Origin of the sequence: Nostoc sp. NMS8, from assembly GCF_017115045.1 — a bacterium.
Classification (GTDB): Bacteria; Cyanobacteriota; Cyanobacteriia; order Cyanobacteriales; family Nostocaceae; genus Nostoc.
In genome coordinates this window covers 1-57,671 of sequence record NZ_JABXKK010000066.1, presented here as the reverse complement: position 1 = coordinate 57,671, position 57,671 = coordinate 1, and the positions used below count along the sequence as shown (strand labels likewise).

Genomic DNA, 57,671 nt, shown 5'->3' with positions numbered 1-57,671 from the left:
GAAAACCCCAATCTAGATTTACCCGCGAAATTGAAAAGTCTTGTAGCCCTTGATTTACAAAGCTGAGGACTTCGTTACGCCGACTTTCTGGTTGAATAAAATCCGGTTTAGATTGATAAAATTCTGTCAGCTTATTTTGATATTTAGATAAGCGGAAAAAATAGTTTTGTTCGTCTCGCCACTCCACTTCTTTGTTAGTATGAATCGGGCAACGGTGTCCTTCTAGCAGATCCCGTTCTTCTTTGAATTCTTCGCAGGATACGCAGTACCAGCCTTGTTGTTGTCCCTGGTAAATATCACCAGATTTCCAGACTCGCTCAAAGAATTCTTTGACGATCGCTTCATGACGAGGGGCAGTAGTCCGACTAAAGCGATCGTATTGAATATCTAGTAACTGCCATAAACTCACGAAGCTAGGGACAATTTCATCACAAAACTCTTGTGGTGCTTTGCCTAAACTTTCTGCCGATCGCTGAATTTTTTGCCCATGCTCATCTGTACCTGTTATTAGTAATACCTGATGTCCCAGTAATCTCTGAAATCGTGCCACGACATCGGCTGCGATCGTCGTGTAAGCACTACCTATATGGGGTACATCATTTACATAATATAAAGGTGTGGTCAGCGCAAATGTGTTTGTTGTTTTATTCACTAGATTCATACAAAATAAAAATTAACTTATTAAAACGTTTTACATTTTAGCTTTTGGTGGCAAAACCACGCAATTATACAATATTATTCCTGTTTTTTTCAATAACATGTTTATACTAGCAAATTTATCAGGTCAAGAATTGTTTTGTAATAGACATCAATTAAATTCATTTTTACCTAAAAAATGGAAATTAACTAATCATAATTTTTATAAATAGTTTCTATTAGATATTCTTGTGATCGAGAATACAAAATTGAGAACGCAAAAAATCTCATTGCTTTTGTCGATTAGATATTTCTATCTTAAGACGGTCATGGCAATAGTAAAGAAATGTAAAAATTAAATTAAGATAAATCGCCATATTTACCGGAAGATATATTGATTAGGTATGAATCGAAATAGCCCCCTAGAGATTTCTCGCGCTTTGGTGGCGGCATTCTCAACGCAAATGTTTCGCTATTATGAGGATCGCATTCCCCAGGATGCTAGCGTGTTGGTAGTCAGCAATCATCGCAGCTTTATGGATGCACTGATTTTAATGGCAGCGTTATCGAGTCCGATTCGCTTTGCTTGCCATCACTACATGGGACAAGTCCCAATCATGCGGGAGATTGTCACCGGTCAATTGGGGTGTTTTCCCTTGGAGGATACTCAAAACCGCCAGCAAAGCTTTTTTTCGCAGTCGGAGTTGCTATTGCAATCTAAGCAGATGGTGGGAGTATTTCCAGAAGGGACAGAACCAATGGTGAAATTTACTCAACCAAATTATCTGGGTAAGTTTCAACGGGGATTTGCTCATTTGGCATTACGAGCTGATGTACAGGATTTAGCTATTTTACCGATCGCGATCGCCTCTTTAGAAGAAGTCAACACTTCCGGCTTCCCCTTAAAGCTTTTGAGTGTATTTGACCCTTCAGAACCCTTATTTAACCAAGGTGGTTGGCATCCTTTGGTAATTTATCGCCGGGTTGCGGTGTTAATCGGTCGTCCTTATTGGATTACGCCCCAATATCATCAAAAATATTATGGCAAACAAGCTAGAACTGTTGTGGCTGAACTGACAGAACACTGTCATAGTGAAATTAGCAATTTGCTGCATCAAGGTTGCTATTAGAGCCATTCGATTTTGGATTTTGCCCACGACTTTTAGTCTCTTGCTCTCAAAGGATTATTTGTTTTTGGTCAAAAACACCAAACTTCACTCAAAAGCAACAATCAACAGTCCAAAAGTTTTATACCATTGACCAATGACTAATGACTAATGACCAATGACTATTTCTGAAGTTGAGCTAAAGCCTTGTTTTCTGACTCCTGAACGAGTACAGCCAGAGTATCCGCTGTTGGTATATTTACCTGGAATGGATGGAACAGGTCAACTATTGCGATCGCAGACTGCTGGATTAGAAACTGGCTTTGATGTGCGCTCTTTGGCGCTCCCCCGGAAAGACCTTAACACTTGGGATATGCTAACGAAGAGTGTATTGGACTTGATCGACGCCGAATTAGAAAAAAGCTCTCAGAGACCAGTTTACCTGTGTGGTGAGTCCTTTGGTGGTTGCTTGGCAATGAAAGTAGCAATCCAAGCACCCCATTTATTTAAGCGAATCATTTTAATTAACCCAGCTTCATCCTTTCATCTCCGCCCTTGGTTAAGTTGGGCATCCCAACTAACTTACTTAGTGCCATTAGGATTGTATGATGTTGGCGCACTGGGATTATTACCATTTTTAGCATCTTTGTCACGCATTTCTCGCAGCGATCGCCATGAACTGCTGAAAACTATGCGTTCTGTCCCAGTTGAAACGGTTCTTTGGCGGTTGTCTTTACTGCGAGAGTTTCATATTGATGAGGAACAGTTAGGTAATTTGACTCAACCAGTTTTGTTAATTGCCGGTGGTAGCGATCGCCTTTTGCCTTCTGTAACGGAAGTGAAGCGGATAGCAAATATTTTACCAAATAACAAGGTTGTGGTATTGCCCAATTGTGGACATGCTTGCTTGTTAGAAAAAGATACTAATCTCTACGAAATTCTTAATGATAACGAATTTTTAGAAACTAAAGCTGATATGGGTACAGGGCTAGAGGTGAGAGGATAGGCTGAGGTGTGATGCTTACGGCGGGCTGCGCCTACGCGTTTCATCAGTTAATATACTGAAAATGTGGTTTCATAGTATTTTTTTTGCTTTTTCTGGGAACCCTAAAAATGGCGATCGCTGATAAAGGGGATCAAAATTTTATGAAAACTCTTCAACAATCACCTCACTTAGAGCAGTATTCCAACAGAAAATAGACACCAAAAAATCTACTAAACACCAAGAAATTCATGAAACATTAGGTGATGCCTTTTTGGGTGGGTTGGGTTCATTCATATTTGAATTTAAACAAACCACAAATAAATTCAAAGGCAATATGGGAGAATGGGGAGTATCACTACTTTTACAATTTTTTCCAGATACATGGGTGATATTTAATAATGCTTTAGTCCCTACTAACTCCGGCTCTTTAACGGAAATAGACCATCTAATCATCGGTGAGGGTGGTGTGTTTTTAGTAGAGGTCAAAACCTGGAAAGGGTCATTTAGCGCTTATAAAGATAAATGGAAAAGGCGTGTAGGTAACAACTGGGTAGCAGTTTATGATAGTCCAACCTCTCAAAGTCTTTACCATCAAAAAATGTTTAGTCAGTGGATTATTTCATTAATTTCTAACCTTCCTGATGGATTTGTTGTTGCTCCAGTAGTCTTCCCAATTGCTAAATGGATAGGAGCAAATGATTGCTCAGTTCCAGTTTTACAAGGTATCCCTGCACTTCTACAGATGATAAATAATTCTCGTGATTGTTTAACACCAATGCAAGTACAGGGAATTGCCCAAGCCATTGAAAATTTTACACTTCCTACAAATACTACCCCAACTCCTAAACCAATTCCAAAGCCTAAACCTGTTAAGCGCCAGAATCATACAAGTTAAGTAAGTGCGATCGTATTTTGGCAGGACTTACACCTGACAATTCAGGTCATCTAGAAAACCTCTCTCTAAATCTCTCTCCTAAAAGGAGAGAGACTTTGAATTTTCCCCCTTATCGCGTCGGTAAGGGGGTTAGGTTTTTGGCGGACTTTTCCACATAACGTGAAAAGTCAGGACTTACACAAACAATAGCCGAAAGAAAGATTTTCTTCTTACGGACAATTTATGAATTGAATTGACTTTCTGTAAAAGCGTGACAGGAATTATTGATCTATAACTTGTACTTCTTGGCAGATGTCAAGCCACTCAAATTTCGCTACAAAAAAGAGAGAGGCTTTAGCAAGATGGTGTCAAGGAATGGCAGACAAACCCCAAGAAGTAAAAGTGAACAAATCAGTTAATTCACCCAGAGAAACTTCAGAAGTAGGAATCCAGACTCAATCATCAATAGAAAATGAACCGTCTGTATTAGAGTCTTTGATTAAAACTGTTGCTCAGACTGGCCTAACAGTTTTAGACACAGCAGTAGGAGTGGGAGAAGCAACGGCAAAAGAAACACATAAGTTTATTGAGCAAACAACTCAAACCAGTGGTCAGGTTGTGAATCGCCTCAGCGAAAATTGGCTGATTAGAAAACTATCTGGAGTATTAAATCTCAATTGGCTCATTAACGATACTAACCTTGTTGATTTAGAACAAGCAGAAGCGGCGGTAAATAAGCTTAAGAAACAGTATCCAAATGAATCACCCAGCCAGCTTGCTCACCGAATCATGGTGGAAAAAGCAACTCAAGCAGCCACAGTTGGACTAGCCACTAGTTTTTTGCCAGGAATAGCAGTGGCATTGTTGGCAATTGATTTAACAGCCACAACAAAATTGCAGTCAGAAATGCTTTATCAAATTGCATCTGTCTACGGGCTAAATTTAAACGATCCTGCCCGTAAAGGTGAGATTTTGGCAATTTTTGGATTGGCTTTGGGTGGAGGGCGTTTGTTGAAAGCCGCAGGATTAGGCTTGTTGCGAAATGTGCCCTTAGCGGGTGCGGTAATTGGAGCTAGTTCAAATGCAACGATGATCTATTCATTGGGTTATGCTGCTTGTCGATTTTACGAAACCAAGCTGGATGAATCAACATCTCTGGCATCGCCTCAGACATTGGCAACATTAAAAGCCGAGAGTGAAAAGTATCTAGAAAGTGCGATCGCTCAACAAGTCATCATGGATCAAATCTTAGTTCACATGATCCTTGCTAGTCATCCAGAAAAGACTTGGAAAGAAATTTTACCAGAATTAAAAGCTCTAAACCTGACTCCTACCTCGTTGGATGCCATTGGCCAAAATATCAAATCACCTCAACCTTTAGATATATTGCTCAATCAACTGAATCGTGATTTTGCCATACCCTTATTGGCTCAGTGTTACAAAATTGCCCAGCTTGACAATCAGATTACACCAGTTGAGCAAAAAATAATCGAAGCGATCGCCAGCAAATTTGACATTGACACAAATAAAATTGAAGGATAGGGCATTGGGCATTGAAAAGAGGCAGAGGGGCAGGGTGCGGGGGCGGAGGGGAATAATTCTTCTCCCTGCTCCCTGCCTCCCCCAGTCCCCAATCCCTCCCCATGAAAACAGAATTTTGAGCAATACTGGTACAGGAAGGAATATTTACACAAAATCCCAAAATGACAATTCAACCTAGTGATAAGCCTTTGCTAGAATGGGCAGGCGATAGTTTGGCAATTGGATTATTTGAAGATGCAGTAGAGTTAACCGGAGAACTAGCTACTTTAGATCAAAAGTTTGCTGGGGTTTTAAAAGAACTAATTGCTGAAGAAGAATTTAAAGGTAAAGCCAACAGTACTATTTTCACCCGTGTAAATGCTGGTAGCCCAGTGCGGAAATTGATTTTGGTCGGTTTGGGTAAAACAGATGGGCTAAAGCTAGATACTCTGCGCCGCGCTGCTGCTACTGTCGCCAGGGTAGGGAAAAAGCAAAAAAGCAAAATTCTAGGATTTAGTTTTCCATTATGGAACAACGATCCAGCAGCCAGTGCCCAAGCGATCGCCGAAGGTGTAGAATTGGCACTTTACCAAGATACTCGCTTTAAATCCGAACCAGAAGATAAAGGTTCACAAATAGAAAGTATAGATTTATTAGGTTTTGGTGGACAAGAAACCGCGATTACCCGCGCTAATCAAATCGTTTCTGGGGTAAATTTGGCACGGCAGTTAGTAGCAGCGCCAGCCAACGCGGTAACACCAATTACTTTAGCGGAAACTGCTCAAGCGATCGCAAAAGAGTACGGTTTACAACTGCAAATTCTAGAACGGGAAGACTGCGAAAAGTTGGGCATGGGTGCTTTTTTAGGAGTTGCCCAAGCTTCCGATTTGCCACCGAAATTTATTCACCTAACTTACAAGCCAGAAGGTACACCCAAAAAGAAATTAGCAATTATTGGTAAAGGTTTAACCTTCGACTCCGGCGGACTCAACATTAAAGGTGCTGGTAGTGGCATCGAAACCATGAAAATTGACATGGGCGGTGCAGCTGCCACCTTGGGTGCTGCAAAAGCAATTGCTCAAATTAAGCCAGATTCGGAAGTTCACTTTATCTCAGCGGTGACTGAGAACATGATTAGCGGTCATGCCATGCGCCCAGGAGACATTCTCACAGCATCAAACGGCAAAACAATCGAAGTGAACAACACCGACGCAGAAGGACGTTTGACCCTAGCAGATGCTTTGGTGTATACCGACAAATTGGGCTTAGATGCGATCGTTGATTTAGCCACTCTGACTGGTGCCAACGTCATTGCCTTGGGTGAGGATATTGCTGGTTTGTACACTCCCGATGATGGTGTAGCTTCCCAAATCGAAAAAGCTGCGGAAATTTCAGGAGAAAAGATTTGGCGGATGCCAATGGAAGAAAAATACTTTGAAGGACTAAAATCTGGTATAGCGGACATGAAAAATACAGGCCCACGTCCAGGTGGTGCAATTACCGCTGCCCTTTTCCTCAAACAATTCGTCAAACAAACTCCTTGGGCACACATAGATATTGCTGGCCCAGTGTGGACAGATAAAGAAAATGGCTACAACGGCGCAGGGGCAACTGGCTACGGCGTTCGGACACTAGTTGATTGGGTTTTGGGTGCTGGGGATTAGGGACTGGAGACTAGGGAGCAGGGGAGGCAGGGAGCAGGGAGCAGGGAGCAGGGAGAAGAATTAATTATTCCCTCCGCCCCCCGCACCCTGCCCCTCTGCCTCTTTTGAATGCCCCATGCCCCATGCCCAATACCAAACAATTCGTGCTATCTTGAGCTAGCCAGCAAAAATTGTTGCAATCGTAACAGAAGTAATTTGGCGGTCAGAAAGTTAAGCTTTTTCGGCAAAGCCATCTGGTAAAATTTGTAAGGTTTCTAGAAGCTGTGAGCAATGGGATCGACTCGCATACGGATCGCAATTGACGCAATGGGAGGGGATCACGCACCCGCTGAAATCGTTGCTGGCGCATTGCGAGCAAGGGAAGAATTGGGTGTAGATATATTGTTGGTTGGTGATCCCCAACAAATAGAAGCTGCCTTGCCATCAAAAACAAGTTTAGGGCAGGTGGAGATCGTGACTGCTGAAGAAGCGATCGCTATGGATGAGGAGCCTTTAAATGCAGTTAGACGCAAACGCAAGGCTTCGATCAATGTGGCGATGGATTTAGTTAAGCAGCAAAAGGCAGATGCCGTATTTTCTGCGGGTCACTCTGGGGCAGCGATGGCATCAGCTTTACTCCGCTTAGGACGATTGCCGGGAATCGATCGCCCAGCGATCGGGACTGTTTTTCCCACAATTATTGCTGGTAAGCCAGTGTTAGTACTTGATGTCGGCGCAAATGTAGATTGCCGTCCCAAGTTTTTAGAGCAGTTTGGGGTTATGGGGTCAGCTTACAGTCAGTATGTCTTGGGTACAACTGAACCGAAGGTGGGTTTGCTAAATATCGGTGAAGAAGACTCTAAAGGCAATGATGCAGCCGTCCGCGCCCACCAACTGCTACGCGAAAATTCTCAAATTAATTTTATTGGCAATGCCGAAGGGCGTGATGTGCTTTCCGGCCGCTTTGATGTGATTGTCTGCGATGGCTTTGTCGGCAATGTATTATTAAAATTTGCCGAAGCCGTCGGAGAAGTGATTCTGCAAATTCTGCGGGAAGAATTACCCCAAGGATTGCACGGTCAAATCGGTTCAGCACTCTTAAAACCAAACCTGAAGCGGATTAAGCAGCGAATGGATCACGCAGAACATGGTGGTGCATTGCTGTTAGGCGTGGCAGGAGTCTGTTTTATCGGTCACGGTAGCTCACAAGCTCCTTCAATTTTTAATGCAATTCGCATGGCTAAAGAAGCTGTTGATAACCAGGTGATACAACGAATTCAGTCCCAATATATCCTAGAGCGCGAGAGCGGTTAGTCATTGGTCATTAGTCATTAGTCATTGGTCATTTGTAAAGGACAAAGGACAACTGACAAAGGACAACTGACAAAGGACAAAGGACAAAAAGGCTGATACTTGGGGGATTAGGAGTGCAAAACTTAGGCGTAGCAATTACCGGAAGCGGCTCGGCAGTACCAGCAACTTCCTTACACAACCAGACATTGAGTGAAGTAGTTGAAACCTCAGACGAGTGGATTACCACAAGAACGGGAATTCGTCAACGGCGATTAGCATTGCCATCTGAGTCCTTAAGTGTACTCGCCACTGCCGCCAGTAGTCAGGCGATCGCATCTGCGGGAATTAAACCAGAAGACCTAGACCTGATTCTGCTGGCGACTTCCACCCCGGATGATTTGTTTGGTAGTGCTTGTCAAGTCCAGGCTCTATTAGGAGCCAGCAACGCAGTAGCCTTTGACTTGACAGCTGCCTGCTCCGGCTTTGTATTTGGTCTGGTGACAGCAGCCCAATACATTAGAACTGGTACGTACAAAAATGTACTTTTGATCGGGGCAGATATCCTCTCTCGCTGGGTAGATTGGCAAGATCGGCGCACTTGTGTATTGTTTGGAGATGGTGCAGGGGCAGTAGTATTACAGGCTGCCAAAAGCGATCGCTTATTAGGATTTGCACTTAAAAGTGATGGCACTCAAAACCATCACCTCAACCTTGCTTATGCAGGCGCTTCCCAAGAACTGCTCCCTAATGTAAATATCACCAAAGGCACTTACCAACCGATTACGATGAACGGCAAAGAAGTTTACCGCTTTGCTGTCCAAAAAGTGCCAGAAATCATAGATAAAGCCTTGTTTCAAGCCAACCTCAGGGTCGATCAAATAGATTGGCTGTTGTTGCATCAAGCCAATCAGCGGATTATCGATGCCGTTGCCCAACGCCTGAATGTCCCTGAACATAAGGTTATCAGTAATCTCGCCCAGTACGGCAATACCTCAGCTGCTTCCATCCCCTTAGCTTTGGATGAAGCGGTACGACAAGGTAAAATTAAACCCAATGACATCGTTGCTGCATCCGGCTTTGGCGCTGGTCTTACCTGGGGTGCAGCGATTTTTCAATGGGGAAGATAATATTTTGTCCTTTGTCATTAGTCATTTGTCCTTTGTTAATGACCAATGACCAGTGACAAATGACCAATGACAAATGACAAATGACTAATGACCAATGACTAAAACTGCATGGGTGTTTCCCGGACAAGGTTCTCAAACCCTGGGAATGGGAATGGACTTATTAGATATACCTGCCGCTAAAGACAAATTTGCCCAAGCCGAAGAGATTTTGGGTTGGTCTGTAATCGAAATCTGTCAAAACGAAGAAGAAAAGTTATCACAGACACTATACACCCAGCCAATTCTTTATGTGGTAGAAAGTATTCTTGCCGATCTTCTCCGCGAACAAGGACACCAGCCAGATTTAGTTGCTGGTCATAGTTTGGGAGAGTATACTGCCCTTTACATTGCGGGTGTATTTGAGTGGTCAGCTGGTTTATATCTAGTAAAGCGTCGTGCAGAACTCATGGATAGCGCCTCAGGTGGGATGATGGCAGCTTTGATCAACTTTGACCCCGAACAGTTAGAAAAAGTAATTTTCCAAACACCTGATGTGGTACTGGCAAATGATAATAGTTCAGTTCAAGTAGTAATTTCAGGTACGACTGCGGCTGTACAAGCAGTGATGACTCAAGTTAAAGCAAAGCGTGCGATTCCGCTAAAAGTTTCTGGAGCATTTCATTCACATTTAATCGCACCAGCAGCGGCAGAATTCCAAGATATTCTAGAATCTGTGGAATTTCAGCCAGCGATTGTGCCAGTGTTGTCTAATGTAGAACCAATTCCGTCTATTGATGCCGAGATTTTAAAGGAACGCCTCAACCAACAAATGACTGGTTCTGTAAGATGGCGAGAAATTTCTCTACAACTCCCAGCTAACGGCATCCAGCGAGTGGTGGAAATTGGCCCTGGTAAAGTCCTAACTGGCTTGATTAAACGTAATAGCCCCGATTTAATATTAGAAAACATTCAGAGTGCTGCTCATTTACCAGACTCAGTGCTGAGTCCTGAGTAATGGGTATGAGCAAGATAATTTACACTTAAGTCGATAGCGATCGCCACTCAACAAACTGTATAATTAGGCTCAAGAATCTGCCTGAGGTAAAGGTGAGATGAGCCAGCGAATTGGACGCAACAAATCAGCCGCATCAACTTTTACGAATCCATCGCTTGCCTCCCCAGGTATTACCACACTAGCGAACCCAATCCGCGCCTTTGGTTCAGAAGTCAATACTAGCCCTTCCCAAATAGCAACTAAGCTAACGTCAGACCTTCAAGAGGCTCAGTCTGCTGATGAGCAACTCTCGGAACCAGAAGCAATCAAAGAAAAGCCCCTTAGTCACGACATTAGCCGCATATCCTTGCGTCGTCCTCAAGCAAAACTAGACAAGTACGAACCTGTAAAAAATACATTGACTCCTTTGGTACAGCAAACAGGAGATGCTCTAGCCAGCCACAAAGTCGTTCAACGCTATCAGGCTGGTGAATCAGGACATGCCTCGATTGAGAAGAAAGGCTTGATATTAGCTGGTTTCACCGCCGATGAAGCCGCAGACGCTTATTTGGGGAACTGGATGCGCGATTTATCACAACTCGGCCCAGATATGTTTCCCCTGGTCGAACTCCTGGGAATGGGTGAATTTGGTAAGCCAATCGACCAGAGTAAACTGGGGACTTATGTTCCTTCAGAACACATGGATAATCCCGACGGAGGTAATACCGTCGAAGACCCGACTTCAGCAATCAGCACAAAGGATGTTGATGCTCGTAATGAAAATAAAAAGCAGTTGTCCGACTCCCAAAAGAAAGACCAAGAAGCCGCCGATGCAGCCTATGCCGACATCAAAGCCGCTGCTGCCAAGAATCATCTGCCAGCTTATATCGAGCGCGGCAAGTTTATGGCTAAGAGAAAGTTGGTAGAAGCAATCAAAAAAGGTGACACTCCAGAAGGGCGGGAAGAGATGAGCAGCGCTTTACACGCTGTAGAAGATTATTTTTCCCATACCAACTTTACTGAGGCAGCCATCTGGGTACTGGCAAAAGAAAACCCAGCTAAATATAAACCCCTGATGGCTAAGATGTCCGAAACAACCTTAGGTACAGGTACAGCAACGGTAGGTGGATTGGACAAAAAAGGACTACCCCAAATTGTCAGCGGCACTTATGTCTCAGGTGCTAATAATATGGTCAGTAAAATTGAATTACTCAAAATCGAATTAGAGAGTGGGGCTTTGACTGTAGCCCTGGTGAAAGGCTTGATGATGAAGGCAGGAATTACAGCCGATGTTCTGGCCAACAAGCTAGGTGACAAGATGGGAATCAAGCCGATTCTCCGTACTGTCGAAGGTGGGATTGGTGCAGTGGTGGGTGGTGTAGAAGGAGCGGTTAAGGGTGCTACTAGCGGCGCGAGAACAGGCGGGGCAGCAGGCCGCAAAATCGGTGGGCTTTTTGGTAGCCTTGGCGAGGTTGTGGGAGAAGAAATTGGCGAACAAGTTGGTGGTGTAGTTGGCGGTGTCTCCGGTGGTGTATCTGGTGCGAGAACAGGCGAGGCTGCGGGTGAAGAAATGGGCGAACAGGATGCCGAAGCCATTATTAAGGCAGCTGGCTTTACGATTAAAGGCGGTATGGCCGTAATTACGACCGGGACTGTAGCCACCTTACTTGTACTCTTCCCAAAAATTGCAGCGGGTCTGACCACAGTTGTCGCTATGGCGCAGAGTAAATTAGGACAAAAATTATTAGATGCATCTGCCGAGAAGAAAATAGCGGAGTCTGCAAAGGAGGCGAAAGCTAAAGGGTTAACTGGCCCGACTCACTCAGAGCTTGCCAAAGATGCGCCCGACCACCCGCTTTTTGATGCTTCTGCTTCGCTGGCTGTAGAGGCAGTGAAAGGAATTGGTGTTGCCATGAAGACAGCCTGGGCACAGAATAAAGCGAATCTTCCCTCAGCCGAGCCTGTTGGTACAGAGGGAGTTACGAGCCAGGTTGATAAATATGTCTGCGCTTTAGATGGCGATGGGTGGTGGCGACCCATTATCGAGAAACAAGCAATGGCGGCTGGTATTACTACTGCTGATGGTGTCCAGAAGTAATAATTTCCACTTAAGTCGATAGCGATCGCAATTAGACAAATTCTATAATATCCGTTAATCAGAATATTGATGGAGGAAAGGTGAGATGAGCGATGTCGGACGACAAGCCACTGGAGTTCTACGCACGCTTGGGCATCAGAAATCAGCCACATCAACTTTTAGCAATCCTGCCCTTGCCTCCTCAACTATTCCTACACTAGCTTCTCCAACACGTGGCTTTGGTTTACAAACAAATAGTGATTCAATCCAAAGACTAGCTGAGGCATCAATTGACCTTCAAGAGGTGCAGCCTATTGATGAGCTATTGGAACCACAAGCTATCAAACAACAGCCCCTTAATCACGACATTAGTCGCATATCCTTGCATCGTCCCCAGGCAAAACTTACAGTTGGTGCGCCAGACGATTATTATGAGCAGGAAGCCGATAAAGTCGCCGAGCAGATCATGCGAATGGCTCAACCTGAACCCATAGGTTTACAAAATACACAGACTCAAGACCAAGTACAAACTAAACCTCTAGCAGCCGCCATAACTCCCTTGGTGCAACGGGAAGCAATGCCAGAAGAAGAAGAGGAATTGCAGACAAAGCGATCGCTACAACTCGCTACCAATGGCAGCTTCCAGACTGAGGATAATTTTGAGGCTCGACTAAACAGCAGTGAAAGTGGAGGCAGCCCGTTACCAGATACGGTACGCTCCTATATGGAACCCCGCTTTGGTGCTGATTTTAGCCAAGTGCGCGTACATACAGGCAATGAATCGGTACAAATGAATCGGGATTTGAATGCTCAGGCGTTTACGCACCAGCAAAACATTTTCTTTAGTGCAGGTAAGTCACCAGGTAATGATGCATTAACCGCCCATGAATTGACTCATGTAGTACAGCAGACAGGTGCAGCCCAGAGAAAATTAATTCAACGGGCAATTAACCCCACATACGACCTGACTCACGGTACTTTTGAAGTCAATGCCACACCAAACGGGGCGAGTCTACCGATTACTATTCGTTTCAAACCCAAAACCACCGCCCCCTACTCTAACCAAATTGGACTGATTCAAATTGTGCGTTTGACAAATGCTACAGGCACAAACGTCGAACCTCAGTCTTTACCTGCGGCTCGTGGTGCTAGCCTACGCACCACTGCTGATGCCACCACAGGAGTTGAGGGCGGATATTTCACTGATGCACTGCATAATGATGCACCTGCCCACGGTGGTACAGGAACCAATGCCCCAGCCGGAAGTGCCTTACCTGCTCAGTATCCCTTTGGCAACGACCCAGCCCAACCCAATCCAGCAACCCCTGGACTGTCGCGGCCTTCCTCCAGTGGTGCAAGCGGAGCCACTATCGGTTACAAACGCTCCGATGACCCCACCGACATCAAAGCCGCAGAGCTAACCGACGCTCCCGGAGGGGCTGGTGAGTTCAACTTCGACTTTCAGACGGTGGCTAAGGGAGAAGACACCATGACAACTTACGGCGCGCTTCATTGGGGCTTCCAGATTCGGGCTGGTAAAGTTGAGAACGATCAGGCATCAGCACAGGATGGGCAATCTGCCACTTTTGATGCGGCTCTGGAGAAGCATCGAGATTTTTACGTACATGAACCAGTTATTTTCTACTTTGATTTTGATAACGACCAACTCAGTTCCAGCGAAACAGGCAAAATCGATACATTCCTGGATTACCTGCGGCGCTTCCCTGACGTAAAAGTTACTCCCGAAGGTTTCGCTGACAGACGCGGCGGTGCTTCTCAACACAACCTGGATTTATCTTTACGCAGAGCGCAGGCAGTTGGAGCAGCTTTGCGTGCTAAGGGTGTAGCTGAAACTCAAATTAGTGCTGTAACCATCGGCTCTGGATCAACCGAAGACTTCACCCCAGATGCCACTACTAACCAAGATAAAGAAGCAAATCGTCGGGGCAATCGCCGGGTTGTTTTGAGCTTTCAGCATGTGCCAGTAGCAGCACCAGCCGGTGGAGGAGGAGCAACACCGTGATCTGGAGAACGGCAGGAATATTCATGACAGTTTTGATACTGGTCGTTGGAGGAAATTTGTATATGAATAATCAAGACGCGACTGCAACACCTATGGAGCAGATTAAAGCACGGCTCTATTCAGCAGATCAAGACACTAGCGCTTTAGCTCTGGGTGAATTGATCCGTTTAGGCAAACAAGCTACCCCTATTTTGTTGGAAGCCTTGACTAATTCCAATCCCCGTACCCGTCGGCTTGCCGCCGAGGGATTGAGCGAAATTGGCGACCCCGCCAGTGCCGATGCTTTGTTCCAAGCTACCCATGACACGAATCCAGAAGTACGCGCCCGTGCTGCCACTGCCCTATATACATTAGGGGATAAACGTGCATTGGCCGCTTTGGTTGCTACCATTGATGATTACCCTGATATACTACACAATCCCTACACAGCTTCGATGTATCCTTTAATGCGAGGGGGGAAAGAAGTTTTACCTTTGGTTGTTCCTTTGCTGCAAGCACCCAATGATTCGACTCGTGAACGGGCTTTTTTGATTGTTAAAGCTGTGGTGAGTAAGTTACCCCAAGGGCATGACTGGAATAAGTTGTGGCAGAGTTTAGGAAGTTATGATCCTGTAGGGTCACAGGCAGAACGCGATCGATCTGCTCAACAATGGGAGCAATGGGTGAGTAAATAATTACTTTAGCTGTAGCCAATTTTAAGACATTGACTATGGATCAATACGGTTTAGTTAAGGGCTGCAACAATTTTGGGGTTTTGAGACGCGATAAATCGCCGTCTCTACAAGTGTTTTGTTGTTCATTCTGTATGGATGGTCAGCAGTAGGGAAAATATTATACTGAATTGTCTATTTCAATAAATGTATTATTTAATTATTTTGATAAAGCTTGTATCAGTAATAAACGAGTAAAACAATATTTGTGCCGGAAGAGGGTTGTAAATATTCCTAAAAAATTGTATATAGAATAAATATTTGAGATAGCCTTCTGTAAAGTACAGCAATTTTCAAGTAAATGAAGTAGAAAATGCAGAACTCAAAATTAGACTAAAGAGTTTCTACTTCCTGCGTAAAACCCATAACTTTGTACTTCATGTAATAGAAAACTGCTTTAATTGCAAAAAAATTAAGTATACACGCCTCACAGCTAAGTGTAGTGGTGGTGAATTCTACTATTAATTATTAGAGTTCAGCAGAGAAAATTGGACTAAGAACAAATGCAACTACCGCTACCAAATTGGATAATTTCTGCTGAGGAATAGACTGATATAACTCTGGAGAAAAATATGATATTAGAAACAAAAAAAATAGAGACGACACCTAAAAATTCTACTTTCGAGACTCCTGAATCTCAGTCAGAATTTGATTGGAGAGAATGTTGGTATCCTGTATGTTTTCTCCAAGATTTTCCTATAAATCGGCCTTATAGATTTTCATTATATGAGGAGCCTTTTGTTTTATTTAAAAACACAGATGGACAGATAATTTGTTTAACAGATCGTTGTGCCCACCGTGCAGCTAGACTGTCTGATGGACAAATTATTGATGGTAGAATAGAGTGCTTGTATCATGGTTGGCAATTTGGCCAAGATGGTAAATGTTTGCATATTCCCCAGTTATCAAAAGAAGCAAAAATTCCTATTAATGCTTGTGTATCATCCTTTAAAGTTATAGAACGTCAAGGAATTATTTGGATTTGGGCTGGTGAAGCTGAAGCCGCTGTTGATGAGTTAATACCAACTGTACCAGATTGGGATAAACCAGAATGTTTTAACTTAGATTACATGCGAGACTTGCCTTACGATCAAAGCTATTTTATTGAAAACGTTATTGACCCCGCGCATATTCCTATTAGTCATGAGGGCATATTTAGCGATCGCACTGAAGCCCAACCACTAGAAATAGAAGTCCTTGAGAGTTCCCATCAAGGAATTAGTGGAAGATATCGAAAGACAAAAAAACCCAATCAGCCCTGGCAATTATTAGACTTTGTTGCTCCAAACTTAGTTCTTTACAGACTTGGGAATGAACAGGAAAATAGATTTTTGGGAACAGCTTTGTATTCAATTCCCCTCGGTAGAAATAGATGTCGGATTCTCGTCAGAAATTATAGTAACTTTTTTGATTTGAAAACGAAGTTGATGCCTCCTTGGCTAGATCATATAATCACCCGTAACAAAGTCTTGGAAGGTGATTTGCAAATAGTTGTTGAACAAAAGGGGCAAATTGAGCGGTTAGGAAAAAAATTAAAAGAATTGTATTTACCGCTCAAAACATCAGATACATTAGTCGTTGCCTATCGCAGGTGGTTAGATAAATACGGCTCATCTTTGCCTTTTTATCAAGGTTATTCTACTGCCAAAAATATTGATAATAGCGAGGATAATAAACATTTAAAAACCTTAGATCGATTCTCACAACACACACTGATTTGTAATTCTTGTAACCAAGGTTATCGCTTAACCAAACAATTACAACAAAGCTGTATAGGAGTTGCGATCGCTTTCGCTTTTATCGCAATACTTACAGATACTTCTGGAATAAAAATAGCCGCAGTATCTACTTCTATAACATTAATTATTTTGGCAGTTATGGCTCAGAGACTCAAAACTCAATTTGAGGATTCCTATACTCGCCATGAATAAATTGGTGTTGCACTAGCTCACTCAATTACTGTGACACAAACTTTAATTAACACAGGTTGGAGATTTTTTCAACTTGTTTCGGTGCTTTAATTTCAGTAAATAGCTGAATCGCCCGATTGAAGTTCATTTGATTTTCATCGGGCTTTGCCATTTTTTGATTAGTTAAACCCAATTGAAAATAAGCTTCAGCTAGATCGCACTTTGCACCTATTTTATCCAAAAGTTCGATTGCTTCTGTATGATTAGCAAGAGCTAATACAAAGTTTGTTTGTTGTCGATGGATTTCTGCTAAACCATTGAGAGTTTTTGCTTTTACCTGCATATAGTGACTTTCTTCAGCAAAAGTCAAAGCTTGCTGGAATATCTGATTTGCCTGGGAAAATTCGCCTAAATTGACGTAGGTTTGACCTAAAATTTGCATGAAATAGACAAATCTCCCAGTTTGTTCTACCAATTTTTCGTTCGTAATATTTTGATAAGCTACATTTGCTAATGCAGATGAGGCATCACGCAAACCTAAATAAGAATACACCAAAGCTAAACAGACTGAGGCTTTCTCCGCCCAGCGATGATGCTCGGTATTTTGAGCCAGATAAATCACTTGTTGAAATAAATTTGCGGCAGCCTCTAGTTCCCATAAATCTATTTTGTAAAGACCAATACTTAATAAAGAATCTACTTCTAGCATCCTCAGATAGTAAACTGTATGTTTATTTTCTGGCTGGGGTACAAGTGATTTGAGTGTTTGGGTTGCTAAAGTAATAGTCTTTTCTTGACAGGCGATCGCTTGGCTAATTTTACCTATTATCCAATATAAATCACCCAATATATTGTAAAGTTCGCTGAGATTTTGGTCATTTTCAAGATTGTGAACAACTTGATTAATTGCCATAAGTATCGGTTGAATTAAACCCATACGATACAACGTGCTACCAAGAGGTAAAAACTGCTGCCATTGATTATTTCGGCTTTTGAGAATGACCTTACCCGCTAACTCAAATTCTTGAATTTCTATGTAGTGATAATATGCTTCAAGAGCTTGCAAAGCATCTTTAAAAGTTTCAATTTCTTTAACACTATTTGTCCAAAATTCTGCGGCTTTGTGGTTGGCAATTTCCCATTCATCACTGGGGCATAAACGTGCGATCGCTTCTTTCCGAATCACCGGATGCAACCAATATTCACCTTTTTCACACTCCACCAAAGACCGATTTCTCAAGGAAGCGATAATTTGGCGATGTTGATCGGGTGGGACATCCCAAAGTAAACAAAACAAACCTTGAGATGGAATGGTGGGTATATCTTGGTAACGATAACATCCCAAACGGCAAAGCAAACGATATGCTTGGGGATCAAGGGTTTGCAGACGATTAATTTGACTAACGGCTAAATTTTTTAAGTCGGTTGCTGCTAAAGGATCGGCATGATTTTCTTGCCAATAAAGAACCATATCACCGTCGAAATCCTCTTGAATCGAACCGCAGAGAATTCCCATCGCTTTAGCATTACCGCCATAAGTGCGATGCATGATTTGCAAGGTTGACGAGTTGATAGTTAATCCCCGCTTGCTAAAAAACTGTTGCCATGCATTTTCATCCAAACCAGGGAGGCGATAGTGATTGACATTTAGTCCAGGTTCACAAAGGCGATCGCGACTGGTAATCAAGGTAACAGATTGGACTCTCGCATCAGCCAAAACCCGTAATAGTTCTACATAGTTGCGGTGAGAAGCAATCAACCCACCTTGTCGATCTAATGCAGGTTCTAGATTGTCAATTAACACCCCAATCCGCCGATTGTGAAGTTCGCGCTTGAGTCGTCCCAATGTAACCCCAAATTCTACCCCAGGTTCTCGATCGAAATCTTGTTTAAGCCATTCCTCTACTACTCGTTCGGCGGGGGTGATATTCTGCGTTTCCTTCGCCATCAGCAGTTCTAAAACCAAATCAAACCCCTGATGCAGATATTGCTGCGCTAGAGTAGTTTTCCCTAAACCGCCTTCACCTTGGATAACAATCACTTTCGAGCCTTGATTTACCAAAGTATTCAGGTGAGCGATCGCTTCTGTTCGCCCAATAAAATTGGTATCCTCTAATTTTGGGGTGAGTTGGGGCGATCGCGAGTAATCAATCAGACTTGATGATATAGCAGTAGTTTTTCTCAGAACTCGCTCCAAAGTAGCGCGACAATTACTTTTGGTAATCTTTTCTCGCAATACTTTAGAAAGCAACTTCCATAACTGAGAACCAGCATCCTTGGCGTGTCCTTCCGTACAACCGTAAGAATGAGCGATATCCAAGTATTTTCTACCCAACCAAACTTGCACAAGAATCACTTTTTGCAAATCGCTCAACCGTTCCCCAGTCTGCGGGGGAATTATGGCATCTAACCATGCTAATGCTGCTTCAGCGTCCATTGTGTAACGACAAGGGGAGTTCAGATTTTAGGGACAACTATAAATTACTTTACAGTTATGTTGTTGGACTTTTCGGATAAGATTCTGTAAATCCGACTTTTTTCCCGACTTTTCCGAATAAAGCTTTCTCATTTAATAAAATAAAGGTCATTAGGTAACATCAGCACCATTATTACTTATGGTGAAATCAGACCCTCATCAATTTCTGCCTAGCAGTGCTGAACTTCCTTGTTCAGACGATACCCCTGTGGATAACGAAGACCAGAATTTTATTCCTAACCTGCTTCTCTTCTTGCTGCAATATATTTGGGCAAACCGTAATGACTGGTTTTTCAGCGTCGATATGGGCGTTTACCATACCACAGGGGTTAGTCCACTTGTGCCGATTGTCCCAGACGGATTTTTGAGCTTAGGTGTAGAACGCCGCAAGGCAAGTAAATCACGTAAGAGTTATGTTCTTTGGGAAGAAAACGAAATTCCACCCATTCTTGCTTTAGAAATTGTCTCCTTAACTCCGGGTGGAGAATACGATAAAAAATTAGACATTTATGCCAAGTTAGGGGTACTGTATTACATTATTTATAATTCAGAGTATTGGCAACGCGATCGCCATCAACCTTTTGAAGTTTATCGCTTAGTAGATGGTAGCTATCAATTGCAAATTGGTGAACCTTTTTGGATGCCAGAAATCGGTTTGGGAATCGGGCGATCACAATACGTCTCTGGTAATATCCAGCGTCAGGTTTTGTATTGGTATGACCAACAAGGAAATCGCTATCAAACTCCAGAAGAACAGTTGGAGTTAGCACAAAAACAACTTGACCGTTATCGTCAGCAATTTGGTGAACTGCCAGAACGGTAAGCGGGGCGATACTCCTTTCATAGTATGATTTTGTTTCTTATACAAGATTTGAATAGATAATTGGATTGAAGGAACGTTGATGTATGCTCCACATTCCATTGGGTTCACCTCTCAAAGTTGCTTTATTAGTTTCATTTTTTATATAAATTAGATCAGCAGTTATTTCGCAGGTTTTTACCTCTTTTTTTACTATATATCTAACAGTAGCTATAATTGTAGTAGTTACTGGGGCTGTATCGTTGATAGAACTTATTAGAAAATCAATTTGCTTGATATGTCCAAATTCTTGCCTCACTTGTCCAGCTTTTTTATTGATTGGTATATCTAAATAATCAGTAATTAAAGTTGCCATCTTTCCGTAGTTGCTGTTCGTCCAGTAAAGCATAAACTCGGCAAAAGCTCTCTCTGGCGTATAGTTATCATAGTCATCAGGAGAACCCGTAGATGGTACATCTATTCCTACAGTTAGTTCTCTACTTTTCCAATCATTAAGATTTTTCTTAAGGTTTTGTATATCTAAAAAATCTTGAAAAGCTTGGATTATACTTTGTTTTTGTTCAACAGGGGGAGGATTTTTATTTCCTTTGCTAATAGCTATTGCCCAATCTTTTATCGCAAACAGAGCAGCCCAACATTTTGCTGCAACAATCTTATTAGCATAGCCCAAATCTCTACCATGTAAAATACCATTCCTATATGGAATCGTAATTTTTTCAGTGCTAGTTTTCTTTCTATTTACTCTAAATAGCTTGGATAATTCTTGTAACCCACTACTATGTGCTGCTATTGAATCCCATGCTGTCAGGTCTGTTCCTTCCGCAAAAAAACCTGTCTGCTCAATGTCATTTACCAAACCATCAATAAGCATTAATAAAATTGGTACACATGCATAATATCTTTCTGCCAGATAATCTTCCTTTGCGAGTTTTGCAAATTCCTCTCTATTCCGAAACTCCTTTACTACCGACATTGTTATGAGTAGCCATTGAAGAGTTTCTTCATTATAATAATCTGTTAGTAAATTTTCTGCTTCTTCAAATTTACTCTTATCTGCTAATTCAATAGCTTTTTGCATTAAATCTACATTTAATGATTCATAGGCTACCCAGCCAAATTGTGAAAAGTAACTATTAAACTTATCAGGAATGTAAAGAATTGTTAATTGTTCTTGAATCTCAGGTAAGTTACTAAATGCCTCTGATAAATTTGCATTTTTAATCCCAATAAATTCCAGAAAAGACACAATTTGAAAGACAGACTTCATCCCTGAAAATGTCTCTAGCAATTTTTTATAAGAAGGATTATCAATAATCTTTATATTATCTGATGGCATAAGCTATTTCTTGCTCGTTTAGCTACGTCTTTAACACTACTCAGTGATTTAGCCACATTTATGTACAGGCTAAACTCGTTCTAATGTAACACAGTGTAAAATAGCACTTCGACTATTAAGAGAGATTCTTTAGCTCACGGTAGTACACATAATTCAATGCTTGACTTTATCATCCATATATTTTGCATTAGACTTTTCCCCGACTTTTCCAATTACATCACATAAAACTGCCGACTTCAGCCGACTGACAAAACGAAGTGCGATCGCTTAGGCTATTGGGCATAGAGATAAAAATTTAAGTATAAAAATATGCTTAACACCCTCAGCCCAATCACAGAAGACTTAGCAGGTCAAAGCTATCCCAGCCCCCACTACTTGCAAACACAGCGCCGCATTCGCTCACTTCTAGACAGATATATTGCAGTCGAAAAACTACACGATCGCCTGCAAGATTTACCGATACAGTTTGCCGATCCCCAACCGCGTCCCTGGAAACACATCGACTGGCAGACGATTAACCGCAATCAAATTATTGGCTTAGACGCAGAGGTATTTTTATCTATCTTGATAGGTGCGATGGATACAGAAGCACCGATTCGCGGCTATACCCAAACTAGTCGGCAGTATTTGGAAAAATTGCATCCTCAGATGGCTCGGTTTGTTGGTGGAACAGTCGGTGAAAGTGGCGAACTGCTGGAACTTGGTTTGTGGGAAAAGGAAGAACGTCAGCACACACCTGCATTAATCAAAGTCTACACCCAATTAACAGGCGAGAAAATTACCCCAAAACTTCGGACTGTTAGAAGTTATCTCCCCACAGATGACCCTCACGAAGACCTATATCGCCACGGCTTACACCGCATTGCTACAGAATACGGTGCAACCTGTCTTTATATTTGGTTGATGGCTCACACCACTGGCGCACTCCAGGATGTTCTAGAGGAACTAGCACAGGATGAAATTAACCACATGACCAAATTCTGGGGGTTTGGAGTCTGGAGTTTTCCTGATACTGGGTTGATGCGAATTGGACGCACGCTGATTAAAACGCGATCGCAAAACTATCAGCGTAACAACCTGATGCGTACCCTCCGCCGCATGATGGGTACACTCAACTGGAATTCTTGGTCATTAACCAACAAAGCAACTCTCCTCTTCACCTTCACTTATACAATGCATCGCCTGTGGAGTTGGAACAACACCCTCACACCAGAGTACTTACAAAATTTATTTGAAACTAATTAGTCAAAACAAAGGACAAATGACAAATGACAAGTGACAAATCAAAATTACCCAGCGATTTAAACTCCCAAAAAATCCCCCAACATATCGCCGTCATCATGGATGGTAACGGCCGATGGGCAACCAGTCGAGGATTACCGCGCATCGCTGGACATCGCCAAGGAGCAAGTACGCTCAAAGAACTATTGCGTTGCTGCAAAGATTGGGGAGTCAAAGTGTTGACAGCCTATGCTTTCTCAACAGAAAATTGGCAGCGTCCCGTTGAAGAAGTGGATTTTCTGATGCATTTGTTTGAGCGATTACTACACCGCGAGTTGGCTCAGATGCATCGAGAAGGAGTGCGAATCTCGTTTATTGGAGATTTATCGGCTTTACCCAAGTCTCTACAGACGGAAATGGAGTGTTCAATGGCAGAGACATTGAACAATCAAGCAATCCACTTTACTGTTGCAGTTAATTATGGTAGCCGCAACGAAGTTACCAGAGTTTGCCGTCAACTAGCTGAACTCGTGGAACAAGGCGAACTCAGTGCGAAAGAAGTGAATGAAAGTCTTGTAGAACAACACCTCTATACGGCAGATACTCCAGAACCAGATTTACTGATTCGTACTAGTGGTGAGATGCGATTGAGTAATTTTCTTTTGTGGCAAATGGCGTATACAGAGATGTATTTCACCGATATTCTTTGGCCAGATTTTAATAGAGAAGCATTTCATCAAGCTTTGTTGAGTTACCAAAATCGCGATCGCCGTTTTGGTCAAGTTAAAGCTTCACTCTCAGCTTAGTCTACCAAACACCAAATATCGTCTCAAAACTAAACCGGATTTTTGCCATCAGCAATAAAGTAAAAGCACCCATATTACCACGATGGTATATGAGCGCTCACAAATAAAACATTATCGAGGATAATCTATCTGCTATGACAGACCGAAGTAACTATAAGAATAGCAGGCACTGGGTAAATAAACTGCAAGGGTAGTTACAAATGTTTTGTTAAAAATATTACTTACCGTCAATATGATGCTTGATTTAGGCAAAATCCAATCGATTGCGGAATCCTATTCTCCGCAAGAACTCTTCGCTGCCTTGGTTTGGCAGCGTCGGTTCAATGAGTTTGATGGCAAAGAGGTGATTACTGACCTTTCCAACCACAGAAATTTATGGGCCAGCTTTCTGTTCACAAAACCAATCTTTGCACCAGATGAAAACGGTTTAAGCTTTGGTGGTATGGTCGATACCCTCCTTGCAATGGCAAATTATCGTCCCATGCCTGAAACCAGCATTATCCATTTCATTGCTTATCCTGCCGATACACTAGACATCTCCGAAAAAGAATGTAAAGACGTAGCACTGCTACGTCTTTACAAGGGTTCTGGGTAACGCATCTTTAATTTCTGGAGATGTCTACTATACATCCTGACAGAGAACCAAGATACAAAAGTGTCATAGCTTTTAAATTTGGGCAAAAAATGGCGGGCCGATTCAGTAGAAGTCACTGATGGCACGAATGAAGATTACGGTTTGCGGCTGAAGCGCCGACTGAGAACTAGATTGGAAGGAGCGCTATTGGGTGAAGATATTCGCCAGGATGGTGATGCAGTGCTCGTTTCCTATTGGTGGGATTAAATTATCCCAACCTGCCTGACAGATGATGTTAGGGTTTTGCCCCTAAAGCAAACTGCGACGCAAGACTACAGGATAACTTTAGTGCTTATTGAAGAAGAATTCAGAAATCAGAATTCAGGAGTCAGAAACACCACTACAAATAAACTAATTATTTCTTTTGCCTGATTTACCAGTTTTATTGGAAAGTTGGTGTTTTTGTATTACCCGCTCAATCTGGCAAGTCACCGCATCTATTCTATGTTTAACCTTATCAAAATCAATATTCACCCAAATATAGGCTTTGTCTGGTCTTTGTTGCTTATTATTCATATATTGCTTTACTTGTCAAGATATATTGTTATATCTATACAATATAGCTATCCTAATTTCTAAACTACTTTCTCTAGACGTATAAGTAAATATGCTTAATATTTACTTAAGATTTTATCAAGTGATTTGATTCACAGAGGTGCACAATTGCTGTTTACTAAAAGAGACGCGATATATCGCGTCTCTAAGAAGCAAAATCAAAATTCTAAGTGTTAGCTTAAATCTTTGTTTGTAGATATTGCACCAACTGTGCTGCTTGCCTCACTCCCTCTATCCGATCCACAGGCTTACCCTCCTTAAACAATACCAAGGTTGGGAGAGATTCAATTTTATACTGAGTAGCTAATTCCGTGTATTTTTCTGTGTCGATTTTGACGATCCGCAAGCGATCTTTAAGTTGATTATTGACTTGCTCTAAAATTGGCGTCATCATCTGACAGGGACCACACCATTCAGCGTAAAAATCTACTAATACAGGTACATCAGAAGCGGACAGCATATCATCAAAGCTGTTAAATTCTTTTTGAGTTGCCATTATGACACATACCGATTTTCAACTGTTTGTTTCAATGGTAATTCTTAGAAAATAAAATCGGTATAGGTTTATGGTTTTTGTTGGGAAAAGATTAAATTAGTTAATATAGACTGATTTGCTAGCCAAAAGCTTAAATAATTATAATAAAAAACGTATTTTATTTTGGTTTGTGCATCTGCATTAGATATGTATTTAAACCTATTCTGAGCAACCAAATAATTATAAAGATATTCACGAGAGTGATGTCTACGATTGGTAGAACTGCAACACTTACTAGTCTATTGAGTCAGGCTAATTAGACATCTCCAGAAATTAAAGATGCGTTCCCCAGAACCCTTGTAGAGACGTAGCAGTGCTACGTCTCTACATTGTTTTTCGGAGATGTCTATTATATTGCTTAGAATTATTCATCCATTTACAGAGGAACAACTATAGATATTTAATTATAGTAAAATGTTAATTCGTTTTAGTCGAGTTATGTATAAATCTATTTTATTTGTGAGAATTGCAACTCGCAGATCCCCGACTTCTTTAAAGAAGTCGGGGATCTTGTTTCTGCGCTTTTGATTCAGTAGGGCTATATCTAGCTAAAAACGAGATATAGCTATCTAATTTGTATCATGCTAGCAAGATTGCCATCCCGCAAGAGTTAGATATTATCTAGACAATATTCAGATGTTCCCGAAATCACCATAAGATAATTAGCGCAGTATTTCTAAGTTTGAGGAACATTAAATGACATTATTACAAGATAAAGTCGCAATTATTACAGGTGCATCACGAGGAATCGGCCGCGCGATCGCAATCGAATTAGCCTCACAAGGAGCGATCGCAGTTGTCAATTATGCCAGTTCTAGTGCTGCGGCTGAAGCAGTTGTTGCAGAAATTATCGCAGCCGGAGGTCAGGCGATCGCTATCCAAGCAGACGTTTCTAAAAGCGATCAAGTAGACGCACTAATTAAGACCGTCACCGAAAAGTTTAGTCGTGTGGATATCTTAGTCAACAACGCAGGTATTACCCGCGACAATCTGCTTTTGCGTTTGAAGACAGAAGATTGGCAAGCTGTGATAGACCTTAATCTCACTGGTGTTTTCTTATGTACACGCGCCATCAGTAAAATTATGCTGAAGCAGCGATCGGGGCGGATTATCAACATTACTTCGGTTGCTGGGCTAATGGGCAACCCAGGACAATCAAACTACAGCGCCGCCAAAGCAGGTGTAATCGGCTTCACCAAAAGCGTTGCCAAAGAACTTGCGACTCGTGGGATCACCGTTAACGCCGTCGCCCCTGGATTCATCACCACCGATATGACCAGCGATCTCAACAACCCCGAAGATATTCTCAAATACATCCCACTCGGTCGCTTCGGTCAGCCTGAAGAAATCGCTGGTATGGTGCGCTTCCTCGCTGCCGATCCCGCCGCCGCCTACGTCACTGGACAAGTTTTTAACGTCGATGGCGGTATGGTAATGGCGTAAATAGTTGAGGGGTAGCGATTTTTCGTAGTTGAAGCTTTAGCGCCAACTACGAACTTATTAAATAAAATTTGACAGACTAATCATGAAAACAGACTCTATTTTTTATCGTTTATTTCAAACTTTCCCCAGTGCTTTTTTTGAATTAATTAATCTGCAACCATCAGAAGCAAATGCATATAATTTCGCTTCAGTAGAATTAAAGCAAACAGCATTTCGCATTGATGGAGTCTTTCTTCCTATTGCTGATACAAGTAGTCAGCCGATTTATTTTGTAGAGGTTCAATTTCAAGCCGATTTATTTTGTAGAGGTTCAATTTCAAAAAGATAACGAATTTTATGCTCGTTTATTTTCAGAAATATTTCTGTATTTACGACTTTACGCACCTACTTCAGATTGGCGAGCAGTAGTTATATTCCCTCGCCGCAGCCTTGAACCAAGCCAAATACAACCTTATCGAGTCTTACTCGAAAGCCAACTTGTAACGAGGCTATATTTAAACGAGCTTGGAGAAGTAACTGAATATTCCTTGGGAGTTGGTATTCTCAAATTAGTAGTTGTAAATAAAAAACAAACTCCCATATTAGTCAAAAGTTTGATTACAAAGATACGTTCGGAATTGAGCGATAAAGCACTTCAAAAAAAAGTGCTAGATTTAATAGAAACAATTGTAGTTTACAAACTACCGCGTATCAGTCGTCAGGAGTTGATAAAAATGTTTGGACTCGGTGATTTTGATATCAAAACTACTAGACTTTATGAGGAACTCAAGCAGGAAACAACTCTAGAGCTAGTCATGCGCCAGTTACGACGACGCATTGGTAATTTGAGTCCGCAATTGCAAGAGCGTATCAGCCAGTTATCTATTGAACAGCTTGAAAATCTAGCCGAAGCACTGTTAGATTTTTCCACAGAAGGAGACTTAGTTGTTTGGCTGCAAGACAATTTAACTCAAGCTTGAATTTTTTGTGGACAGAATAAACCATAGTAGGGCTAGCATTGTAATGCTCACCCTACAAGCAACTAAGGCTGTTGGCGTATTCTTTGCCAGACAGTAAAACCCAAAAGAAGGATAATGCTACTGGCGGTAGCTACCATTACAGCCAAACTCATACCTTGTATTCTCATCGCCAGCAAGTTGAAAACTAAGGTAATTGACCAAAGGGTAAACGCAGCATGGCGCTGGGATAGTCCCCAAGCAAGTAAGCGGTGGTGTAGGTGGTCTTTGCCAGGAGTACTCAGAGGGTTATTTCCTGCTAGTAGCCGCCGCACAAATACTTGAGTTGTATCTAGCACCGGTAACAACAAAAATAAAACCGTAGGAATTAAGGCATAAACTGTGTTTTGTTGCAGTTTACCTAAAATACTAGTTGCTGCCAGCACATAGCCAAAAAAGTATGCTCCGGCATCACCCATAATAATTCGTGAAGGATGAAAGTTATGGCGTAAAAAACCCAATGCGGCACCTGCCAAAGCTGCGAGTACTAAAATTGCCGCTGCACGATTGTTAAATTGGGCTGCAACTGCCAACAAACTCATTGCAGTAATAAAGCTGATTCCTCCTGCCAAACCATCCATACCATCCATCAAGTTGATGGCATTGGTAATCCCTACTACCCATAGTACTGTGAGCAATATGGACAGGAACGAGTCGATGGGAGTGCCAAACAGAACTTTAACACTGATGCCATTAGCTACCAATAATAGTGCCGTGACAATTTGCGCCCATAATCGCACAGAGGGCGGTAAGCCGAACTGATCGTCAATAAAGCCCACAAGAACTAATATCGAACCCCCCAACAGAATAGTTAGCACTTGAGCCAACACGGTTTGGAGTTCGATCGGTCGTAAAAGGCTAGCTAATACCAGCGCGGCAATCACACCCGCGTAGATAGCCAGCCCCCCAGCATTGGGTAAAGGTTCTCGGTTGAGTCGCCGGGCGTTGGGTTGGTCAGCCCAACCTACCCGCAAGGCGAATTTGCGTACTGTCGGAATTAAACGCCAAGTTACAAGGCAAGCTAAAAGGAACGTAAATACTACTGCCAACCAGCCGGTGCCGCCAGGGTCGGCAATACCGAGGTATTTAAGGGAGTTCTCTAGATTCATCTCCCAATTCAAGCATTACTGCCAGTATCTAATATGAGCATCACCTGTATATTAATCAATTTTTTTTATTTCCATTTGTAACTTGAGCCGCTTGAGAGATTAGCACTCTGGCGCTGTGAGTGCTAAATTGTCTAATGGAAGCGCTGGAGAAATGAAACATGGCGAAAATTATTGCATTTGATGAGGAATCTCGGCGAGCTCTAGAAAGGGGTGTTAACGCCCTTGCCGATGCCGTAAAAATCACCTTGGGGCCTAAAGGTCGCAATGTTCTTTTAGAGAAAAAATTTGGCGCACCTCAAATTGTCAACGATGGTATCACTGTTGCCAAGGAAATTGAATTAGAAGATCCTTTGGAAAATACTGGTGCAAGACTCATCCAAGAAGTGGCCTCAAAAACTAAAGATGTTGCTGGGGATGGGACAACCACCGCCACCGTTTTAGCACAAGCCTTGATTAAAGAAGGTTTGAAGAACGTCGCGGCTGGTAGTAACCCTGTTAGCTTGAGACGCGGGATCGACAAAACTATTGAGGCACTGGTACTAGAAATTGCCAAGATAGCCAAGCCAGTAGAAGGAAGTGCGATCGCTCAAGTTGCTACTGTCTCTGCTGGTAACGATGAAGAAGTTGGCCAAATGTTAGCTCAAGCAATGGAAAAAGTCACCAAAGATGGTGTAATTACCGTTGAAGAATCTAAATCTCTAACCACTGAACTAGAAGTAGTTGAGGGGATGCAGATTGACAGGGGTTACATTTCTCCCTACTTCGTCACCAACAACGAGCGGCAAATTGTCGAATTTGAAAATGCCCGAATTTTAGTGACAGATAAAAAAATCAGCAGCATCCAAGATTTAGTACCGATTTTGGAAAAAGTTGCCCGTTCTGGTCAGCCCTTGCTAATTATCGCTGAAGATGTCGAAGGTGATGCTTTGGCAACTTTGGTAGTGAACAAAGCGCGGGGTGTACTAGCCGTGGCTGCCATTAAAGCGCCTGGATTTGGCGATCGCCGCAAAGCTTTGTTAGAAGATATTGCCATTCTCACCGATGGACAGTTGATTTCGGAAGAAATCGGCTTAAGTTTGGATACCGCTTCTCTAGAAGCGCTGGGAACTGCCCGCAAAATCACCATTGACAAAGAAAGCACCACAATTGTCGCTGGTAGTGTTACCAAACCAGAGGTACAAAAGCGGATTGGTCAAATTCGCAGACAGTTGGAAGAAACTGATTCTGAGTACGATCAAGAAAAACTCCAGGAACGCATCGCCAAGCTTGCTGGCGGCGTGGCAGTGATTAAAGTGGGTGCAGCAACCGAAACCGAACTCAAAGACCGTAAGCTGCGGATTGAGGACGCGCTCAACGCTACTAAAGCTGCTGTGGAAGAAGGTATTGTTCCTGGTGGTGGGACAACCTTAATTCACTTAGCTAAGGCAGTAGAAGCGATTAAAAAGACCTTACAAAATGACGAAGAAAGAATTGGGGCTGATATTGTACAACGAGCGCTAGAAGCTCCCTTGCGCCAAATAGCAGACAACGCTGGTGCTGAAGGTTCTGTAATCGTCTCGAAAGTCCGGGATAGCGACTTCAATATTGGCTACAACGCTGCTACAGGCGAATTTGAAGACTTGATTGCTGCTGGTATTATCGACCCTGCCAAAGTCGTGCGTTCAGCTTTGCAAAACGCTGGTTCCATTGCTGGTTTGGTTTTAACCACCGAAGCGATCGTTGTTGAAAAGCCAGAGAAAAAATCCGCTGCTCCTGCCCCTGATATGGGCGGCATGGGCGGTATGGGTGGCATGGGCGGCATGGGAGGTATGGGCGGTATGGGCATGTTCTAACTTCTGCTCGCCCAGATAAATATTTTTTTAGCAGTTTGTCTTGCCAAGGCAAACTGTTTTTTTGTAATATTGCTGATTCAGAAGCAATATGTTATACCAATTCGTAATTCGTAATGACGCTCTCTACGAGACGCTAAAAGCGTAGCTTGCTTCTCTGAAAGAGTACGTGGACTCGCTACCGCTACGCTAACGTAATTCGTAATTGAGATTCGTCAGATTAAATCTGGCTGATGATCAAATTAGCAACCTAGTAAGTCCATAGTTTAGAAATTACCTTCTTTATATTAATTTTTATAAAATTACGTGTAAGCTGTCCTTTGTGATTTGTTCTTTACCAATGACAAATGACAAATAACAAATGACTATTAGGTAATATTGCATGGCACGAAAACTGCGTCGCCTTCCCAAAATACTAAACAAGCCACATGATGATGAGTTCTATCACCAACCAGGGACTTTACCAGGAACCATTTTTATTAATGCAGACGCTCCGCTACCGATCATTTTCTTGATTGACTATAACCAAACAAATTTCATCCGCGAACAAGTAGCAACTCCAGAGGAGTGTGTCCCCTATCTTGAAACAGAATCGATTTCTTGGGTAGATGTACAAGGTTTAGGTAGTCAAGACATATTACAACGATTGGGTAATGTTTTTGAGTTACATCCTCTAGTTTTAGAAGATGTAGTCAATGTACCAGAGCGCCCCAAAACAGAGGATTATGAAGACCAATTGCTATTCATTGCCCGCATGGTAGTACCAAAGGAAAAAACATGTGGTTTTTACAGCGAGCAAGTGAGTTTGATATTAGGAAAAAATTATTTGTTGACAGTACAAGAAGAACCAGAACATGATTGCTTTGAAGGCGTGCGATCGCGGATTGAAAAAAACAAAGGTATCATCCGTAAACAGGGAGCGGATTATTTAGCTTACGCCCTGTTAGATGCAATTATTGATGGCTTTTTCCCAGTGCTGGAGCTTTATGGTGAGCGAATCGAAGAGTTGGAAGAAGAGGTAATAGTCAGACCTACCCCACAAACACTCCAAAATATCTATCAAATTCGGCGAGAATTACTGCAACTACGTCGTGCTATCTGGCCCCAACGGGATGCAATTAATGCCTTAATTCGAGATGGCAGTGATTTGATTAGTGAAGACGTGCGAATCTACCTACGAGATTGTTATGACCATACAGTGCAAGTAATGGATATGGTGGAAACTTACCGCGAACTAGCATCTGGATTAATGGATGTGTACCTTTCGGCAGTAAGCAACAAAATGAATGAAATCATGAAGGTACTAACGATAGTTTCAACAATTTTTATTCCATTGACTTTTGTCGCTGGAATATATGGTATGAATTTCAATACCGAAAAATCGCCATATAATATGCCTGAGTTGAATTGGTATTGGGGTTATCCACTTTGCTGGGCAATAATGATAGCGATCGCACTTGGTTTGCTATTCTTTTTTTGGCGACGAGGCTGGCTACAAAATTCTGTAGTAACCAAGCGCAATTAAAAATTGCAGATGAGCAATAAGTCTGAATATATATTCATTAGCACCGGGAGTTAAGATTTTTGAGTTATGAGGAGTAGCGACCAGAATTTAATAGTTTTGACGATTTATATTATCGGTGTCTCTTATGTTTTTAACCGCATGATTGAATCCATCGATGACCAAATTAAGTTTGAGTTTAAGAAAGGAACCGTTGATGAGCAACTCAAAGAACAAAATCTCGACGATAAAATTGGAATTTCCTTTAAACTCAAAGCCTCATATCCAATTGACGATTTGAAAGATTTAGGAATTAGCATTGAAAATAAATCTGATAATGTTGCCGTATACGTTGACTGGGATAACAGTTCTTTAGTAGTTGAACATAGCAAGCAATCGCGCCGCGTGATTCGGAAATCACCAGACTTAACCCGCGACTTAGCAGTACCCCAGAGTCCAAGCCTAATTGCTCCCAAGAAAACACTTTCGGAAACTGTGACAGCAGAAGATGTTTTCGAGCGCGATCAAGTCGCTGGAACCTATTTAGCAAAAAAACCACTAATTGATATCAACGGGCTACAAAAAGGGCAAAAAAAGTTGTACAACGACTTTATTAATAGAAAAAAGGAGTTGGACTTTTCCCTGCAACTGGTGCTACGGATATCTGAAGTGCGTTTAGGTCTAGCCCCAGGTCGTGATTTTCCTCCCATTAGTATTATCAATTGTCCTTTCACAGTCAAAAAGCTACCTTGGACTTACGCTCTACCTTGGAATAAAAAAAAGCAATAGCAGTCAGACACACTATGCCAACCAAGATTACACTGGATCTAAGGAGAGAGTAGGCGCAGGCGGTTGCAGATCAGTCTTAGTCACTGGTTTGAGGAAAGTCCGGGCTCCCGAAAGACCAAACTTGCTGGATAACGTCCAGTGCGAGCGATCGTGAGGATAGTGCCACAGAAAGATACCGCCAGGATTAGGGGCTGGGGGCTAGGGACTGGGGACTGGGAAGAATTTTCCTAATCCCCAATCCCTAATCCCCAATCCCCAACCTGGTAAGGGTGCAAAGGTGCGGTAAGAGCGCACCAGCAGTATCGAGAGGTGCTGGCTCGGTAAACCCCGGTTGGGAGCAAGGCGATAGGGACTATGGTTGGTCTTTTACCAGTTCCGCTCAATGAGAGCCGCTTGAGGCGTTTGGTAACAAACGTCCCAGATAGATAACTGCCCTCGCAAGAGAACAGAACCCGGCTTATGTCCTGCTCTCTCCCCTTTAATGGAGTATGAACCTTTGACGGTTTGTACTCTATTATTTGTATGGGTTTTATGCGATCGCTAATTCATCATTAATTCAACGTGAGTTCGACTAATCATAATATCTACATTTGCGTGTCACCAAGGAAATGAAGGAAGAAGTAAAAGCGAAAGAAGATCCTCCTGAATTTTGCCGTCAAGCTATCCAAGAGAAGCTAGATAGAGAGAAGTAGCAAAAAGTTGTTAGAGTAATAGTCCAAGAACTTTAGAAATATAAATCATAGATAGCAAGTTAACTTCCCCTGCTTCCCCTGCCTCTCCTGCCCCCTGCCCCATTCCCCTTGTCATGTAATGCCCCTTGCCTATCCACGCCGTCAACGGCAACTCGAAAGTTTAGTCCAAAAATTAGGTTTATCGCTAGAAGCACCTATAAAGTGGGAACTACTGGATTTAGCGCTCACTCATCCCACTGTTTCTGAGTCGGCAAATTACGAACAGCTGGAGTTTGTTGGCGATGCAGTGGTGCGCCTGGTGTCGGCTGTTGTGTTATGGGAAAATTATCCCGATTGTCCAGTAGGGGATTTTGCGGCAATTCGTTCAGTGTTGGTGAGCGATCGCATTCTTGCACAATTGGCCAGAGTTTATGGTTTAGAGTTATACTTACTAGTCGCTGGTAGTGCGACCGCTGATAAAGTTGGTCTAGAATCACGACTAGCAGATGCTTTTGAAGCCGTCCTGGGTGCGCTTTACTTAAGTACTCAAAATCTGGAATTGATTCGCTCTTGGCTAGATCCCCACTTCCACCAACTAGCAACAGAAATTCGCCTTGATCCTGCCAGACTTAATTACAAAGCTGCTCTCCAAGAATGGACTCAGGCGCAATTTAAAGTTTTACCAGAATATCGGGTTGTGGAAGTCAGTCAACCGCACCGCAATCAAGAACGTTTTATGGCTGAAGTGTGGCTGCACGGAAACAAACTTGGAGAAGGTAGGGGGCGATCGATCAAAACTGCTGAACAAGCCGCAGCTAAAGTAGCTTTTTTAGCAATTCCTAATCCGCAAATACCCTGAGCTTAAAAGAAGGGCAATTAGTCGATAATCAGTTGATTGTCAGTGGTCATTTGTCCCTCATCCTTTGTATACAAATAACTAATGACAAATGACAAATGACTAATAACTAATGACAAATAAAATTAATATTGCTGTTATCGGAGTTGGGCGTTGGGGAGTGCATCTGTTGCGGAATTTTTTAGCGCATCCCCAAGTAAATGTAGTTGCTGTAGTAGACCCCCATCCAGAAAGATTAGCGGCGGTCAAGCAGCAGTTTGACTTAGATGAGAATGTATTATTAACAACCCAGTGGCAGGATTTAAAGACAGTGCCAAGGTTGACAGGAGTTGCGATCGCAACTCCTGCTACCACCCACTATGCTTTGATTAAAGATGCTCTCCAAGAAGGATACCATGTTTTGGCAGAAAAACCTCTAACTCTCAACCCAGTAGAATGTCGGGAACTTTGCCATTTAGCAGAGCAGCATCATTTAATACTCATGGTTGACCACACTTATTTATTTCACCCAGCAGTTGAGCGAGGCAAAACTGTAGTACAGGCGGGTAAATTAGGCGATTTACGCTATGGTTACGCTACCCGCACCCATTTAGGGCCTGTCCGGCAAGATGTTGATGCGCTGTGGGACTTAGCTATTCACGATATTGCTATATTTAACGCTTGGCTTGGGCAAATTCCTATCAAAGTACAAGCAACGGGTACGGTGTGGCTACAGGGGGCAGGGGAGCAGGGGAGCAGGGGAGCAGAGGGAAAGAAAGATACAAATTCTCCTGTGCCTCAAGGTTTGGCCGATCTAGTATGGTTGACACTAACATACTCAGATGGCTTTCAAGCTTATATTCACTTGTGCTGGCTGAATCCTGATAAGCAGCGACGGCTGGGGATTGTGGGGAGCCTTGGTAGTTTGATTTTTGATGAGATGTCACTATCATCACCTTTAAGCCTGCTACATGGAGAGTTTGAACGGCAGGGTAATCAATTTATTCCTGTAAATCAAAAGCAGGTGGTGCTGGAATTAGAGCCAGGGGAACCATTGCAGAAGGTTTGCTCCTCCTTTGTTGTCTCTATTCTCAACAATACTCCCTCAGAAGTTTCATCTGGGTGGATAGGCACTGAGTTAGTAGAAATTCTTACTGCTTTAACAGCATCTCTTGAGCAAGGTGGCAAACCTATTTTTCTAAATGTTCATCAAGTATCAACATTAATAATCAGTGACTCTTGAATATAAATTTTTGACTTTGCCAAGAGGGTTTAAAGCCCCGCCCCTTTTGATTGCCTCCTACCTCCTTGACAAATTTACCTTTCGGAAGTCCCATTTGCACAAACTTTTCCTTTTGGAAGACTTACCAGGATAGTTTGCAACGGTGAAAGACGAATCTCGCAAGTCTCATTACCAATTAGTACCAGGGACTTTGGTAACATCTCTTTGTCTAGCTCTATTTTCACAGGCTTATTGCTCCCCAAAGAGGAACTTCCCCCATCCTGTAGGCTAGGATAGCGGCTTGCTTTTGCCCCGTCATTCCCAGAAGATAATCCCAAATCCTCTACATTTTCTTCTTTTTTAGGAACGGCTAACAGCGAGATATCAATCAAAGGTAAGGTAATTTTCAGTGTTGTACCTTGATGAAGTCCTGCACTCTCAAGAGTAATGCTGCCTCCCATGAGTTCGATTAAGTTTCGTGAAATTGCTAGTCCCAGTCCAGTGCCTTCAAACTGACGTGTGGTTGTACCATTCACCATCACAAAGGGACGAAATAGTTTATGCTGTTGGGTTGGATCGATGCCTATACCTGTATCTTTGACGGCGACTACCACCTGAGATTGACCACTACTATGTTGAATTTCTGTAGTAATGGTGATACTTCCTGTGTCGGTGAACTTAGTAGCATTACCGATAACATTAATCAGCACTTGCTTTAGTTTTGGCGCATCTGCTTTTATTGGTATAACTTGAGAATCTAACTCACATTTCAATTGCAAGCCCTTTTGCTGAACATTTACTGATTGTAAATTAATCACCTCTAATAATATTTGTCGGAGGTCAAGGGGTGTGGAGACGACTGAAAGCTTACCTGCTTCGATTTTAGAAATGTCGAGTAAATCATTAATAATACCTAGCAAATGTATCGTTGTTTCATCTGCACGTTTGAGAAAATCCATTTCTTCTTCTCGGTCATCACATAAGCCATCTTCAACGAGGCGAATACAGTTAATAATAATATTTAATGGGTTTCTCAATTCATGAGAAGTCGTAGCCAAAAATTGGCTTTTAATTTGGTTAGCGGTTTTCGCTTCTTTCCAAGCTATTTCTAGTTCTTCTGAACCAGCTTTGAGCCGTTCTACCATTTGGTCTAAGGCTTGGGCTAGTTGATTGAATTCCCGGATTTGAAAATTGTGCGGAACTGGTTGTGCAGCGTGGTGAGAGTGAATATTGAGAGCGTAATCTCGCAATTCTTCTACAGGACGTGCCAAGTAAGGAGCTAAATATAGGGATGCTAACAAGCTTGCACCAATCAAACCAACTGTCAAAACGATGAGAATTAATTTGATTTCTTCTAAACCAAAAAGCGCATTCTCAACACTAGTAACAGCTAAGACTATCCATTTTTCCTGATGCTGTTGACTTAGGGGATTTGTAATAGCTGTATAACCAGCTACTAATTCTTTGCCATCTGTAAAAGACAAATTTATCGAATCGTTTCGCCCAGCGATCGCATTTTTAATTATGCTTTTGAGTTGAGAAGCATAAGGGTGCTGATTGATATTAGTTCCCACCCAGTCTGCGAATGGGTGTGCCAAAATTGTACCATCTTCAGCAATCACTACCATCGCACCTGTGAGCGATCCAGGTGGATTTCTGGTTTGTTGGTACAATGCAGACTGAATACTTAAGCTGTAAACTAAATTTCTTGGGCTATCGGAAACTGGTGCAGATAAAACTACTTGTAGTTGATTTTGTGTGTTTCTTTTTCCAGTCATTCCTGCCTTTGGTGGCAAGATTGATTTGACATCAATTCCGTCACTTGGCAAAGGTAATATCAATTCTCCAATAGCTTGATCTCCACAGCTACTAGCAATTATTTTCTGGTTTAACAGATTCGTCAATTGGATACATTCAATACTGGCTGGAAGTTGTTGCCTTAACTGCGTGAGAATTTCTTGTTCTTGTATCCGCGAACCCGACGGAATAACTGTCGTTTTACTTACACTCAGCAAATTAGCTTTTAAGATTGCGATCGCATCTCCAATTCTCTCACCTTTACTGATGGCGCTTTCGGTTAAATTTTGACGCGCAGTTCCCAATATGCTAGAACGTGCCTTATTTAAGGCAACAATTTCGCCTACAAGTAAAACTGGAACGAAGACCAGCAATATTCTCGTTACTAAAATTCGGCGAAAGGAAGATTGGCGGGAATTAGTCATCGAGTGTCTCACTTTGCATCTGCAAACCACAACAGCAAAGATATGTAATTAGACCAGCTAGATGAGACATTTTATTAAATTATCAGAATTTTATTTTCAATGTTTAAAAATAACAAATTACTATAATCCAAAAAGAAACGTGGGATACCAAAACTTGTATATGCTAGATATGAAAGTGATTTGTGCTGCATATAAATACAGTGGTAAAATTGAAAAAGAGTAGCTTGCAAGCATGTTTTTTTGAGAATTTATACACGACTAAAGAAAATATTAAAACTATCAAATCAAGTTAATGTTGCAACATCGTCCTCATATTACAGTTGTTTTAGCAATGAGTGCAGATGGTAAGATAGCAGATTTTAAGCGATCGCCTGCTCGATTTGGCTCAAGGGTTGATAAAGCACACTTAGAAAAACAAATCGCTGCCTCTGATGCCGTTCTATTCGGTGCTGGTACTCTGAGCGCTTATGGAACAACACTTACAATATCAGATCCAACTCTAGTGCAACTTCGGGCCCAAGCAGGGAAGCCTCCGCAGCCAGTTCATATAGTGACTACACATTCTGCAAACCTTAATCCGGAAATTCACTTTTTTCAGCAACCAGTTAGACGTTGGCTACTCACAACAACAGCAGGAGCGGTTTCATGGAAAGGACGTTTACAAACGCTTTCCTCAACTCTGGGAAATGAAGTAGAGGAGTGCCCTTCAGAATTTGAGCAAATTCTGGTTTTTGAAACACCAACGCGAGAAATTGATATTCCCGCAGCTTTGAAGCATCTAGCCACTCTACATATAACACGCTTAGTAGTCTTAGGTGGAGGTAAATTAGTCGCTTCCTTACTGGAATTAGACTTAATTGATGAATTATGGTTAACTGTTTGTCCGCTGATTTTAGGTGGTAATACTGCACCCACATCTGTCGATGGGAAAGGATTTTTACCCAATTTAGCTCCCAAGTTGCAACTTCTAGAAGTGAATACAGTTGAGCAAGAAGTGTTTTTGCACTATCGCCTGCAACGACCCGCAGATTAGATTACGCTAAGTTAAGTTATTGATTGGGCATGGGGCAATTCAATTTTAGATTTTGGATTAAATTTCTTCAGAGGATGTTTTAAAATTCCTCTGCTCGGTAGCAAAACGTTTTAGATCCCCCTAAATCCCCCTTAAAAAGGGGGACTTTTAGAGATTTTACCCCCCCCTTTTTAAGGGGGGTTGGGTTGGGGGGATCAAAAAGTGCCTAAAATTACAGCCACCCACCTTTAAAACATGCTCTCAATCTAAAATCTAAAATCTAAAATCTAAAATTCTTATTCCCCATCTCCCTCTGCTCCCCTACTCCCTACTCTTCTAAAAAGTGGAACAACCTAAGCCTCGCTATTCTGTCGTTTGGACGAACAAAATCGCTGAAGTACCCCAAAATGCCTGGAATGCTTTGGCAATGCCACTCAAAACGCCATTTTTAGAATGGGAGTGGCTGAACAATATCGAAACCTCCCAGAGTGCTACGGCTAAAACTGGTTGGTTGCCGAATCACTTGACATTGTGGCGAGATCGAACGCTGATTGCTGCTGCGCCACTTTATCTTAAAGGACATAGTTCTGGTGAATTTATTTTCGATCACCAATGGGCAGAGTTAGCCGATCGCATCGGAGTCCAGTATTACCCAAAATTGCTGGGAATGACACCATTTACTCCGGCTGAAGGCTATCGGTTTTTAATCGCCCCAGGAGAAGATGAAAATGAAATTACAGCGATAATGGTGCATGAAATTGACACTTTTTGCTCCAAAAATGGAATTTCTGGGTGTCATTTCCTCTACGTCGATCCCCAATGGCGTCCTATCCTGGAACGGCATGGTTTTACAACTTGGCTACACCACAGCTACATCTGGGAAAATGCAGGCTTTAAAACTTTTGATGACTACTTAAAGGTGTTTAACGCCAATCAACGCCGCAATATCAAGCGGGAACGCAAAGCTGTAGAAAAAGCAGGTTTACGATTACAACCTCTGACTGGTGATGAAATTCCTCAGTCTTTGTTTCCCTTGATGCACCGTTTCTATGCTGACACCTGTGATAAGTTTGGCTGGTGGGGTAGTAAGTATCTCACACAGAGGTTTTTTGAGCAGCTACACTCAGATTATCGCCATCGAGTCTTGTTTGTTGCTGCATATAGCGAGGAAGATAACTCTCATCCTTTAGGAATGTCTTTTTGTTTGTTTAAAGATGACAAACTTTATGGACGCTATTGGGGAAGTTTTCAAGAAATAGATTGCTTACATTTTGATGTTTGTTATTATGCGCCAATTGAGTGGGCGATCGCTAACAATATCCAAATTTTTGATCCTGGCGCGGGTGGACGACATAAAAAACGCCGTGGTTTCCCCGCCATGCCCAACCACAGTTTGCACCGATTTTACAATAATCGTTTAGGAAAAATTTTACTTCCCTATATTAAGGAAGTGAATCAACTCGAACAGCAGCAGATTGAGGCAATTAATGCAGAGTTGCCATTTAGTAACCGAGATTCTTAAAAGTTTGCCAAGGCAGTCCTGATGAAACAAGTTTCAAAAGCCTTGAATGAAAGAATAACTGGGGACTGGGGACTAGTATTTTTACTCAGCACTCAACACTTTCAAGTCAGAGGGTAAACGACCAATTACACTTGATATAGAATATAAAACCCTGAAAAAAGAAAATTTCTTTTTATAATGCTTATGGATTTAATAGTTGAAGATTTAGCCGCAATTGATGATAAACTTTCCCAGCGTCATATTGACCTAGATCCCGGTGGATATTTCATTATTTACTTAGATCGAGACGCAGGGTTAATCTATGCCAAGCATTTTACAAATGTAATTGACGATCGCGGTTTAGCTGTCGATCCCGAAACGGGAAAGGTAATTCCGGCGCGAGAAAAGGTAGAACGAATTCATACCACAGTCTTTAACGCGAGGACGGCAAAAGAACTCTGCGTGAAGATTTTTGAAGAAACTCAGCCCCCTCCTGTAACTCAATTAAATCATGCAGCTTATTTGGGTCGAGAATTTGTTCGGGCTGAGGTAGCTTTAGTTACAGGGAAAGAGTATGTTCAAGATTAAGCCAATTTTAGATTTTAGATTTTTCTTTCAATCCAAAATCCAAAATTAAAAATCTAAAATTGAACAACTCTGTCATTACCCATCAGATGATGGCTGATTTATCTGATAGATATAGTAAGTCGCCATTGGGATAACGGTGGCGGCAATTAACAATCCTACTACCCAAGCAGTAGCATTACCTTGGTCGGTTTCTTCTGCTTTCTTGTAGGTGCCTTCTACCTGTACATTGTCAGTTATTTTAGGTGGCCCTGGATCGGCTTTACCGGAGAGGACGGCGACAAGGCGATCGCTTGCATCAAGAAATGCCTGGTTGTATTTATTACCATTACGTAATGGTACACTTACGGTTTCAGTCGCTACACTCTCGGCAATAGCGTCAGTGAGTAAAGGTTTAACTTCATCCCCAGTCAGAATAGCAGTACCATTGGTAACTGTGTTAATCACCAATAAAGTTTGATTCGCTTGGGCTTCTTTTGTGGGAAACCATTTTTCAAACAGTTCTTTGGTGAAGCTTTCTGGTGTTTCACCGTAGTCGAGACGGCGAACAGTAACAATTCTGACTTCCTTATTTGTTTGCTTTGCCAAATCCTCGAAAGCGCTGCTAATTTTACCTTCATTCAGACGGCTGATAACCTCACCTTGATCCAAAACCCAGGTGTTATTCCCTGCTGTAAGGCTGGGTATTTGATACACACCTGTGGCTAAAGCAGGTGTGGCAAACAGTGAGGTTGCTAAAATAATAACCGTCACCAAAGGTAAAATTAGCTGAATGAGGTGTTTTTGACTGCTAAATAATTGTTTGAAAAGCTGTTTCATTGTGTGATTCCTAAGACAGACTTGCACCAAAAATACTACAGAACCACTGCAAAAATCACCTCTTTCCCGATTTTCTCCAGTATCAAATCTCTACTACTTCTAGCAGATATACAGCAGATTGCAGGTAAGTGAGGTACAAATTTTAAGTATAAAGCCATATATCAAGAGACTTTCAACCCTGTTCCCTGCTGTATATTACACGGGATTTTTTGATTGCACAAACTTCTTCTGGGGGCGGCTGCAAGCATTAACTTGAGGCTAACAGTCTTGCTAGTCACAAGAAATACCGCCCATTTTGGGAGTTAACCCAAATGCTTAGGGCGGAATTTGCAAACCATCTAGAAATCATATCCTACGATCAATATTTTTGGCAGAATCCAGTGTATTTTTTCATATCTGCAAGTAGCTTTTCCTACTTTACCTCTTGATGGGTGATGTAGCGCTCGCTGGTTTCTATGCAATATATTTTGAGCTTACTTAAAAAGCGATATATCTGCATTTTTCTGATATTTTAGCTAAATCCATATCAATAATATACATAGGACTCCTATTCGATTTTTGAATAAAACTCGGTACATCTCTATTCCCTGTTCCCTTTCTCTACAAATGATTCAGAAATCAAAGACGCTCGATGACTCGCTACCGCTTCGCTATCGGATTGCTATACATGACTATCATACTAACTAACGACGACGGCATTGATGCCCCCGGTATCCAAGCTCTACTTAAAGCTGTAAACGGTATAAATACTATTATCGCGGCTCCTGCCGAGCATCAGTCTGGCTGTGGACATCAAGTTACTACCACTCGTGCTATCAATCTCCAGCGACGTTCTGAGACTGAATATGCGATCGCCGGAACTCCTGCTGATTGTGTGAGAATTGCAATAACACAAATTACCGCAGACGTCAAATTTGTACTTTCAGGTATCAACGCTGGGGGTAACTTGGGAGTCGATGCCTATATTTCTGGCACAGTAGCCGCCGTGCGGGAAGCGGCAATGCACGGTATTCCTGGAGTTGCAATTTCCCAGTATCGTAAAGCCAAGCAGAGTTTTGATTGGGATCTAGCTGCCAAATTGACAGCTGAAGTTTTAGCGGACTTACTCAAGCGTCCCCTAGAAGCAGGAAGCTTTTGGAATGTGAACTTGCCACATTTGCAACCAGGAGAACCCGATCCTAATGTAGTATTTTGCCAACCCTGTACTAAACCTTTGCCCGTGAACTATCGAATTGAAGGCGATGATTTTTATTATGTAGGGGAATATGGCAAACGCGATCGCACTCCTGGTAGCGATGTGGATGTTTGTTTTTCTGGCAATATCGCGGTGACACAGTTAAGGGTTTGACAACTGCATCCAAAATGGCTGCTAGAACACGGCGTAAATAAACTACCCCTTCGGGTGAGGCTCGCTAACGCTGCGCTAACGGTAGTTCCTCATGGGGGAACCCCCTTGGCGCTAGCCTCTCCCTTTGGGAGAAAACCAGACTGCCTCACCATCCCAAATCAATGAAACGCTGAGGCTGTATTCATTTTGAATTTTGAATTTTGAATTCCGCCTTCCGGTACTAGTCATCTAATTCTTGAATTAAGGATATAAACCGATCTACAGTTTGTGTAAGTTGGTTGAGTTTTTGCAGTGAATCATAGTGAGATTCTGCAAGAGTTTGTACGGTGTCACACAACGCGATAACTTGATAGGCTTGCTGTTGTACCTGATGTCCCTGTGCTTCGACTTGGATGCTGAGACTCTCCAACCTTTCAGCAAGACGTTCAATTGTCTCAGTCGTAGAGAGTACTGCTTCCCCAATTTGCTCAACAATAGATTCCAAACGATTTATTTTTACTTCGGTTTCTGCTGAAATCATTTCCTTACACCTAATTTTGAGACAGCATCTTAGGAAAATTTTTAATACCAATCTAGGGATTGTGGATTCACACTCTAACCAAAATAATCAAGAAATTTCTTGTCCAGTGCCCAGTACCCAGCTTAAGAAAAATTAGTTTCAACTTATACAAAGTTGTGCTTTCTAAAAACTTGACCGCGATTAAGTAAGGTATGGTTAAAATAGATACTTTTAATTAAGATAAGTTTTTAGTCTAATTAAGCCGCAGTAATTATACCTTTGTTGCTTAATATTTAACTCAACAATTCACCAAGCACTAGTAACAAATATTTATCTAAGTGTAATTTTATTCAAGGTATGAATTTTCTTTTACTTTTTATGCTTCAGTACAGCATAGATTTAAGCTTTATTTGAAAATTGGGGAGAGCTTGTAGAACTATTAATCTTAAGGCAATTGGTTGGTGCGATCGTGATCGCAAGCAAAATTACTGATGCAGTCAAAATTTTTCAGGTTTTGAAATCTGGTAAAGTTTCAGTGGTACTTAAGACTAATTAAAAAAAGGAGAAAATATGCAGTTTCTCAAAATAATTCTTGTCGCTCTTGTGTTGATGCTGAACCTGGTAATTGCTCAACCCTCTTGGGCAAGCAAGGATTTTACTAAAGGGGCTGACTATACCGAGGTAACTCAGGCGCTCAATCAACTTCTAACTGTAAAGGATACACCTGAGCAAGCTGGCTATACACCTGAGCAGTTCCAGCAGCGATTGGTACAATTGCAATCTCAGAAAAATATCATAGAAACAGCTAGAAAGCGGGCGCAGTGCCGTAATGAAACTGGAAAGACTTTGGCTGTCTATGCCAACAAACCAAAAAAATCTCCAACCCAACTCTACTTTCTGGGTGCAGGAACAATCACGGATGATGATTGGGATTGCGATGGCATTTACTTACCCGCAGGTTCTCAAGTGGTTCTAGGCCCAAATGTTCAACCACAAGAACTGACTGAACCAATCGCTATCCAGTTCGTTGATGGCACACAGTCTCTTGCTAGAACCAATCCAGCCACCGGTGCCATTGAATTGAATGTTGAACCTGCCAAAGTATTCAAGGCAGGTGAGAGTACCTGGTTACTTCCCACTTATTCCCAAGCAGACATCGATACGCAAATTCCTACCCCACAACTCATTGACTAATCTCATCTAGATAATTTAACTTTTATGCACTTACCGCATAAAAGTTGAACTAAAGTAATAAAATACATAAATTAAAATATTCAACCATTGAACAATCAAATTTTAATTAAGGAAAAATTACAAGCCGAGTAAACGCCAACTCAGTGTGACTTGCAATTGTCCATCAGGCAAAGCTGACCTTTCCCATGCACCATCTGGAAGTTCAGAGGCGATCGCACTGTAGGCGGTCAGGTGTATGAGAGTCCAGACGGTCGAAATCTTGGTGGCGGTGGCAATACACACAATGTGGGAGGTAGTTAAAGTTATTTGTAGCGACTGTCTTGATTGTCAAGCGATCGCACTTCCTAATATATTCAGATCCCCGACTTCTTAAAGAAGTCGGGGATCTAATCTCCCAGATGACACGATGATTTTAGGTGATCGCACTATTTTATTTACAAGTGAGTAATAATTGAATCACGAGTCATTTCAATATAAGAGTGACTATCAAATAATTCCACCAAGGATTGCAAGTTAGCTGTGAATAATGCTTCTAACTCTAAGTTATTAATATTACCTGCGGTGACAAGTAATAACTTGTAAGGCTCTTTAATTGTCAAAAAAGAATTTAAAAAATCAGAATCCTTGGTAATTACTATACGATTATCCCGTATTGAAACGGCATTTATTTCTGTATCTGACGTAGCATTTTTGTTAATTAAATCTTTTGTATGGATTGTATCGTAACCCGCAGATTCTAATAATCGAGCCAGTCGAACAGGCAATTGAGCATCGACAAGAAATTTCATGAAGCAATTTTATATATACTTTTAACTTGGCTCAAGCGAACGGCAAATTGGAGAGATGCGAGAATATCTTCCCGTTCTAAATCATCATAATCTGCTAAAATTTCATCACTTGTCATGCCAGAGCTAAGTAATTCGAGTATCAATTCAACAGGATAACGAAGTCCCCTAATACAAGGCTTGCCGTGGCAAATGTCAGGATTATAGGTAATGCGTTGTAAAAGGTTGCTGCTCATACTGATTGTTTTTTGTAAAGCATACATTTATATAGTCTAGTTTATATCTCGAACTTCGTAAAAGTTCTCCGGGATGTAGGGAAAGTGATACCTATGGGTTTTAGTTTAAATCGCTAAAAATATGGAAGCCAAGCCACAGATGTTTCTCGTTGTAGAAGATCACCCAGAGGTAGCCCAAAATAACTGTGATTTTCTCAGAAAATTCGACCATTCTGCTATTTGTGTCATCGCCAACACTCCGCAAGAAGCACAACAATGTCTACAGATAGAGAAACCAGATTTAATTGTCCTCGATTTACAATTTGTTACACCCTCTGGCTCTCAATCTGCTAAACCTGCTTTCCAACTATTAGAGTTAATTTTTGACGCTTATTCCTCTCTAAATATCCTGAATTTATAGCAGTGAACCCAGTTGGCTGATCAAACTTGTTAAATCTATTAATCATCACTACGGCGGTTTTGTAGTAGTGAATAAAATGGAACGGCGCAAAGCTTTTTTAGAGGGGGTTGAAATTGCGCTGAATGGAGAATTGAAACTGCCTAGAGAGTTACGTCGAGAATTAAACTTGAATGAGAAAGAGTTGGAAATTCTCAAACTCCTATGTCATGATTCCTTAACAGACCAAGCGATCGCTCATCGTCTTCACATATCGCTCAGGGCTGTTCAAAACTATATCCAACACCTCAAAGTCAAATTGGGTATCGATGAAGTTGAGCAAAAAGATATCAATTCTCGCATCGCCCTTTGTATTACAGCAATTCAGAAAAAACTATTATCGTTCTGATTATATCTAGCGCTATTTTGTAGTGTCTATTATTCTACTAACTATATTTGTCAACTAAAATTTGGAACATCTCATGTTCTCTAATAGCATCAAAATCAGGATCAGTTTTAGCAATTTCCAATCTATTTGATTCAAGTTTGATTGATTGTTGTAGGTTTTCTATTGCTAGAGCGACATTGTTTTGTAGTGCATAACAACAGGCTTTGTTATACCAGCAATCAGCACTGTCAGATTTAATTTCAATTGCTCGATCGTAGACAATTAATGCCTCTTCATAACGTTGCAATTTTATCAAACTACCACCTTTGTTATTCCAAGCATTGATGTTATCTGGCTTTAATTCAATAACTCTTTCGTAAGAGGCAATCGCCTCTTCATATTGTTGTAAATAATATAGTGCATTACCACGATCCAACCAGAAACCATAAAAGTCAGAATAGATTGTAATTGCTTGATTGTATGAGTCTAGGGCTGCTTGATAATTTTTCTGTGCTACTAAAGCTTGTCCTCGTAACCGCCAAGTATTGCTATCTTCTGGTCTAATTTCTATTACTTTATCGTAGGCTGCGATCGCTTGTTCATAACGCTGTAATTTTGCCAAGGTTTCGCCTTGTTTATACCAAGCTTGATAAAAATCTAACTGAATAGCGATTGCTTGTTGATATGCTGCTAAATCCAAATTCCATATTTAGCAACCTGATTAATTTGCTGTTGAATTGCTTTTGGCAGCCACGGCTCGATAATTCCATAACCATCTAGGCCAGGAATAGGTAATAAATTAATCAAAACGACATAGATATTTAGGGAAATTATATAAGTTAGGGCAGTAATCAAAGCAAATAAAACTGAATTTGGATTTTCGAGAGCTAAAGAATCCCAACCCAATTGAAAAGGCAGTGATAGCAGGTAAGCTAGAATCAAATTGGCAATTGGGCCAGCAGCCGAAACCGCACTTTTCCATTTGCGATCGCGTAATCGACTGTGATTAATATAAACTGCTCCCCCAGGTAGAGCAATACCGCCAATGAGCAGAAAAAATAACGGCATCATCAAACTCAAACTCGGTTCGGTATATTTGAGTGGGTTCAATGTCAAATACCCCTTATCTTTGACAGAAGTATCACCACCCCAATATGCTGCTATTGCATGACCAAACTCATGCAAACATAAAGACAATATCCAACCAAAACAGATAAAAGCTACTACTAGCCACATATTCATATTTATAGATATCTCGTAAAAATCCTGGTTAATTTTTGCTCGTATTGGCTTTCACAACAAATTTAAGCGAATAGAATGAGACTGTTGCTCAATTCACAGTGGGTTTGACCCCTCACCGCTAAAACATTGGTTTGGCGTTGCTTTCTCACCCTGAAATAAATTTCGGGCTAGTAGCTCAAGTCCGTTGAAACGGACTGAAATCAGAGTAATGCTGTAATAGAAAAATCATCAGTGAGCGATCGCCTAAACTTTTACCCACTGATGATTTATTCTCTCTCATAAATTCAATTGTCGCTATCAACAATTAAGGATAAAGACCCCTGTCAGTTAGTGCCTGAGCCACTCTACCCACCCCTAAAGTGTAAGCTGCTAACCTTAAAGAAATTTGGCGCACCTCCGACTGATGAATCACCTTGCGGTAGGCTTGTACCATCAAATGCTCCATTTCGCGGTTGACGCGCTCCTCATCCCAAAATACGTAAGAAAGACCCTGCACCCACTCTAAATAACTCACGACTACGCCGCCAGCATTCGCTAAAATATCCGGTAGCACTATCACACCCCGCGCCTCTAACGCCAAGTTAGCCTCAAGAGTAACCGGGCCATTAGCTGCTTCTGCCACAATCTGCGCCTGTACCTGATTCACATTTTCTTCAGTGATTTGGTTCTCCAAAGCCGCTGGTATTAAGACATCACAGGGTAAAGTTAATAAATCTGCATTGCTAATTGCTACAGATTGCGGGAAACCTACAATACTCTTACGATTTTCAGCAGCGTAGACTTTCAACGCTGGAATATCAAGACCAACTTCAGAGAATATTCCCCCAGCACCAGTTGAAACAGCGATAATTTTCGCGCCTGCTTCATATAGTAATTCTGCTGCGGCACAGCCGACGTTACCAAAACCCTGAATCGCGACTCGCACTCCTACCAAGGATTTACCTCGATCTGCTAACGCCTCACGGACAATAATCATCGTGCCACGTCCGGTGGCCATTTCTCTTCCCAGAGAACCACCAATAGAAAGGGGTTTCCCAGTTACAACTCCTGGTACAGCATGACCAATATTCACAGAGTAAGTGTCCATCATCCAAGCCATTTCACGGGCAGAAGTACCCATATCTGGCGCAGGAATATCTACGGAAGGCCCAATATCTTTAATCAACTCGCTGATATAACGACGGCTGATTCGCTCTAATTCGCCAACACTGTAGCGTTTGGGATCTATAGCAATGCCACCCTTACCACCACCGTAAGGAATACCTAACAAGGCACATTTCCAGGTCATCAGCATTGCTAGAGCGGATACCTCGCGCAATGTTACAGCCGGATAGAAACGAATTCCACCCTTGTATGGGCCTAAAACATCAGAGTGCTGTACCCGATGTCCAGCGAGAACCTGTATTTCCCCATCATCTAGTTTCACGGGTATGGAAACTGTGACAACCTTACGCGGGTGGCTGAGAATTTCTAGTAAACCCTGATTTAAATTTAATTCTTTAGCTGCCGCTTCTAAGTAGCTACAGGCTTGGTCAAATGGGCATATATGCGCCGGAGAAGCAGGTTCCGCCAGCAACGAGGATTTTGAAATCATAAATTTTCTCCTAATCACGGTATCTTTACGAACCGGATATCATCTGTACTTAAGCTTATCTCTTTTTTTGATAAAAACGAGTATTTTGTAGTTTTTGTTACAGTTTTATATTTTATATTCTGATATGTAAAATTATTCAAAAATCACCGTTTGTAGGGGCGCAAATTTGTGTGCCCCTTAATGAAAATTTATATATTATGTCGGTAAGCATAGTTAAACCCACAAGTTTTTACCTTGCTAAGGCGATCGCAGCATTCTGTCCCCCAAAGCCAAAACTCAAACATAATACCTGCTGAATTTTACTTAGACGTGCGGCTGTAACAATATCTAAATCAAACTCTGGCTGTTTCGAGCCTACACAAGGCGGTAATGTTTGATGCTTTAATGCCATGAGAGAAAAAGCTACACCTAAAGCTCCAGATGCTCCTAATGTATGACCCGTGCTTCCCTTAGTGGAACTAACTGCCACGCCTTGGGGAAACAAACGCTGGATTACCATACTCTCCATTTGGTCATTTAGCTGCGTAGCTGTGCCATGAGCATGAATGTAATCGATATCGCTTGGTGATAGACAACTACGTTCTAGACATTGTTTGATAGCTGCGATCGCACTTTTCCCTTTAGGTTCTGGTGAATTACTATGATATGCATCGTTGGTTAAGCCAAAACCAAGAATTTCACCATACACTTTTGCTTGACGCTGCTTGGCAAACTCTGCTGATTCTAAGACAAACACAGCCGCGCCTTCGCCCAACACTAAGCCTTCTCGATGCAAATCAAAGGGATAAGCACCAGTTTTCGCCAAAGCACCCATCTGCTGAAACCCAGCTAAAGTTAAGGGTGTAATTGGTGCTTCCACTGCACCTGCGATCGCTTGTTGACATTGCCCAGTTTGTATAAGCATAGCTGCTTGGGCAATAGACCAAATTCCAGTAGCACAAGCTGCCATTGGTGCTAAAACTATCCCCGATGCACCGATTTGCCTTGCAGCTGCGATCGCATTTATATGAGGTAATGTATCTAGCCAATTTCCAAAAAATGACACGGGAAAATTTTCTGCATCATTATACATTTGCCGTGCCAACTTCTCCCAAGAAGCTTGATAAGAGCGACTCGATCCAATGGCTACAGCACAATCAGCTAAAGGTGCAACTAACCCAGCATCTTGTAAAGCAGAAGCAACAACCATTTGAGTTAATGCTGTCAACTCAGATGGTTGTTGACCAATCAAACCTAGAGGAAGTGGTCTAAGTTCTGGAAATGGTTGGTGTAATCGAATTCCAGATTTACCCGCGATTAAATTTCGCCAACTATCCTCTAAGCTTCCACCCAAAGCGGAAACTAAACCAATACCAGTGACAACAACCTTTACCAATTTAGAAGTTAGGAGTTAGAAGTTAGTAATTATTCTCCCCCTGCTCCCCGCTCCCTGCCCTCTTCCTCTACTTACTTGGTGTTTTCAGATTTTCAGCACCTTGGGTGACTTTAGCGGAGTCAATGCGATCGCCTTGCTGAATTTTGTTTACAACATCAAAGCCTTGAGTGACATTGCCAAACACCGCGTAGTTACCATCTAAGAACGCCAAATCTGCTAAAGCAAAGTAAAACTGGGCAGAAGCGGAGTCTGGTGATTGCGATCGCGCCATTGCTACTGCACCCTGTTTATGGGGTAATACGACAGGTTGGGCACTAGCATCAAATGGTTTATTGTAAATCGGAGTATTTGAACCTTTTGGCTTAACTTCTAAAGGTATATAACGAGCATTTCCGGTTTTTGGGTCAATATAACTACCGGTTCCCAGGCTATCTGCTGGAACTTTCGGGTCTTTGCTTTGAGGATCGCCCCCTTGAACTACAAACGGTTGGGGTTCGCGCACAACTCGATGGAAAGCTAAACCGTTGTACACACCCTTTTGCACTAAATCTATGAAATTGCCAGATGTAATCGGGGCATCAGTGCCGTCTACTTCAATCGTAATCGGTGAGCCTTTAACCGTGATTACCACAGTTGCCTTACCTTCTAGCCTTGGTAAATCTGCCAGTCCAGGAATACTCTCACTACTAGTTTGAGATACAGAAGTTGCTTCAGTAGTTGTCTTGGTGCTTGCCTCGCTTGTGTTCGAGGTAGCTGTCGAGGTTGGAGAAGACGCATTAGAAGCGACTTGCTGTGTTGAACATCCTCCCAACATCAAGGCACTAATAAGCACAAAAGAAAGCAAAAATTGTGAAATTTTTAACCGCATTGCCTGTTACCGATTTAACCAGAGTATCTTATCGTTTTAAGGGGCATTAGGTATTAGGGACAGGGGATTAGGGATGTAGGAATTAGGCAAATATCAGGCAAATAAATTTTTACCAGTCCCCAGTTCCCAGCCCCCAATCCTTTACAATCCTTCTAACGACACTTCCAAAAAGCGGGCTAACTGTGCGCCTTCCGTTTCTAACTCTGTTAAAGATAAAGGTTGTCCAACCCGTGTTAAGGGTATATCTCGCCGGCCCTTAATGCGTAGATAGAGGGCGCGACGGGGATTAAGACCTTCTTTCACGTCTATGATCACAGATTGTACATCTTCTATGCGGCTATCAATTTCAATTCGGCGGTTTTTGCCAGGAAACCCCCAACGGAAGATTTTGATTGCGCCAGTTTCGTGATTAAATTCGTTGTAACCGCCTCCAACGTCCAATAAAATCACTAGCCACAGGTATGTGGCTAATAGCAAGCCAGCAGCCCCATATAACCCCATTACCAATCCTTGAGGAACGAATACCAGTTGGGTTGGATCGGAAACTATAAGTAAATTAACTTTTAAATAACTGGATATTCCAGACAAGAGAAAGCCACTTGCTCCCAAGGTAACGATAGTTGCCCACCAGTAGTTGCTGAACCGACGAGAACCGAGAACATTTTGATGCAGGAGGCGATCGCCTTTGTTAATCGTTGTTGATGTCGTCATTGAACTACCATTGCCCGTGAGATACTCGCTGTTACATACTCGCCCACTAAATGCTTTTGCATAGAGTGGTAGCTGTCTGTGCCCATCTCGCTATTGCTGAGGAGGCACTGAGAGCTATGTTTTAAGTCCCCGGAAACCCTACCGCAGACTATAAATTTTTTACCCTGTACTCTACAAATTTTACTGTCCTAGATGATGCTGGCTGACTTGCACTACAGGACAAACCACTTGGGCTATTTGTAGTTAGTCAAGATATGCTAACTTCTTTTCCCTTTGGCTAACGTTTCACATAGATAGGTTTTCTAGAGGTGTATCAACGACCGTGGCGGTGAAGTAACCACCTGCATTTTACCAAACATCGTTGACAAAAACTCAACTACGCCGCTCCATGTTCCTGCTACCGATATAATTTTTTAGGTTAGGGACTTCCAAATAAAAATCAATCGCTTTGGCGAGTAGGGAATCTGGGGGAGAATTGGGAGAGATATTGCTACATTGTCCCCCTTGTCCTTGACCTCTTGGAAAAAAGTTACCTACATACGTCCATTTGCATTAATTTTTTTTAGATTTCTGAGAAAAGTTGTGTCAAATTGTAAAAATTCTGATATTCATATTATTTATAAGGTTCGTGTTTCATAGCTCATTTACTTTTGCGTATCAGGCAAAAACCCTGATTAATGTGATAAGTTAAGAATCATTAAGTTACCACAAGCTAGATTACTAGCCGATGGTACGTGTAATGTCATAACCCTGAGAAATAATGACTTAACTAGTCAGCAAGCTCTCAGAATCTCAGTTGGTTAAAAGCAGTTGAGATTGTCAAAAAAAACGTTAATTCCTCACGGCAGTCGGTTACACTGGCTCTCCGTACCGCCTTAGAAACGTTGCAATTTTAGTAAAAAAAGAGGATTTTGCTCTAATGACCATCGCAGTTGGACGTGCCCCCAGTAGAGGGTGGTTTGACGTTCTGGACGACTGGCTCAAGCGCGATCGCTTCGTATTCGTAGGTTGGTCAGGGATATTATTATTCCCCTGCGCCTTCCTAGCACTAGGCGGTTGGCTGACCGGCACCACCTTCGTCACCTCTTGGTACACCCACGGATTAGCCTCCTCCTACCTAGAAGGAGCGAACTTTTTGACAGTGGCAGTATCCACCCCCGCTGACAGTATGGGACATTCCCTATTGCTGTTGTGGGGGCCAGAAGCCCAAGGCAACCTCACCCGTTGGTTCCAATTGGGTGGTTTGTGGCCATTCGTTGCCCTACACGGAGCCTTCGGTTTGATTGGCTTCATGTTGCGGCAATTTGAAATTGCGCGTCTAGTAGGTATCCGTCCTTACAACGCTCTCGCTTTCTCTGCTCCCATCGCGGTATTCGTCAGTGTATTTCTGATTTACCCCTTGGGACAATCAAGCTGGTTCTTTGCACCCAGCTTTGGCGTCGCGGCGATCTTCCGGTTCCTGCTATTCCTGCAAGGTTTCCATAACTGGACACTCAACCCCTTCCACATGATGGGTGTTGCGGGTGTATTGGGTGGTGCGCTATTGTGCGCCATTCATGGTGCCACAGTCGAAAATACCTTGTTTGAAGACGGCGATGGTGCTAACACCTTCCGCGCCTTCAATCCTACCCAGTCGGAAGAAACCTACTCAATGGTGACAGCAAACCGTTTCTGGTCACAGATTTTCGGTATTGCTTTCTCAAACAAACGCTGGTTGCACTTCTTCATGTTGTTCGTGCCAGTCACCGGTTTGTGGATGAGCGCCGTTGGCATCGTCGGTTTAGCACTCAACCTGCGGGCTTATGATTTCGTCTCCCAAGAATTACGGGCGGCGGAAGACCCTGAGTTTGAAACCTTCTATACCAAAAACATTTTGCTGAACGAGGGTATCCGCGCTTGGATGGCTCCTCAAGATCAACCCCACGAACAATTTGTATTCCCTGAGGAGGTATTACCACGTGGTAACGCTCTCTAATAGACCAAATATCTTAGGCGGCGCTGGACGCGACCAAGAATCCACTGGATTTGCTTGGTGGTCTGGTAACGCACGTTTAATCAACTTATCTGGTAAACTGCTGGGCGCTCATGTTGCCCACTCTGGTTTGATTGTATTCTGGGCTGGAGCGATGACTTTGTTTGAAGTTGCTCACTTCATTCCTGAAAAGCCCATGTACGAACAAGGCTTGATCTTGTTACCTCACCTCGCCAGTCAGGGTTGGGGTGTTGGTGCTGGTGGTGAAGTCATCGATACCTTCCCCTACTTTGTAGTTGGTGTACTCCACCTAATTTCCTCAGCTGTCCTTGGCTTTGGCGGTATCTATCATGCCGTCCGTGGGCCAGAAACCTTAGAAGAATACTCTTCTTTCTTTGGTTACGACTGGAAAGACAAGAACAAGATGACCAACATCATCGGGTTCCACCTGATTATTTTGGGATTCGGTGCATTGCTGTTGGTAGCAAAGGCAATGTTCTTTGGTGGGTTGTATGACACGTGGGCACCAGGCGGTGGTGATGTTCGGATTATTACCAATCCGACATTGAACCCAGCCGTTATCTTCGGTTATGTACTCAAATCTCCCTTCGGTGGTGAAGGCTGGATTGTTAGCGTCGATAACTTAGAAGATGTGGTCGGTGGTCACATTTGGGTTGCCTTTATCTTAATTTCTGGTGGTATTTTCCACATTCTTACCAAGCCTTTTGCTTGGTCACGTCGTGCATCCATCTGGTCTGGTGAGGCTTACCTTTCCTACAGCTTGGGCGCTCTTTCACTGATGGGCTTCATCGCCTCCATCTTTGTTTGGTTTAACAACACCGTTTATCCAAGCGAATTCTACGGCCCTACCGGCCCAGAAGCTTCTCAAGCTCAGGCTTTGACCTTCTTGATTCGTGACCAACGCTTGGGTGCTAACGTCGGTTCTGCCCAAGGCCCTACAGGTCTAGGTAAATACCTGATGCGCTCTCCAACTGGTGAAATCATCTTCGGTGGTGAAACCATGCGCTTCTGGGATTTCCGCGGCCCTTGGTTGGAGCCTCTACGTGGCCCCAATGGTCTTGATTTGGAAAAAATCAAGAACGATATTCAGCCTTGGCAAGCTCGTCGTGCTGCTGAATACATGACCCATGCTCCTCTGGGTTCTTTGAACTCCGTGGGTGGTGTGGCTACCGAAATTAACTCCTTCAACTACGTATCTCCTCGTGCTTGGTTGTCAACTTCTCACTTCGTACTAGGATTCTTCTTCCTAGTTGGTCACTTGTGGCACGCTGGTCGCGCACGGGCTGCGGCTGGTGGTTTTGAGAAAGGAATTAACCGTGATACTGAGCCAGTGATGTTCATGAACGATCTAGACTAGTTCTAAGATTTATTTCATCATTGACAACTAAATTATTTAGAAGCTCTTGCATAAAAGCAAGGGCTTTTTTTATAGGAGAATTAGTAATCTATTGATAAATTGAGCAACTTACCAAGGTTATTAATACCATGAGCGATTCCAATTTTATTGATGCTTTACGATGGACATCTGAAGCGAAGGAAAAGTTACAAAATATTCCCTTTTTTGTCCGCTCTCAAGCTAAAGCCAGAATTGAACAACTAGCTCGTGAAGCAGGACAAGAGCTTGTTACCGCTGATTTGGTAGAACAGGCTAGGCTTGAGTTTGGACAATAAAACATTCTGGAGGTCGTAACAATGACAGTCGCCAAAAATCGAGCAGACCGAGTAATGCTTTATGACATTAGGTGGGAACAGTTTGAAAATCTTCTAAAAGACTTGGGACATCGGGCAGCAAGGTTAGCTTACGATCGCACTACCTTAGAAATTATCACACCTTTACCAGAACACGAACATTACAAAGAGGTAATTGGTGATTTGGTCAAAGAAATCGCTGATGTGCTGGATTTAGACTATGAAAGTTGTGGCTCGACTACTTGGAAGCGAGAAAGCCGAATGGCAGGGGTAGAATCAGATAACTGCTTCTATTTCTAGAATGAAGCTGCGATTCGGGGTAAATTGCGTAGCGGGGCGTAGCCCATTACGAACTACGAATTATTATCAACTTCCTCCTACATTCATCGCTGTTAAAAAAGCTTTTTGGCTCACATCTCTGTAAACTGTATTTAAATACTTCATTACCACATCACTCGAAGTTGAATTTACTGCGTTTTCCTCTTCTTTGGCAAGGGGTATTGCTCCTAATACATCTAAAACTATCTCGCTAGTAGACGGTGCAATTACTACCAAGGATGACTCTAGTGGCTCATTGTATTGCCAGAAAAAATCAATTTTTACCGAGTATTTGTTATTAGGAATTGACTGTTGAATATCGGGCGTTTCTGCGGTGTTTGGTTCAATCTTGGCACTACGCAATTTTCGCAAATCGCTGATAATTTGCTCTTTGGTACGTCCGCGCAATTGAAATAGTACAAAGGGGTCTTCACTGAACCGATCGCCCAACTGATAGTAGATAGCACCAATGTGTTTACAGGGATTTGCTTTATCAGGACAAGAGCATTTACTATGGACATCACCAAGAGTAAAAGGAAATATCGAAAGACCATTAGCCGTGAAGACTTCTTCTATATTTTGTGGCATTTCTCCTGCTAATAATTTAGCAGCAAAAATTGCCCTTTGGGACATGGTTTCAATTACATAACCCCATTGTTCATCGGTAAATGGTTCAAGGGAGAGAGAAACCTTATAAGGTTCGACTTCACTACCTTGCACCCTAGCTAATACTTTTGCACCTTTAAATTCGATGCTGAGAACATTCCCTTGACGAGCATAATTTCTCGCACGTTCCAAACGTTTTTTAAACCGATAGGAATCTAGCAAATCTAGCCATTGTTGTGACCACCATTCTCGACTTGCTTGAAGAGTATAATTGGTCATGGTTGCTTAACTCAAAGTAAAAGTAACTGGAGATTGAGGATTAGTTAAAAAACCCGTAGGCATCGCACTTCTTAGGCTAACAACTATTACTTTACCCTGCTTTTGTCCTTTACCAAGAAGTATTGCCCTTTAATCTCAACCCCGGGCATCAGAATCCATCAACATTGCCTTAAGGATTTAAGGATTTTTGATCAGAGAGGTCATTTGATTTATCCGCGTTTTGGAGCTAAAAGCACTAATGTCTGCGATCGCGGGTTTCTTGGTTACAGACGTTATACTAGTGCCTAATAATCTTCAGTAAAATTGAATATTTAAAGATTATAGGACTTACGCATTGACAAAAAGAATCATCTATGGAGTCTAGATAATGCCATCA

Annotated in this window: 54 protein-coding genes and 1 other RNA gene (1 of these 55 running past the window's edge); 36 read left to right on the top strand and 19 right to left on the bottom strand. The window is 42.2% G+C overall.

What is annotated here, in order from left to right; all coding sequences use genetic code 11:
* A protein-coding gene (gene metG / locus HWQ39_RS12255; protein WP_292844769.1) for a methionine--tRNA ligase crosses the window boundary here: on the bottom strand, positions 1-661 show its beginning. Its footprint begins 944 nt before the window's first position; the window shows 661 of its 1,605 coding nt (coding positions 1-661); its start codon is at positions 659-661; the stop codon falls past the left edge of the window.
* Between the two features lie 379 nt (positions 662-1,040).
* Between metG and HWQ39_RS12250 the strand changes: the two genes are divergently transcribed.
* From HWQ39_RS12250 to HWQ39_RS12195, 12 genes are all read left to right on the top strand, one after another.
* On the top strand, positions 1,041-1,766 hold the full coding sequence (locus HWQ39_RS12250; RefSeq protein ID WP_292844765.1) for a 1-acyl-sn-glycerol-3-phosphate acyltransferase: 726 nt from the start codon (positions 1,041-1,043) through the stop codon (positions 1,764-1,766).
* A gap of 154 nt (positions 1,767-1,920) precedes the next feature.
* Positions 1,921-2,748, top strand: a complete 828-nt coding sequence (locus HWQ39_RS12245; protein ID WP_292844762.1) for an alpha/beta fold hydrolase — start codon at positions 1,921-1,923, stop codon at positions 2,746-2,748.
* A 259-nt stretch (positions 2,749-3,007) separates the two neighbouring features.
* Positions 3,008-3,622 (top strand): nuclease-related domain-containing protein, encoded by a 615-nt coding sequence (locus tag HWQ39_RS12240; protein WP_292844759.1) that lies wholly within the window; start codon positions 3,008-3,010, stop codon positions 3,620-3,622.
* Positions 3,623-3,976: 354 nt separating this feature from the next.
* Positions 3,977-5,143, top strand: coding sequence for an EcsC family protein (locus HWQ39_RS12235; RefSeq protein ID WP_292844756.1), 1,167 nt, complete (start codon positions 3,977-3,979; stop codon positions 5,141-5,143).
* Positions 5,144-5,304: 161 nt separating this feature from the next.
* Positions 5,305-6,786: a leucyl aminopeptidase gene (locus HWQ39_RS12230; protein WP_292844753.1), complete on the top strand. Its 1,482-nt coding sequence runs from the start codon at positions 5,305-5,307 to the stop codon at positions 6,784-6,786.
* A 270-nt stretch (positions 6,787-7,056) separates the two neighbouring features.
* Positions 7,057-8,079: a phosphate acyltransferase PlsX gene (gene plsX, locus HWQ39_RS12225; protein ID WP_292844751.1), complete on the top strand. Its 1,023-nt coding sequence runs from the start codon at positions 7,057-7,059 to the stop codon at positions 8,077-8,079.
* 113 nt (positions 8,080-8,192) lie between these two features.
* Complete coding sequence (locus HWQ39_RS12220; protein WP_292844748.1) at positions 8,193-9,185, top strand: beta-ketoacyl-ACP synthase 3; 993 nt, start codon at positions 8,193-8,195, stop codon at positions 9,183-9,185.
* A gap of 94 nt (positions 9,186-9,279) precedes the next feature.
* Positions 9,280-10,179 (top strand): ACP S-malonyltransferase, encoded by a 900-nt coding sequence (gene fabD, locus HWQ39_RS12215; RefSeq protein ID WP_292844745.1) that lies wholly within the window; start codon positions 9,280-9,282, stop codon positions 10,177-10,179.
* Between the two features lie 97 nt (positions 10,180-10,276).
* On the top strand, positions 10,277-12,256 hold the full coding sequence (locus tag HWQ39_RS12210; protein ID WP_292844742.1) for an HET-C-related protein: 1,980 nt from the start codon (positions 10,277-10,279) through the stop codon (positions 12,254-12,256).
* An 85-nt stretch (positions 12,257-12,341) separates the two neighbouring features.
* Complete coding sequence (locus HWQ39_RS12205) at positions 12,342-14,258, top strand: DUF4157 domain-containing protein (protein WP_292844739.1); 1,917 nt, start codon at positions 12,342-12,344, stop codon at positions 14,256-14,258.
* A 62-nt stretch (positions 14,259-14,320) separates the two neighbouring features.
* A complete protein-coding gene (locus tag HWQ39_RS12200; RefSeq protein WP_292844735.1) occupies positions 14,321-14,932 on the top strand; it encodes a HEAT repeat domain-containing protein in 612 nt (203 codons plus the stop codon).
* Positions 14,933-15,540: 608 nt separating this feature from the next.
* On the top strand, positions 15,541-16,899 hold the full coding sequence (locus HWQ39_RS12195; protein ID WP_292844732.1) for a Rieske 2Fe-2S domain-containing protein: 1,359 nt from the start codon (positions 15,541-15,543) through the stop codon (positions 16,897-16,899).
* A 46-nt stretch (positions 16,900-16,945) separates the two neighbouring features.
* Here HWQ39_RS12195 and HWQ39_RS12190 read toward each other — a convergent pair whose 3' ends face one another.
* The gene (locus tag HWQ39_RS12190; protein WP_292844730.1) at positions 16,946-19,315 is read right to left on the bottom strand and encodes an NB-ARC domain-containing protein; all 2,370 of its coding nucleotides are present in this window, start codon (positions 19,313-19,315) and stop codon (positions 16,946-16,948) included.
* 178 nt (positions 19,316-19,493) lie between these two features.
* On the opposite strand from HWQ39_RS12190, the gene HWQ39_RS12185 reads away from it, so the two are divergent.
* Positions 19,494-20,177: a Uma2 family endonuclease gene (locus HWQ39_RS12185; protein ID WP_292844728.1), complete on the top strand. Its 684-nt coding sequence runs from the start codon at positions 19,494-19,496 to the stop codon at positions 20,175-20,177.
* 37 nt (positions 20,178-20,214) lie between these two features.
* On the opposite strand, the gene HWQ39_RS12180 is transcribed toward HWQ39_RS12185, so the two are convergent.
* A complete protein-coding gene (locus HWQ39_RS12180) occupies positions 20,215-21,510 on the bottom strand; it encodes a hypothetical protein (RefSeq protein ID WP_292844725.1) in 1,296 nt (431 codons plus the stop codon).
* 309 nt (positions 21,511-21,819) lie between these two features.
* On the opposite strand from HWQ39_RS12180, the gene HWQ39_RS12175 reads away from it, so the two are divergent.
* From HWQ39_RS12175 to HWQ39_RS12165, 3 genes are all read left to right on the top strand, one after another.
* Entirely contained in the window at positions 21,820-22,755 is a 936-nt protein-coding gene (locus HWQ39_RS12175; RefSeq protein WP_292844722.1) for a ferritin-like domain-containing protein, read from the top strand.
* Between the two features lie 23 nt (positions 22,756-22,778).
* The gene (locus tag HWQ39_RS12170) at positions 22,779-23,537 is read left to right on the top strand and encodes an isoprenyl transferase (protein ID WP_292844719.1); all 759 of its coding nucleotides are present in this window, start codon (positions 22,779-22,781) and stop codon (positions 23,535-23,537) included.
* Positions 23,538-23,742: 205 nt separating this feature from the next.
* Positions 23,743-24,132, top strand: coding sequence for a hypothetical protein (locus tag HWQ39_RS12165; RefSeq protein ID WP_292844716.1), 390 nt, complete (start codon positions 23,743-23,745; stop codon positions 24,130-24,132).
* A 390-nt stretch (positions 24,133-24,522) separates the two neighbouring features.
* Here the strand turns inward: HWQ39_RS12165 and HWQ39_RS12160 are convergent, their stop codons facing one another.
* Positions 24,523-24,687 (bottom strand): hypothetical protein, encoded by a 165-nt coding sequence (locus tag HWQ39_RS12160; RefSeq protein ID WP_292844713.1) that lies wholly within the window; start codon positions 24,685-24,687, stop codon positions 24,523-24,525.
* Positions 24,688-24,904: 217 nt separating this feature from the next.
* Positions 24,905-25,222 carry a thioredoxin gene (gene trxA, locus HWQ39_RS12155; RefSeq protein ID WP_179067113.1) on the bottom strand — a complete coding sequence of 106 codons (318 nt, stop codon included), beginning with the start codon at positions 25,220-25,222 and terminating at the stop codon, positions 24,905-24,907.
* 735 nt (positions 25,223-25,957) lie between these two features.
* Between trxA and fabG the strand changes: the two genes are divergently transcribed.
* From fabG to HWQ39_RS12140, 3 genes are all read left to right on the top strand, one after another.
* Positions 25,958-26,704 (top strand): 3-oxoacyl-[acyl-carrier-protein] reductase, encoded by a 747-nt coding sequence (fabG, locus tag HWQ39_RS12150; protein ID WP_292844708.1) that lies wholly within the window; start codon positions 25,958-25,960, stop codon positions 26,702-26,704.
* 82 nt (positions 26,705-26,786) lie between these two features.
* Complete coding sequence (locus tag HWQ39_RS12145; protein WP_292844705.1) at positions 26,787-27,032, top strand: DUF2887 domain-containing protein; 246 nt, start codon at positions 26,787-26,789, stop codon at positions 27,030-27,032.
* Entirely contained in the window at positions 26,998-27,663 is a 666-nt protein-coding gene (locus HWQ39_RS12140) for a DUF2887 domain-containing protein (RefSeq protein WP_292844984.1), read from the top strand. Before HWQ39_RS12145 ends, HWQ39_RS12140 begins: the two co-directional genes overlap by 35 nt.
* 62 nt (positions 27,664-27,725) lie before the next feature.
* Here the strand turns inward: HWQ39_RS12140 and HWQ39_RS12135 are convergent, their stop codons facing one another.
* Positions 27,726-28,808: an MraY family glycosyltransferase gene (locus HWQ39_RS12135; protein WP_292844702.1), complete on the bottom strand. Its 1,083-nt coding sequence runs from the start codon at positions 28,806-28,808 to the stop codon at positions 27,726-27,728.
* A 158-nt stretch (positions 28,809-28,966) separates the two neighbouring features.
* Here HWQ39_RS12135 and groL point away from each other — a divergent pair, with 158 nt between their 5' ends.
* The 6 genes from groL to HWQ39_RS12105 all read left to right on the top strand — a co-directional run bounded on the left by groL (position 28,967) and on the right by HWQ39_RS12105 (position 35,676).
* Entirely contained in the window at positions 28,967-30,640 is a 1,674-nt protein-coding gene (gene groL / locus HWQ39_RS12130) for a chaperonin GroEL (protein ID WP_292844699.1), read from the top strand.
* Positions 30,641-31,019: 379 nt separating this feature from the next.
* Positions 31,020-32,162, top strand: a complete 1,143-nt coding sequence (gene corA, locus HWQ39_RS12125) for a magnesium/cobalt transporter CorA (protein ID WP_292844696.1) — start codon at positions 31,020-31,022, stop codon at positions 32,160-32,162.
* Positions 32,163-32,228: 66 nt separating this feature from the next.
* Positions 32,229-32,927, top strand: coding sequence for a hypothetical protein (locus tag HWQ39_RS12120; RefSeq protein WP_292844693.1), 699 nt, complete (start codon positions 32,229-32,231; stop codon positions 32,925-32,927).
* A gap of 45 nt (positions 32,928-32,972) precedes the next feature.
* Positions 32,973-33,403: RNase P RNA component class A (gene rnpB / locus HWQ39_RS12115), an RNA gene on the top strand.
* A gap of 334 nt (positions 33,404-33,737) precedes the next feature.
* Positions 33,738-34,457, top strand: a complete 720-nt coding sequence (gene rnc, locus HWQ39_RS12110; RefSeq protein WP_292844690.1) for a ribonuclease III — start codon at positions 33,738-33,740, stop codon at positions 34,455-34,457.
* 109 nt (positions 34,458-34,566) lie between these two features.
* Entirely contained in the window at positions 34,567-35,676 is a 1,110-nt protein-coding gene (locus tag HWQ39_RS12105; protein ID WP_292844687.1) for a Gfo/Idh/MocA family oxidoreductase, read from the top strand.
* 74 nt (positions 35,677-35,750) lie between these two features.
* On the opposite strand, the gene HWQ39_RS12100 is transcribed toward HWQ39_RS12105, so the two are convergent.
* Positions 35,751-37,877 carry an ATP-binding protein gene (locus HWQ39_RS12100; RefSeq protein ID WP_292844684.1) on the bottom strand — a complete coding sequence of 709 codons (2,127 nt, stop codon included), beginning with the start codon at positions 37,875-37,877 and terminating at the stop codon, positions 35,751-35,753.
* Between the two features lie 292 nt (positions 37,878-38,169).
* On the opposite strand from HWQ39_RS12100, the gene HWQ39_RS12095 reads away from it, so the two are divergent.
* From HWQ39_RS12095 to HWQ39_RS12085, 3 genes are all read left to right on the top strand, one after another.
* Complete coding sequence (locus HWQ39_RS12095; RefSeq protein WP_292844681.1) at positions 38,170-38,910, top strand: RibD family protein; 741 nt, start codon at positions 38,170-38,172, stop codon at positions 38,908-38,910.
* A 322-nt stretch (positions 38,911-39,232) separates the two neighbouring features.
* On the top strand, positions 39,233-40,411 hold the full coding sequence (locus tag HWQ39_RS12090) for a GNAT family N-acetyltransferase (RefSeq protein ID WP_292844678.1): 1,179 nt from the start codon (positions 39,233-39,235) through the stop codon (positions 40,409-40,411).
* Between the two features lie 183 nt (positions 40,412-40,594).
* Positions 40,595-40,978 carry a DUF4346 domain-containing protein gene (locus tag HWQ39_RS12085; RefSeq protein ID WP_292844675.1) on the top strand — a complete coding sequence of 128 codons (384 nt, stop codon included), beginning with the start codon at positions 40,595-40,597 and terminating at the stop codon, positions 40,976-40,978.
* 75 nt (positions 40,979-41,053) lie between these two features.
* On the opposite strand, the gene HWQ39_RS12080 is transcribed toward HWQ39_RS12085, so the two are convergent.
* Complete coding sequence (locus HWQ39_RS12080) at positions 41,054-41,794, bottom strand: TPM domain-containing protein (RefSeq protein ID WP_292844672.1); 741 nt, start codon at positions 41,792-41,794, stop codon at positions 41,054-41,056.
* 667 nt (positions 41,795-42,461) lie between these two features.
* Between HWQ39_RS12080 and surE the strand changes: the two genes are divergently transcribed.
* Positions 42,462-43,142, top strand: a complete 681-nt coding sequence (gene surE / locus HWQ39_RS12075) for a 5'/3'-nucleotidase SurE (RefSeq protein WP_292844669.1) — start codon at positions 42,462-42,464, stop codon at positions 43,140-43,142.
* A 220-nt stretch (positions 43,143-43,362) separates the two neighbouring features.
* Here the strand turns inward: surE and HWQ39_RS12070 are convergent, their stop codons facing one another.
* Entirely contained in the window at positions 43,363-43,662 is a 300-nt protein-coding gene (locus HWQ39_RS12070) for a hypothetical protein (protein ID WP_292844666.1), read from the bottom strand.
* 549 nt (positions 43,663-44,211) lie between these two features.
* Here HWQ39_RS12070 and HWQ39_RS12065 point away from each other — a divergent pair.
* Positions 44,212-44,835, top strand: coding sequence for a hypothetical protein (locus tag HWQ39_RS12065; RefSeq protein ID WP_292844663.1), 624 nt, complete (start codon positions 44,212-44,214; stop codon positions 44,833-44,835).
* Between the two features lie 117 nt (positions 44,836-44,952).
* Here the strand turns inward: HWQ39_RS12065 and HWQ39_RS12060 are convergent, their stop codons facing one another.
* The 3 genes from HWQ39_RS12060 to HWQ39_RS12050 form a co-directional block, all read right to left on the bottom strand.
* Positions 44,953-45,117, bottom strand: coding sequence for a hypothetical protein (locus HWQ39_RS12060; RefSeq protein WP_292844660.1), 165 nt, complete (start codon positions 45,115-45,117; stop codon positions 44,953-44,955).
* 152 nt (positions 45,118-45,269) lie between these two features.
* The gene (locus HWQ39_RS12055; RefSeq protein ID WP_292844657.1) at positions 45,270-45,623 is read right to left on the bottom strand and encodes a DUF5615 family PIN-like protein; all 354 of its coding nucleotides are present in this window, start codon (positions 45,621-45,623) and stop codon (positions 45,270-45,272) included.
* A complete protein-coding gene (locus HWQ39_RS12050; protein ID WP_292844654.1) occupies positions 45,620-45,856 on the bottom strand; it encodes a DUF433 domain-containing protein in 237 nt (78 codons plus the stop codon). The genes HWQ39_RS12055 and HWQ39_RS12050 overlap by 4 nt, the downstream gene beginning before the upstream one ends.
* A gap of 121 nt (positions 45,857-45,977) precedes the next feature.
* Between HWQ39_RS12050 and HWQ39_RS12045 the strand changes: the two genes are divergently transcribed.
* Together HWQ39_RS12045 and HWQ39_RS12040 are read left to right on the top strand one after the other, a co-directional pair.
* On the top strand, positions 45,978-46,256 hold the full coding sequence (locus tag HWQ39_RS12045; RefSeq protein ID WP_292844651.1) for a hypothetical protein: 279 nt from the start codon (positions 45,978-45,980) through the stop codon (positions 46,254-46,256).
* Positions 46,257-46,332: 76 nt separating this feature from the next.
* Positions 46,333-46,641: a LuxR C-terminal-related transcriptional regulator gene (locus tag HWQ39_RS12040; protein WP_292844648.1), complete on the top strand. Its 309-nt coding sequence runs from the start codon at positions 46,333-46,335 to the stop codon at positions 46,639-46,641.
* 37 nt (positions 46,642-46,678) lie between these two features.
* On the opposite strand, the gene HWQ39_RS12035 is transcribed toward HWQ39_RS12040, so the two are convergent.
* The 6 genes from HWQ39_RS12035 to HWQ39_RS12010 form a co-directional block, all read right to left on the bottom strand.
* Positions 46,679-47,320 (bottom strand): tetratricopeptide repeat protein, encoded by a 642-nt coding sequence (locus tag HWQ39_RS12035; RefSeq protein WP_292844646.1) that lies wholly within the window; start codon positions 47,318-47,320, stop codon positions 46,679-46,681.
* Positions 47,311-47,862: a site-2 protease family protein gene (locus HWQ39_RS12030; protein WP_292844643.1), complete on the bottom strand. Its 552-nt coding sequence runs from the start codon at positions 47,860-47,862 to the stop codon at positions 47,311-47,313. Before HWQ39_RS12030 ends, HWQ39_RS12035 begins: the two co-directional genes overlap by 10 nt.
* A 304-nt stretch (positions 47,863-48,166) precedes the next feature.
* Positions 48,167-49,456, bottom strand: a complete 1,290-nt coding sequence (locus HWQ39_RS12025) for a Glu/Leu/Phe/Val dehydrogenase (protein ID WP_292844640.1) — start codon at positions 49,454-49,456, stop codon at positions 48,167-48,169.
* A 229-nt stretch (positions 49,457-49,685) separates the two neighbouring features.
* Positions 49,686-50,831: a beta-ketoacyl-ACP synthase gene (locus HWQ39_RS12020; RefSeq protein WP_292844637.1), complete on the bottom strand. Its 1,146-nt coding sequence runs from the start codon at positions 50,829-50,831 to the stop codon at positions 49,686-49,688.
* A gap of 67 nt (positions 50,832-50,898) precedes the next feature.
* Positions 50,899-51,699: a peptidylprolyl isomerase gene (locus HWQ39_RS12015; protein ID WP_292844634.1), complete on the bottom strand. Its 801-nt coding sequence runs from the start codon at positions 51,697-51,699 to the stop codon at positions 50,899-50,901.
* A 141-nt stretch (positions 51,700-51,840) separates the two neighbouring features.
* Positions 51,841-52,410 carry a photosystem I assembly protein Ycf4 gene (locus HWQ39_RS12010; RefSeq protein ID WP_292844631.1) on the bottom strand — a complete coding sequence of 190 codons (570 nt, stop codon included), beginning with the start codon at positions 52,408-52,410 and terminating at the stop codon, positions 51,841-51,843.
* Between the two features lie 919 nt (positions 52,411-53,329).
* Here HWQ39_RS12010 and psbD point away from each other — a divergent pair.
* From psbD to HWQ39_RS11990, 4 genes are all read left to right on the top strand, one after another.
* Entirely contained in the window at positions 53,330-54,385 is a 1,056-nt protein-coding gene (psbD, locus tag HWQ39_RS12005; protein ID WP_292844628.1) for a photosystem II D2 protein (photosystem q(a) protein), read from the top strand.
* On the top strand, positions 54,369-55,760 hold the full coding sequence (gene psbC, locus HWQ39_RS12000) for a photosystem II reaction center protein CP43 (protein ID WP_292844625.1): 1,392 nt from the start codon (positions 54,369-54,371) through the stop codon (positions 55,758-55,760). The genes psbD and psbC overlap by 17 nt, the downstream gene beginning before the upstream one ends.
* Before the next feature lie 128 nt (positions 55,761-55,888).
* Positions 55,889-56,074 (top strand): PCP reductase family protein, encoded by a 186-nt coding sequence (locus HWQ39_RS11995; RefSeq protein ID WP_190934553.1) that lies wholly within the window; start codon positions 55,889-55,891, stop codon positions 56,072-56,074.
* A 21-nt stretch (positions 56,075-56,095) separates the two neighbouring features.
* Complete coding sequence (locus HWQ39_RS11990; RefSeq protein ID WP_292844618.1) at positions 56,096-56,392, top strand: hypothetical protein; 297 nt, start codon at positions 56,096-56,098, stop codon at positions 56,390-56,392.
* A gap of 66 nt (positions 56,393-56,458) precedes the next feature.
* Here the strand turns inward: HWQ39_RS11990 and HWQ39_RS11985 are convergent, their stop codons facing one another.
* Entirely contained in the window at positions 56,459-57,295 is an 837-nt protein-coding gene (locus tag HWQ39_RS11985; RefSeq protein ID WP_292844615.1) for an SWIM zinc finger family protein, read from the bottom strand.
* Positions 57,296-57,671: the final 376 nt, after the last annotated feature.

Bases quoted from the DNA above. Each gene is read 5' to 3' on its own strand.
- HWQ39_RS12015 (WP_292844634.1), bottom strand. From the start codon at position 51,699: ATGCGGTTAAAAATTTCACAATTTTTGCTTTCTTTTGTGCTTATTAGT.
- HWQ39_RS12105 (WP_292844687.1), top strand. From the start codon at position 34,567: ATGACAAATAAAATTAATATTGCTGTTATCGGAGTTGGGCGTTGGGGA.
- HWQ39_RS12180 (WP_292844725.1), bottom strand. From the start codon at position 21,510: ATGCCATCAGATAATATAAAGATTATTGATAATCCTTCTTATAAAAAA.
- HWQ39_RS11990 (WP_292844618.1), top strand. From the start codon at position 56,096: ATGACAGTCGCCAAAAATCGAGCAGACCGAGTAATGCTTTATGACATT.
- HWQ39_RS11995 (WP_190934553.1), top strand. From the start codon at position 55,889: ATGAGCGATTCCAATTTTATTGATGCTTTACGATGGACATCTGAAGCG.
- HWQ39_RS12135 (WP_292844702.1), bottom strand. From the start codon at position 28,808: ATGAATCTAGAGAACTCCCTTAAATACCTCGGTATTGCCGACCCTGGC.
- HWQ39_RS12205 (WP_292844739.1), top strand. From the start codon at position 12,342: ATGAGCGATGTCGGACGACAAGCCACTGGAGTTCTACGCACGCTTGGG.
- HWQ39_RS12195 (WP_292844732.1), top strand. From the start codon at position 15,541: ATGATATTAGAAACAAAAAAAATAGAGACGACACCTAAAAATTCTACT.
- HWQ39_RS12010 (WP_292844631.1), bottom strand. From the start codon at position 52,410: ATGACGACATCAACAACGATTAACAAAGGCGATCGCCTCCTGCATCAA.
- HWQ39_RS12245 (WP_292844762.1), top strand. From the start codon at position 1,921: ATGACTATTTCTGAAGTTGAGCTAAAGCCTTGTTTTCTGACTCCTGAA.
- HWQ39_RS12065 (WP_292844663.1), top strand. From the start codon at position 44,212: ATGCAGTTTCTCAAAATAATTCTTGTCGCTCTTGTGTTGATGCTGAAC.
- HWQ39_RS12025 (WP_292844640.1), bottom strand. From the start codon at position 49,456: ATGATTTCAAAATCCTCGTTGCTGGCGGAACCTGCTTCTCCGGCGCAT.
- HWQ39_RS12080 (WP_292844672.1), bottom strand. From the start codon at position 41,794: ATGAAACAGCTTTTCAAACAATTATTTAGCAGTCAAAAACACCTCATT.
- HWQ39_RS12120 (WP_292844693.1), top strand. From the start codon at position 32,229: ATGAGGAGTAGCGACCAGAATTTAATAGTTTTGACGATTTATATTATC.
- HWQ39_RS12175 (WP_292844722.1), top strand. From the start codon at position 21,820: ATGCTTAACACCCTCAGCCCAATCACAGAAGACTTAGCAGGTCAAAGC.
- HWQ39_RS12250 (WP_292844765.1), top strand. From the start codon at position 1,041: ATGAATCGAAATAGCCCCCTAGAGATTTCTCGCGCTTTGGTGGCGGCA.
- fabD (WP_292844745.1), top strand. From the start codon at position 9,280: ATGACTAAAACTGCATGGGTGTTTCCCGGACAAGGTTCTCAAACCCTG.
- HWQ39_RS12070 (WP_292844666.1), bottom strand. From the start codon at position 43,662: ATGATTTCAGCAGAAACCGAAGTAAAAATAAATCGTTTGGAATCTATT.
- psbD (WP_292844628.1), top strand. From the start codon at position 53,330: ATGACCATCGCAGTTGGACGTGCCCCCAGTAGAGGGTGGTTTGACGTT.
- HWQ39_RS12045 (WP_292844651.1), top strand. From the start codon at position 45,978: ATGGAAGCCAAGCCACAGATGTTTCTCGTTGTAGAAGATCACCCAGAG.
- HWQ39_RS12210 (WP_292844742.1), top strand. From the start codon at position 10,277: ATGAGCCAGCGAATTGGACGCAACAAATCAGCCGCATCAACTTTTACG.
- HWQ39_RS12055 (WP_292844657.1), bottom strand. From the start codon at position 45,623: ATGAAATTTCTTGTCGATGCTCAATTGCCTGTTCGACTGGCTCGATTA.
- fabG (WP_292844708.1), top strand. From the start codon at position 25,958: ATGACATTATTACAAGATAAAGTCGCAATTATTACAGGTGCATCACGA.
- HWQ39_RS12200 (WP_292844735.1), top strand. From the start codon at position 14,321: ATGAATAATCAAGACGCGACTGCAACACCTATGGAGCAGATTAAAGCA.
- HWQ39_RS12185 (WP_292844728.1), top strand. From the start codon at position 19,494: ATGGTGAAATCAGACCCTCATCAATTTCTGCCTAGCAGTGCTGAACTT.
- HWQ39_RS12100 (WP_292844684.1), bottom strand. From the start codon at position 37,877: ATGACTAATTCCCGCCAATCTTCCTTTCGCCGAATTTTAGTAACGAGA.
- rnc (WP_292844690.1), top strand. From the start codon at position 33,738: ATGCCCCTTGCCTATCCACGCCGTCAACGGCAACTCGAAAGTTTAGTC.
- HWQ39_RS12085 (WP_292844675.1), top strand. From the start codon at position 40,595: ATGGATTTAATAGTTGAAGATTTAGCCGCAATTGATGATAAACTTTCC.
- HWQ39_RS12230 (WP_292844753.1), top strand. From the start codon at position 5,305: ATGACAATTCAACCTAGTGATAAGCCTTTGCTAGAATGGGCAGGCGAT.
- corA (WP_292844696.1), top strand. From the start codon at position 31,020: ATGGCACGAAAACTGCGTCGCCTTCCCAAAATACTAAACAAGCCACAT.
- HWQ39_RS11985 (WP_292844615.1), bottom strand. From the start codon at position 57,295: ATGACCAATTATACTCTTCAAGCAAGTCGAGAATGGTGGTCACAACAA.
- HWQ39_RS12040 (WP_292844648.1), top strand. From the start codon at position 46,333: ATGGAACGGCGCAAAGCTTTTTTAGAGGGGGTTGAAATTGCGCTGAAT.
- trxA (WP_179067113.1), bottom strand. From the start codon at position 25,222: ATGGCAACTCAAAAAGAATTTAACAGCTTTGATGATATGCTGTCCGCT.
- HWQ39_RS12160 (WP_292844713.1), bottom strand. From the start codon at position 24,687: ATGAATAATAAGCAACAAAGACCAGACAAAGCCTATATTTGGGTGAAT.
- HWQ39_RS12145 (WP_292844705.1), top strand. From the start codon at position 26,787: ATGAAAACAGACTCTATTTTTTATCGTTTATTTCAAACTTTCCCCAGT.
- surE (WP_292844669.1), top strand. From the start codon at position 42,462: ATGACTATCATACTAACTAACGACGACGGCATTGATGCCCCCGGTATC.
- HWQ39_RS12190 (WP_292844730.1), bottom strand. From the start codon at position 19,315: ATGGACGCTGAAGCAGCATTAGCATGGTTAGATGCCATAATTCCCCCG.
- HWQ39_RS12050 (WP_292844654.1), bottom strand. From the start codon at position 45,856: ATGAGCAGCAACCTTTTACAACGCATTACCTATAATCCTGACATTTGC.
- groL (WP_292844699.1), top strand. From the start codon at position 28,967: ATGGCGAAAATTATTGCATTTGATGAGGAATCTCGGCGAGCTCTAGAA.
- HWQ39_RS12235 (WP_292844756.1), top strand. From the start codon at position 3,977: ATGGCAGACAAACCCCAAGAAGTAAAAGTGAACAAATCAGTTAATTCA.
- HWQ39_RS12170 (WP_292844719.1), top strand. From the start codon at position 22,779: ATGACAAGTGACAAATCAAAATTACCCAGCGATTTAAACTCCCAAAAA.
- plsX (WP_292844751.1), top strand. From the start codon at position 7,057: ATGGGATCGACTCGCATACGGATCGCAATTGACGCAATGGGAGGGGAT.
- HWQ39_RS12030 (WP_292844643.1), bottom strand. From the start codon at position 47,862: ATGAATATGTGGCTAGTAGTAGCTTTTATCTGTTTTGGTTGGATATTG.
- HWQ39_RS12095 (WP_292844681.1), top strand. From the start codon at position 38,170: ATGTTGCAACATCGTCCTCATATTACAGTTGTTTTAGCAATGAGTGCA.